This is a genomic window from Microbacterium oxydans, from assembly GCF_000956405.1.
In the GTDB taxonomy this organism is placed as follows: domain Bacteria; phylum Actinomycetota; class Actinomycetes; order Actinomycetales; family Microbacteriaceae; genus Microbacterium; species Microbacterium oxydans_C.
This window is the reverse complement of record NZ_JYIV01000027.1, coordinates 283,815-341,485: the sequence shown is the minus strand read 5'-3', so window position 1 is coordinate 341,485 and position 57,671 is coordinate 283,815. Positions and strand designations below refer to the sequence as shown.

The window sequence follows — 57,671 nt, the reverse complement described above, 5'->3', positions numbered from 1 at the left end:
CGGCGTCGGCAGCTGCGACCGCTGACGCGACCGCGGCCGCCCAGGCGGCGGCGACGACCACGGCGTCGACGACAGCGTCGACCGACGCGACGTCGACGGCCAACGCCTCCGCGGCCGTCGCAGCCCAGGCCGCAGCGCTGGCTGATGCCTCGACCAACGCGAACGCCGCCGCCTCGACGGCAGCGCAGGCGAACTCGGCGGCGTCCTCGGAATCGGCAGCGACGTCCAACTCGTCCGCCAACGCGTCCGCGCAGGCCTCGACCAACGCCAACGCGGCTGCCTCGGCATCCGCTTCCGCGAACGCCGATGCCACCACCGCGGCCGTCGCCGAAGCGTCCGCGCAGGCGGCAGCGTTCGCGGACGCGACGGCGGAGGGATCGGCGGCGGCCGACCCGGCAGCGGACGCCGCATCGCAGTCGGCGGCCACGGCGACCTCGTCCACGGCGGCGACGGCCGATGCCACCTCGGCAGCGAACGCCGGTGCGGCAATCGCGGCCCAGGCCGCAGCCCTGGCCGACGCCACGACGAACACGGCGGCTGCGGCCACCGCGACGTCGGATGCCAGCACGAGCGCGGCGGCGAACGCGAGCGCGGCGGCGATCGCGAACGCCTCGACCGACGCCTCCTCGGACGCGGTCGCCTCGGCCGATGCCTCGGCGGAGATCAACACCAACGCCTCGGCGTCGGCGGCGGCCTCCGCGCAGGCCGACGACGACAGCAACGCCTCGGCTGAGGCGGCGGCAGTGGCCGCGGCACTCGCGAACGCCACCAGTCAGGCATCCGCTGCGGCCGACGTGTCGGCCAATGCCGCAGCCCAGGCGGCGGCGACCACCGATGCCTCCACGGATGCCTCGACCACGGCCACCACGGCGGCGAACGCCTCCGCAGCGGCGGCGGCTCAGGCGGCGGCGCAGAACGATGCGACCTCGACGAGCGCGGCGAACGCCTCGGCTGCGGCCGATGCGGATCCGAACGCCTCTGCTGCTGCAGCGGCCAACGCGTCGTCGTCGGCGACGGCATCGGCATCGGCTGCGGCCGACGCCTCAGCCGAAGCCACCGCTGCCGCATCCGCATCCGCCACCGCGAGTGCTTCGGCGGACGCGGCAGCCGACCCGACGGGGAACATCGCGATCGCGCTCAAGTCTCCGGTCCTGGCACGCGGACAGCAGCAGACCGCCGTCGGAACGGGATTCAAGCCCGGAGAGAGGGTCACCGGTGTAATGTCCTCCGACCCTCTCGCGCTGGGCAGCCAGGTCGCGAACGCGCAGGGGACGGTCACCTTCACGTGGACCATCCCCACCGCGACCGACCTGGGATCGCACACCGTGACGTTGACCGGGGCGACCTCGGGCAGCGTATCGGCTTCGTTCCAGGTGGTGGCCTCGGGTCTGGCCACGACCGGTGGACAGGTGCAGGGCGGATGGATCGCTCTGGCCGCACTGCTCCTCATGCTCGGCCTGGGCACGATGAGGCTCGCGACATCCCGACGGCGACTGATCCAGACGGAGTGATCGCGATGCAGGAACGCTGAGTGGTCGGGACCGTTTCCCCACGGCGGTCCCGACCCCTCGGCGGTAAGGAGGGAAGTGAATGAGCACCACACTCGAGTCCGAACCGGTATCCGATGCGGCGGTGTCGGATCCGTCAGCCGCCGTGCGTCCACGTCCGACGTGGTGGGTGAAGCTCATCGCCTTCGCGGCCTGCCTCCTGACGCTGTGGCACATCGGCGCGTCGTTCCTGTGGATAGCGCCCTACTCGGCGTTGCGGGAGATCCCCACGCAGCAGGTCCTCGCCGGGTACATGCTGCCGATGTTCGGTCAGTCCTGGAGCGTGTTCGCACCGGAGCCCATCAACGGCGACTACCACTTCAACGTCCGCGCACTCATCGAGAAGGACGGCGAGCAGGTGGAGACTGGGTGGGTGAGCGCCACCGACGTGGAGCTCTCGATGATCCGGTACAACCTGTTCCCGCCGCGGGCCGGCATCCAGTCGAGCGAGGTGGCCAGCGGACAGATGAACGCCTACAACAAGCTGAACGCCGAGCAGCAGGCCGTCATCGGCCTCGACTTCATGAAGGACGACTGGGAGGAATGGATGGTGCGCTCCTTCGACGAGCTGCAGGGCGATGACAAGCCGTCGACGGAGGCCTACATGGCGGAGGAGCACCTCTCGACCGCGTACGCGACCCAGGTGGCCTACGCGATCTGGGGAGCGGATGCGGTCGTCGCGGTGCAGTACCGCGTGAGCCGCCAGAACGTCGTCCCGTACAAGGACCGCAACGACCCCGGCGCGCAGCGCCCGGACCCGACGTTCTCGACGACCGGATGGCGTCTTCCCATAGAAGAGGAAGGGCAGAGTCGCGAGAACTTCGCGAACACCTTCCGCGGCCAGTTCGAGAGGATCCAGCCGTGAGCGCGCCCGTCAAGACCGCGGACCGCCGGAAGGACGCTAAGAAGAAGGACTCCGCGCCGCGGAGCACCATCACCGCGCCGGCCCCCGTGTCGGCGCCGCCCACACCGCCGCGTGAGCCGGCCCCCGCCCCGGCGAGCACCGTGCCGCCACGGTCGTTCGTCACGCGGCTGCTGACCTTCGTGTCGTCGATGATCGGCGGTCTCTGGTCGATGGTGCTGTCGGCCATCGACCGCATCTCGGCGTTCGTCGGCGACTGGCTCTTCCACGGGAAGAAGGCGCTCTACGGACTCGCGGTCACGCGCATCCTCTTCGGACTCACCGCGATCGGACTGCTGATCTCGAACTTCAGCACCCGGCTCTACACGTTCGGATCGGGGTCGGCCTGGAACGGCGAGCTCGCAGAGCCGGTGAGCGAGTTCCCCAGGATCTGGGTCTTCAGCGCGTTCCACGCCGCGATGGGGAACGATGCGCTCTACACGGCGCTCTACCTTCTGCTCGGAGTGCTCGCCGTGCTGTTCGTGCTCGGATGGCGCTTCCGGATCGTGCTGCCCATCTTCTTCTGCCTCTGGGTGGGGTTCATCGAGGCCAACGACATGGTCGGCGACCAGGGCGACAACATGTTCCGCATCGCGCTGCTGCTGCTGTTCTTCGCCGACCCCGCGGCACGCTGGTCGCTGGATGCCCGGCGTCGGGCGAAGTCGGGGGAGTGGTTCGCCCCGAACAGCCAGCCGGCGCTGCTGGGAACCATGTTCCACAACCTGGCACTCGTGGCTCTCACGGCGCAGGTCTGCTTCGTCTACGCCTCCGGCGCTCTGTACAAGGCAGGCGGCGCGCCGTGGGAAGAGGGGTACGCGGTCTACAACCCGCTGCAGACCGCCCGGTTCGGCACCTGGCCGGTGCTGAGCGACCTCGTCACCACGTGGGGTCCGATGGTCACCGTCGCCAGCTGGGGTTCCATCATCCTGCAGGTGGCGTTCCCGCTCATGCTGCTCACCCGTCCCACGCGGTTGATCGGACTGCTGGGCATCCTCTCCTTCCACATCGGCATCGCCGTGCTCATGGGCCTGCCGTGGTTCTCGCTCACGATGATCGCGATCGATGCGATCTTCATCCGCGACCGCACGTGGGCGCGGTTGAGCGCGGGGACGAAGCGGCGGTGGCGGGAGGCGGGAGCACCACCACCCACCCCGCCGGGAGACGCGCTGCCGGCCCGGACTGTGGTCTGACGACAACGCGACCGGGAGATGTCCCCGCCGGGCATTGGAGGAAGTAGACAGGGCAGTAGGACTCCCGTTGTGGCAGACCTACCATGGCAGTATTCCCACTTCCCTCTGAGAGGAACGCTCATGGTCGACGCCGCCGTCCGTCCGAAGACGACTCGCACCTCCCCCGACTCCGCTGACGCCAACCCGCGTCTCGATGTCGCCCGCGTCAACGATGCCCTGATGGGTACGTGGGGTGACGTGCGTCGTCAGGCCCGCGAGATGATCAAGGACTCGGCGTTCTGGCGCAAGGACGAGCTCGGCAAGGACGAGCACCGTGAGCGCGTGCTCAGCCAGCTGCACCTGCTGGTGGAGAACAAGGCCGTGCACCGCGCGTTCCCGAAGTCGCTCGGCGGCGAGGAGAACAACGGCGCGAACATCGCGGGCTTCGAGGAGCTCGTGGTGGCAGACCCCAGCCTGCAGATCAAGTCGGGCGTGCAGTGGGGTCTCTTCGGATCGGCGATCCTGCAGCTGGGCACGGAGGAGCACCACGCGAAGTGGCTCCCCGGCGTGATGGACCTCTCGATTCCCGGCGCGTTCGCGATGACCGAGATCGGCCACGGCTCCGACGTCGCTGCGGTCGGCACCACGGCCACGTACGACCCGGAGACGGAGGAGTTCGTCATCAACACCCCGTTCCGCGGGGCGACGAAGGAGTACCTCGGAAACGCCGCACTGCACGGCGTCGCGGCGACCGTCTTCGCGCAGCTGATCACGAACGGCGTGAACCACGGCGTGCACTGCTTCTATGTGCCGCTGCGCGGTGAGGACGGGATGGATCTCCCCGGCATCGGCCGCGAGGACGACGGTCTCAAGGGCGGACTCAACGGCATCGACAACGGACGCCTCTCCTTCGACCGCGTGCGCATCCCGCGGACCAACCTGCTCAACCGTTACGGCGACGTCGCGGCCGACGGCACCTACTCCAGCGCGATCGACAGCCCTGGCCGCCGCTTCTTCACGATGCTCGGCACTCTCGTGCAGGGACGTGTGTCGCTCGACGGCGCGGCATCCTGGGCCTCTGCCCTCGGTCTGCACATCGCGATCACCTACGCCACCCAGCGCCGCCAGTTCGACGGGGCTGACGGGCAGGAGGTGGTGCTCATGGACTACGGCAAGCACCAGCGCCGTCTGCTGCCGCGCCTGGCCACCACCTACGCGCAGATCTTCGCGCACGACGAGTTCCTGCAGAAGTTCGACGGCGTCTTCTCCGGCCGGACCGACACCCCGGCGGACCGGGAAGACCTGGAGACCCTGGCGGCCGCCCTCAAGCCGCTGTCGACGTGGCATGCGCTCGACACCCTGCAGGAGGCCCGTGAGGCCACCGGCGGTGCGGGCTTCATGTTCGAGAACCGTCTGGTCGGGCTCCGTGCCGACCTCGACATCTACGTCACCTTCGAGGGCGACAACAACGTGCTGCTGCAGCTCGTCGGCAAGCGTCTGCTGACCGACTACGCGAAGCAGTTCCAGGGCAAGGATGCGGCGGCCCTCGCCAAGTTCGCCGTCGGCATGACCGCGGGCAAGCTGTTCCACGGTGCGGGCCTGCGTCAGCTCGGTCAGGCGGTCTCCGACTTCGGGCAGGTGAGCCGCTCGGTCGAGCGCGGTCTGCGCGAGGAGCAGCAGCACGATCTGCTCGCCGGGCGCGTGCAGCAGATGGTGGCCGACATCGCCTCGCGCCTCCGCCCCGGAGCGAAGGACAAGGCCCTCGGCGCCCGCCTGTTCAACGAGAACCAGGCCGAGCTCATCGAGGCCGCCCGTGCGCACGGAGAGCTGCTGCAGTGGGAGGCGTTCACCGACGCCGTGCACCAGATCGACGACGAGGACACCAAGAAGGTGCTCACGTGGTTGCGCGACCTGTTCGGCCTGCAGCTCATCGAGAAGCACCTCGCCTGGCACCTGATCCACGGACGTCTGTCGATGCAGCGCGGCGCGGCGGTGTCGAGCTACATCGACCGGCTGTGCGCTCGCCTGCGCCCGTACTCCCTCGACCTCGTCAACGCGTTCGGCTACGAGCCGGAGCACGTGCGCGCTCCCATCGCGAGCGGTCTGGAGAAGCAGCGGCAGGACGAGGCCCGCGCGTACTACGCCGACCTCGAGGCGAGCGGCCAGGCCCCCATCCAGGAGAAGGCGCTCAAGAAGAAGCAGCGCTGACGGGACGCGGCGGAGGCGATTCTCATCGGCGCTGTGTACTCTCGGCAGGTACCCGATCCGAGGAGTCCGAGATGTCTGCCGTGAACGCCTACGCCGCACCCCGTGAAGCAGCGCCCCTGGAGAGGACCGTCATCCAGCGACGCGAGCTCGGCCCGCTCGACGTGCTGATCGACGTCGCCTTCGCCGGCATCTGCCACTCGGACATCCACACCGTCCGGGGCGACTGGGGCCCGCAGCAGTATCCGCTCGCTCCGGGGCACGAGATCACGGGAACGGTCGCCGCGGTCGGCGAGGCCGTCACCCGGCATGCGGTCGGCGATCGCGTCGGCGTCGGATGCCTGGTGAACTCCTGCGGCGAGTGCCGCAACTGTCTGCGCGGCGAAGAGCAGTTCTGCACGCAGGGGGCCGTGCTCACGTACGGTGCCGTCGACCGTGACGGGACCATCACCCAGGGCGGTTACTCCGAGCAGGTCGTCGTCACCGAGGCCTTCGTGCTGCGCATCCCCGACGCGCTGCCGTTGGACGTCGCCGCACCGTTGCTGTGCGCGGGCATCACGACCTATTCGCCGTTGCGGCACTGGAACGTCGGGCCCGGGACCCGCGTCGCCGTCGTCGGTCTCGGCGGCCTGGGGCACATGGGCGTGCAGATCGCGCACGCGCTCGGCGCGGAGGTGACCGTGCTCTCGCAGACCCTCAGCAAGAAGGAGGACGGTCTGCGGCTCGGCGCCGACCACTATCGCGCCACGAGCGACCGGGAGACCTTCCGGGAGCTGCGCTCATCCTTCGATGTGATCCTCAACACCGTGAGCGCCGTGATCGACCTGCGCTCCTACCTGAGCCTGCTCGACGTCGGCGGAGCCATGGTGTGCGTCGGCGCTCCCGGCGAGCCCCTCGAGGTGGGAGTGATGTCGCTGATCGGCGGCCGGCGCTCGCTCGCCGGAAGCAACATCGGCGGCATCGGCGAGACGCAGGAGATGCTCGACTTCTGCGCGGAGCACGGCATCGCAGCGGAGATCGAGGTCATCCCCGCCTCCGAGATCAACACCGCCTACGAGCGCGTGCTGGCCTCCGATGTGCGGTACCGCTTCGTGATCGACGCGGCCACCTTCGCCTGAGCGCCCGGTGTCCGTCGTCGCGGATAGCCTGAGCGGATGATCTCTCTTCTCACGGGCCCCGACGCCCGCGACCGCTGCGCCTGGGTGGGCGATGACGACGAATACCGCCGCTACCACGACGAGGAGTGGGGCACGCCGCTGCACGGCGACCGTGCGCTGTTCGAGAAGATGGCGCTCGAAGGATTCCAGGCGGGGCTCTCGTGGATCACCATCCTGCGCAAGCGCCCGCGGTTCCGAGAGGTGTTCGAGGGGTTCGTGCCCGAGATCGTCTCGGAGTTCGACGAGTCCGACGTCGAACGGCTGATGGACGATGCCGGGATCATCCGCAACCGTGCCAAGATCGAGGCGACCATCGGCAACGCCCGCATCGTCCGCGGCATGGCAGAGGGGGAGTTCGACGAACTGATGTGGTCGTTCGCTCCGGCGCCCTCCGGTGCTCGACCGGCGTCGTTCGGCGAGGTCCCCGCAGTCACCGCGGAATCGACGGCGCTCAGCAAAGAGCTGCGGCGTCGCGGTTTCCGATTCGTGGGGCCGACCACGATGTACGCCCTGATGCAGTCGGGCGGGATGGTCGACGACCACATCGCCGGGTGTTGGCGGGCGTGAGCGGCTGAGCGCTGCGAAGAGGGCGTCGGGATCGTCGAGGCCCTCGATATAATCGGTGACCGGGGGGATCTTCCGGTGCCGTGTGCCGGAGGAGTGCAGGGCACGGTCTCCCCGACGACCGTGAGGAGCACGAGTGGCAACGCGCATGGCAGCGACACCGCCGACGCTGGCCGGTTACAGCTATGTGCGCCCGCTCGGTTCCGGTGGCTTCGCCGATGTGTTCCTCTACGAGCAGGACATGCCGCGTCGAGTCGCAGCCGTGAAGGTGCTGCTGGCCGATGCCGTGAACCCCGACGTGCTGCGCACCTTCAACGTCGAGGCCGACATCTCCGCCCGGCTGAGCGCGCACCCCTCGATCGTCACGATCTACCAGGCGTCGATCTCGGCCGACGGCCGCCCGTACTTCGCGATGGAGTACTGCCCCGACACGATGAGTGCGCGCTACAAGAAGGCGAGACTGCCTCTGGCAGAGGTCCTCGACATCGGTGTGCGCATGGCGGGTGCCCTCGAGACCGTTCACCGGGCGGGGCTGCTGCACCGTGACATCAAGCCGTCGAACGTGCTCGTCAACTCGCTCGGCGCCCCGGTGCTCGCCGACTTCGGGATCGCGGCCGCGGTGCTCGACGAAGGCGATGGCGAGACGATCGCGATGTCGGTGCCATGGAGCTCTCCCGAGGTGCTGCAGGAGCGCGTGTCGGGTTCGGTGCCGAGTGAGATCTGGAGCCTCGGCGCGACCCTGTACACGCTGCTCGCCGGGCGCAGCCCCTTCGAACGACCCGACCGGGGCTCGAACTCCCGCGATCAGCTCACCGAGCGGATCATCAAGGCTCGTTACACGGCGGTGCCCGTCGAGGGGATCCCCCCGATCATCGACGACATCTTCGCGGGCGCCATGCACCGGGATCCCGCCAAGCGGCCGGCCAGCATGGCGGAGTTCGCCGAGCGCCTGCGTTGGGCGCAGTACGAACTCGGAATCGCCCCCACCGCGTTCGAGGCGGCCTCTGCGGAATGGGCCGCCGCCGCCCCTGTGAGCTTCTCGGACTCCACCGTCCGTGGGCCGGTGATCACGACGGTCGCCCCGGATTCGCGGCGCGCAGTACGCGCCGCCCGCCCCCAGGCCGCACAGCGGGAGCGCGACGACCTTCCCTCGCCCTCACGCCGCAGCGGACGCTCGCCGCTCGTGATCGGCATCATCGGCGCGCTGATCGGCGCAGCCGTCATCGCCGGTGTCGGCACCGCCGTCCTGTTCCTCACCGGGGTCCTCTGATGGCGATCGGCGACCGCGACCGGGCGGACGCGAAACCGCGTCCGCGGGGGCGGCTGATCGCGGCGGTCTCGGCGGTCGCGACGCTCGGAGTCGTGCTCACCCTCGCGGTGACGGCCCAGGGGTACCAGTCGCAGGAGGTCCCGCGCCTCGAATCCTCGGTGTGGGTCATGCGCGACAGCGGTCAGTACGCGCGTGTGAACACCGAGCTCGCCGAGATCGACACGGTCCGCAACGTCGACGACCCCGAAGCGGTCTGGCAGAACGGCTCGACCGCGGTGCTCTACGCGCAGGGCAACAGACAGCGGTGGGACGTCGACCCTGCGAGCCCTTCCGATCTGCTCTCCGACTCTTCCGAGGAAGGAGCGCCGATCGCCTCGCAGCCGACCCCCGCCGGTACCAGGGAGATCGTCTCGGCCGGACCCTACGTGGCATATCGCACGGATACCGGGCAGGTCTCCGTGTCGACACTCGAGCCCGGGGCCGGCACAGCCCTCGTCGATCCGTTCGCGGAGGTCGAGGTCGAGAAGGGGGAGGATCCGCCCACGTACACGGCGGATGCGATCGGCCTCTCACCCGACGGTCTGCTGGTGCTGTACTCCGCAGACGAGGCCGCCGTGCGGCGCTTCGACATCCGTGAGCACCGGTTCCTCGGCGACTCCACCTCGGTGCCCGAAGCGCCCGAGGCCGGCGAGGGGCTGGCGCTCACCGTCATCGGCGACCGCTGGGCCATGCTGCGCCCGGGATCCGGCGAACTGTGGCTCTCCGGACGGGACCGACCGGTCGAACTCGACGTCGCCGAGGACGCGCTGCTGCAGGACGGTGCCGTATCGGGCGACGCGCTGATGATCGCGGATTCCGACGGACTCGTCTCCGTGGGGCTTTCTTCCGGCGAATCCGAGCGGGTCGCCGAGGCCACGGGCGTCCCGGCCGCACCGGTGACGGTCCGCGGAAAGGCCTACGCGGCGTGGCTCGACACGGGCGGCGGCACGCTGTGGACCGATGGTGAGACCGTGCCGCTGCGCGTGCCGGACGAGACGCTCGACTCCGCCACGATCGAACCCGTCTTCCAGGAGAACGGCGATCGCGCGGTTCTCACCGAGACCGGCACCGGCCTCATCTGGAACGCACCCGACGGCGTGCTCATCCCGCTCGAGCAGTGGAAGATCGAAGACGACACGGAGCAGCAGGAGGGCACGATCATCGTCGAGGATGTGGCGGAGCAGCTCCCGCCCGTCGCGGTCGACGATGCGTTCGGCGTCAGGGCAGGGCAGCAGGTCATCCTTCCCGTGCTCCTGAACGACCATGACCCGAACAAGAAGGACGTCCTCACGATCGACCCCGACTCCGTGTCGGGAGGACTCGCCGATCCCGCCTTCGGAGAGCTGACGCTCATCGCCAACGGGCAGTCGCTGGTCGTGAACGTGAAGGCCGGATCCGGGCAGACCAGCTTCACCTACGCCGTGACGGACGGTGCCGCGGTGTCGCCGCCGGCGACCGTGACGCTGACCGTCGTCGACGACGGCGTGAACTCCGCGCCCGTGTGGTGCGGTGTCGATGCCTGCAAGCAGGAATGGCCGACGCCGCAGCTCCTCGCGGGTGGAAGCACTGTCGTCTCCGCTCTCTCCGGGTGGGTGGACCCCGAGGGCGATGCCTTCGTGCTCAGCGATGCGTACGAGACCGACTCCTCCGCCCCGGTGATGGTGGTGCCGATGGCCGACGGCCGCGTCGCGATCCGCCACACCGACCCGAACGCCGCGGACGCGCAGATCTCCGTCACCGTCGTCGTCCAGGACGTCCACGGGGCGACCACGGAGAAGACCCTCGATGTCCAGGTGACCGGAAGCCCGGCCCTCCGAGCGTCGCCTGTCGCACTCACCGCCCGCGTCGGGGAGCAGCAGTCCATCCGGATCTCGGATCACCTCTCCGGCGGGTCGGGATCGTACCGACTGCTCGATGCCGTGCAGACGGCCGCCACGGCGCAGGGGCTGGAGGTGACACCGAACGCCGCTGCCGGCACGGTCGAGCTGACTGTCGCCCAACCCGGCCAGTACGTCGTCACCTACACCGCCCAGGATGTCTCGACTCAGGCGGAGCAGTCGGCGGTCATCCGCATCACCGCCGTCGACGGCTCATCCGGGCTCGCCATGGCACCGCTCACCGCGTTCGTGCGCGAGGGTGAGGACACGACGGTCGACGTCCTCGGAGCGGTGCAGAACACCACCGGCCGCGTCCTGATGCTGTCGGGGGCCGTGAGCTCCACGCCGCAGCTGAACGTGCGTGTCGTCGGCAACGAGAGCATCCGCGTCAACGGGACGACGGCGAGCGGTGAGCCGGGCGTCATCGGCAAGGCCACCGTGACCGTCGCGGACGGGTCCGGTGCCGCCGTCGAGGGGACCGTCACGGTCTTCCTGGCTCCGCCGTCGAGCGTCACGCGGCCGATCGTGTTCCCCGATGCGGTGACCGTGCGGGCGGGTTCGCTGACGCGCATCAACGTCACGGCGAACGACGTCGCTCCCCGCGGTGAGCCGCTCGTGGTGCTCCCGGAGGTGACCGGATCGGGAGAACCGGACGAACTCGTCTTCGCCGACCGCAACGCCCTGCGCTACCTGGCGCCGACCACCCCGGGGACCTACCGGCTCACGTACTCCGTCTCATTGGAGCGCAACCCGTCGCTGTCCGACAACGGCATCGTGACGGTGACCGTGCTCCCGCCCGGCACCAACCGCGCGCCCACGCCCATCACGCTCACCGGCCGTGTCCTGAGCGGGCAGACGGTGTCCCTGCGCGTGCCGACGACGGGGATGGACAGCGACGGCGACCGGGTGGTGCTCGCCGGCGTGGAGCAGCCGGAGAAGGGCGCGGGGACCGCGACGATCTCCGCGAGCGGTGAGGCCATCGTCTATCGCGCGCCTGCTGCCGGGGTGTCGGGAGGTCAGGTCTCGTTCCGCTACACCGTGCGCGACCCGCAGGGCGAAGTGGGGACCGGCGTCGTCCGGATCGGCGTGCTCGACGCCGATATCGACGATGCAGCGCCCGTGACGTTCAGCGACTACGTCCGCGTCGAGGCCGGATCGCGCACTCCCATCGTGCTGGATCCGCGCTCGAACGACCTCGACCCTGCGCAGAGTGAGCTCGAGATCACCGAGCTGGTGCCCAACGCACCGCCGGTCAAGGGGAACCCGCTGTACGAGCGGCTGAACGCGTTGATCGACTCCGACACCTCGCTGAAGGACGGCCGCGTGGTGCTGCGCGCCGGAGACACGGCGGGGACCAACTCGTACTTCTACACGGTCAAGTCGAAGCGCACCGGGAGCACCGCCCAGGGCCTCATCGTGGTCACGGTGACCGATGGTGCCGTGACCGACCAGCCGAGCGTGGCCGATACCGTCCTCACCGCGCGGGATCGCGACGATCTCGCCGATCGCGGCATCGACGTGGTCACCGACCGGGTGAGCTGGCCCTCGGGCGACGCGTCATCGCTCCGGCTGAGTCTGTGGGGCGACCGCCCGGGTTACACCGTGCAGGGCAACCGCATCGTCGGGACGGCCCCCCGCGAGGGAGCGCTGGTGCCGTTCCAGCTCACCGGGAAGTCGGGAGGGCGCGACATCGTCGCCTACGGCTTCCTCCGCATCCCCGCCTTCGACGACATGCAGGTGCAGCTCAAGCCGGGCGCCACACCCGTCGTGGTCGACGAGGACGCGTCCGCATCCTTCCGCGTGAGCGAGTACGTCGATCTGTCGTCCTCGGATGCCGTGGAGGTCGGGACGGGGCAGTTCACCGCGCAGCGCGCCGCGGCATCCTGCGCCGCGGAGGGCTCGAACGGCGCTGTGTATCGTGCGGGGCGCGAGGCACCGTGGTCGGACACGTGTCTGGTCCCTGTGCGGCTGAAGGGCCAGGAACGCTGGTCGTACATCGACGTGCCCGTCAGCATCCGTCCGGCTGAGCCGCAGCTGCTGCTCTCCTCGATCGCGCACACGATCTCCCCTGGCGCGACGGAGAGCATCGACCTCTACGCCAACATGGCGTCCTGGGAGGGCGGTCGCGAGGGCAACGTCGGGTCGCTCGAGTATCGGGTCGTGTTCTCGGGATCCGCGTTCATCGTCACCCAGAACGGGTCGAAGCTGACGGTCGAGGCTCGGGCCGACGCGCGGCCGGGCAACACCGAGAACATCAGCGTCACGGTGCCCCAGTACGGTCAGCCGTCGTCGTCGGTGCGTCTGGTCGTCGGTGCAGCTCCGCCCGATGCTCCCCGCGGAGCCACGTTCACGAAGCAGTGCATCGTCACGAGTGCGAACTGCTCGATCGACGTCGTCGATGTCGCGGGCGAGTACGACCCCTTCGCCGGGAAACCGGGGTCGGGCCTGCGGCTCGTGTCGCTCGGAGCGGGCGCGCGCTGCGACGTCGCCTCGATCTCGGCGTCCGGGAGCAAGGCCATCACCGCGAGCTGGGCAGGCGGCGGGCAGGCTCCCGGCGGGCAGTGCGTCATCCCCTTCGTCGTGTCGGATGCGCAGGGCCGCACCGGAACGGGAACCCTCACGCTCGACCTCCAGGGTTTCCCGCAGGCGCCGGCGAGCGTCACGACCGTCGGGTTCACCCGCACCTCCGTCGTGCTCGAGGTGCCGCTCGGCGAGGCGGGCAGGGCGCACCCGGCTGTCTCCGGCATGACGATCCTCCAGGACGGATCGCCCGCGAACGCGTCGTGCAGTCCGGCCGGTGGCGTCTACCGGTGTACGGTGAACGGTCTCGTCAACGGCGCACCCCACGCGTTCACCGCTGCCGCCGTGAACGCCGTCGGTACCTCTGCGTCGACGTCGCCGCACACCAGCTGGGCCTACGCGGCCCCGGTGGTCTCGAACGCGACGGCATCGCCGGTGTATCGTCCCGCGGTGTCGGACCGCGGACGCGCAGCCGTCGCGCTCTCGATCGACGCCACCGACGATGCGCTGTCCTTCCGGATCGAGGAGACGGGGCAGGTCATCAATCGCAACGGCGCGACGACGACGGCGGACATCGTGCTGACCCCCGGCGCGCAGACGATCACGATCGTTCCGATCAGCCAGTTCCAGCCGCCGACCGGTGGCGGGAACGAGGGCGGCGGGTTCCGCACATCGGTGACCGCGGCCGGCACCGTCTACTTCGACCCCGCCTCCACGCAGGCGAGTCCCGCGTCGAACACCTCGGTGAACGTCTCCGGCATCGCCGCACAGGCCAATGGGAGCGCGTCGGGAGTCGAGGTCGTCTATCTGGCGTGGCGTTCGGGCAATGCGAGCTGCAGCGCCGACGGGAACGGCCGTCTCTCCGTCTCCGGTGCCGAGGTGCAGTCCTCCTCGCCGTCCTTGCAGGGCCTGCAGCAATACCAGATGTACTCCGTCAAGGCCTGCGCATCCAACGGCTTCGGCGTCGCGGAGTCGTCGACGACGTCGGTCTTCACCTTCACGTTCGTCAGCGGACCCGGTGGCGACACGACCTACACGGTGGCGACCACGCCCACGCGCGACGGCAACCGGTACGACTACGGGCTGTCCTCCGCCCCGCGCATCGATGTCGAGGACGGCTTCGTGGCGCAGTACAACATGTACGGCGACTGGCGCCCCGACTTCAGCCTGAGCCCAGACTCGTCGCCCGGCCAGGTACGGGCGCGCGCCTGCCATGCCTCCCAGAGCGGATCGTGCTCCGGAGCGGTGAACATCACCGCGACGACGGCTCCCACCATCGTCAACGCCGTGTTCCGTCCCTGCATGCCGGCGCGGGAAGCAGACGTCGTCACCGTCTCGGGTGCTGCACGAGGGTCGTACACCTCCGTGGTCACTCCCGTGGTGGACACCCCCGGTGCCTTCGACGTGAAGGTCACCTGGAGCGGTGCCTACGCAACCCTGTCCCCGATCACCCATCGCGTCACGGGTCTGTGTCCCTGACGCGGGTCGCACGTCGAGCGCGTCCATGACCAATACTCTTGCTGTATGCCAGCCACCTCTGCCGCCCCTGTGACCATCGCTCCCGAACAGGCGTCCTGGTTCGCGGAGACGTTCTCGATCCTCACCGGCAACATCGAGCAGGCGATCCTCGGCAAGCGGCATGTGGTCGAGCTGGTGCTCGCCGCCGCCGTCAGCGGAGGTCATGTGCTCCTGGAGGACTTCCCCGGCACCGGGAAGACGGCGCTCGCCCGCGCGATCGGCCAGACCGTGAACGGCACGAGCACCCGCATCCAGTTCACCCCGGACCTCCTCCCCGGCGACGTGACGGGGATCACCGTCTACGACCAGAAGGAGGGGACCTTCGAGTTCCACGCCGGTCCCGTGTTCGCGAACATCGTGCTCGCGGACGAGATCAACCGCGCGAGCCCGAAGACGCAGTCCGCGCTGCTCGAGGTCATGGAAGAGGGAACGGTCACCGTCGACGGCGTGACGCGACCGGTCGGTGCGCCGTTCCTCGTGATGGCCACGCAGAACCCCATCGAGCAGGGCGGCACATACCGTCTGCCCGAGGCGCAGCTCGACCGGTTCATGATCAAGACGTCCATCGGCTACCCCGATGAGGCGGCGACCATGCGCATCCTGCAGGGTGCGGGCCGGCCCACGCAGGTGCTGGACGGCATCGTCGGCACCGACACCATCCTCACGATGGGGGAGATGTCGCGCGGCGTGTACGTCAACCCGCTCGTCTCGGACTACATCATGCGCATCGTCGACGCCACCCGTCGGGCGTCCGAGGTGCGCCTGGGCGCCAGCGTCCGAGGTGCCCTCGCGCTCTCCCGCCTCGTCATGACGTGGGCCGCCAAGAACGGTCGCACCTTCGTGACGCCCGACGACGTGCGCGAGCTCGCCGTGGTGGCGCTCGCACACCGTCTCGTGCTCGAGCCGGAAGCCGAGTTCGACGGGGTGACCGCCGTGGCCGTCGTCGGGCAGATCCTGCTCGACGTCGAGCCACCGCGCGAGAACGGCACTGCGTGAGCTTCAGCACCGAATCCCGCGTCACCCGCACCGCGGCACGCACGAGCACGTCGACGCGCACGAGCACCGTCACGCGGTACGACACGACGCGCCGCGGACCGGTGCGCGGTGCCGTGTTCGGTGTGCGCCGCGCGGCACGCAACACCGGACGTGCGCTCAGAGCCGCCAGCGCCTGGGTGCGCGAGACGGTCACGGCGGCGGGGATGCTGGTGGCTGTCGCCCTCGTGCTCGGGATCGCGGCGGGGATGCTCTTCGGATGGGTCGAGGCGTGGGCGGTGGCCGCGATCGCGACGGTGCTGCTGCTCGTCTGCATCCCCTTCATCCTGGGCGCCCATGACTACCGGATCGACCTCGCGCTCGATCGCGATCGTGTGGTCGCCGGGGCCGAGATCGGTGCCACCCTCGACGTGCGGAACAACGGTGCCCGTCTCTCGCTGCCCGGGATCGTCGACGTGCCGGTGGGGGAGGGCCTGGTCGAGGCGCATGTGCCGCTGCTGCGTCCTGGAGCACACCACCGTGAACAGCTCACGATCGCCGCGCACCGCCGAGGTGTCATCGATGTCGGGCCCATGACGATCACCAGGGGCGACCCGATCGGCATCCTCCGGCGCGAGCTGCGCTGGCCCGACGTGCAGCGCATCCATGTGCATCCGGTGACCGTGCGCCTGCCGAGCACCAGTGCCGGGCTGATCCGCGACCTCGAGGGCACGCCGAGCACGACGCTGGTCGATGCCGACCTCTCCTTCCATGCCGTCCGCGAGTACGTCGTCGGCGACTCCCAGCGACATGTGCACTGGAAGTCGACCGCCAAGACCGGCACGCTCATGGTGCGTCAGTACGAAGAGTCCCGACACGCGCGCATCGCCATCATCCTCGACCTCGACACCGAGTCGTACGAGAGCGACGACGAGTTCGAGAACACCGTCAGCGCCGCAGCATCCCTCGCGCTGCAGGGCGTGCGCGACGGCCGCGACGTGCTGTTCTCGGTGAGCAACGAGATCCCGGAGCAGAGCCGCACCGAAGTGCTCTCGATCCGTACTCTGCCGACCGTCACCCCCAAAGCCCTGCTCGACGCCACCTCGACGATCGATCCGGCGGATCGCGTCATGCGGCTCGAAGCCGTCGCGGCTCTGACCGCGCAGTCGTATCCCGACCTGTCGATCGGCTTTCTGCTCACCGGCTCGCGGATGCCGCTTGAAAGGCTCCGTCATGCGGCGGTCAAGCTTCCGGCTGCCGTCGAGGCCGTTGCCGTGCGCAGCGAACTCGGCGAGCAGCCGACGATGCGCACGGCGCGTGAGCTCGCGGTGATGACGCTCGGTGCACTCGGCGACCTCCCGCAGATGCTCGCTCGGGGAGCCCTCCGATGAGCGCTGGGGGACGGAAGCGCGGTATCGCTCGGTCGCACCGCTCGCTCGTCCCGTCGGCGCTGACCCTGTGGTCCCTGGGATACGTGCTGGTCGGCGTGCTGCTCGCGACCGCCGCCGCCTGGCCCGTGTACGGATCACCTCGTGCTCTGGTGGTCGGGCTCGTCGGCGGCATCCTCGGCATCGCCGTGGCCGTGACAGCCCGAGCGCTGCGCTGGGGCACGCTGGTCGCCGCGCTCGCCGCCGTCGGCGTCTACCTGCTGGTGTCGGTGCCGCTGGCCGTTCCGTCGGCCCTCTCCTCCGTTCCGGCGTTCCTCGGAGGGCTTCGCGATGCGGTGCTCGGAGTGGTCGTCGGGTGGAAGCAGATGCTGACGCTGAACCCGCCGTTGGGCGAGTATCAGGCCGTCCTCATCCCGTTCCTGATCGTGATGCTCTTCGGTTCGTTCCTCGCAGCCCTCCTCGTGCTCGAGTCGGGGCGACGCGCCGCGATCGCCGTTCCGGTCGTGGCGGCGATGAGCATCTTCGGCATCGCCTTCGGTATCAGCGGCACCTCGTCGTCGATCACCGTGGCGGGAGTCGTCCTTCCGGCGCCGCGCGAGTGGCTGATCGGCGTGGCGCTGTTCGTGGCCTCCGTCGCCTGGCTCGTCGGCCGCGCGCGGCTGCAGCGCGCCGAAGCCCTGCGCGCGGTCGCCGCAGCGAACATCTCCCGGCGTGCGACTCCGGCGTGGCTGACCGTGCGTCGCCATCTGCTCTCGGCCGCCCTCGTCGTGGTCGCACTCGTCGCCGGCTTCGCGATCACCCCGGTCGCCGCGGGGTGGTCCGACCGGTCGGTGCTCCGGGACGAGATCGAACCCATGATCGTCGTGCAGCAGCAACCCAGCCCGCTCAGCTCCTATCGCTCCTGGTTCGCCGGTGACCAGCTCGATGCGACGGTTCTGCAGCTCGAGGGCGACTCCGGTTCCCTCGACCGCGTGCGTCTTGTCACCCTCGACTCCTACGACGGCGAGGACTTCCACGTCGCCGCGGACGATCGCTTCAGCCGCCTGCCGCGCACCGCGCCTGCCGCGGCCGACCGGGTGACGCTCGACGTGACGATCGGCGAGGCCTACCGTGGCATCTGGGTGCCCTCGCCGTCCGGTCTGGCCGAGGCACCCCACTTCTCCGGTTCTCGTGCCGACGAACTCGCCGACGGCTTCCACGTGAACGCCGGTGGCGACACGGCGATCACCGTCGCAGAGGCGCCAGATGGCGGGGAAGGCCTCGTGCCCGGCGATCGCTACACCGTGCTCCTCGACGCTCCGGGGAAGCCCGCCGACGTGACCGCATTCCAGGGCGGGGCGTCGAACCTCGACACCGATCTCTATCCGGCGCTCGCCGAGTGGGCCGAGATGCAGGATCAGCCGCGCACCGGAGCCGGCTACCTCGAGCTCATCGAGCGCCTCCGAGACCGCGGGTACCTCAGCCACGCGCTGCTGGACGACGAAGCGGCTGCGGGGTGGATCGCGTCGCTCAAGGGGGGCGAGGGCTACGCCTTCGCTCCGAGCTACGCCGGTCACTCCGCCGCCCGCATCGAAGAGCTGTTCACCGATCTGATCGAGCAGGAGCGACGGGCCGGAGCGGACGCCGCCCCGGAGATGCTCGTGTCGGCTGTGGGAGACGACGAGCAGTTCTCCGTAGCGGCCGCGCTCCTGGCCGAGCACTGGGGTCTCGAGTCCCGCGTCGTGCTCGGTGCACGACTCAGTGCTGCCGAAGACGTTCCGGGTGTTCCCTCCTGCGCGCAGGTGTGCACCGGCGCGAACATGACCGCCTGGGTCGAGGTGCGCAGCCAGGGCGGGGAGTGGGCTGCCGTCGACACGACCCCCCAGTACGCGATGCTGCCGAGCTCCATCACCGAGGGCGAGCAGCTTCCCGAGCACCCGACCGTGCCGGAGCAGCCACGCTCCGAGGCTCTGGATCCTCCTCAGGCGCAGAGTGACTCGAACAACGATGCGCCGCCGCTCGAGGACTCGCAGTCCGAGGTGCTGGCGATCCTGTTGCCGATCCTCTCCGCCATCGGTCTGAGCCTGCTCGCGCTGGTGCTGCTCGTGCTCCCGTTCCTGGTGCTCCTGCTCGCCAAACGTCAGCGCGCGCGTGTCCGGCGTACGGCGGAGGAACCCGAGGTGCGCCTCGCCGGAGCCTGGGAAGAGCTCGCCGACGTCTACGCCGACCATGGCGTGGACATGTCGTCGCAGGGCACACGCTCCCAGCGTGCGCTGTCGAGCGAGCGCCCGGCAGCGGCGAGGTTGGCCGTGCTCGTCGATCGCGCCGTCTTCGCCGAGCATCCGCCCACGGACGAGGACGCGACCGCCGCGTGGAAGATCGTCGACGCCGAGCGCACGGAGCTCTCGCACACCGGGAAGTGGTGGCACCGGCTGATCATGCGCGTGCGACCGACATCGTTCATCGTGAGGGCGAGGACAGCAGACGGGATCCGCTTTCCCGGAGCCGGGCCCGTGCTCGGTACGCTCGGACTGACCGGTTCGCTCGGCGGCCGGAAGAAGGGGGACTCATGACCGCGCCCGCAGACAGCGGCCTCGCCACGGTGCTCGTCATCGTCGGCGGTCTCGGACTGCTCATCGGCATCGTCGTCTACGTCTGGTACGCGTACGCCCTGTCACGCCTGTTCCCGCGCATCGACGGTGAAGGCTGGAAGGGATGGGTCCCCGTTCTCAACGAGGCCGAGATCCTGGCGAGGGGTGGAGTCCCGGCCTGGTCGGTGGTGTTCTACTTCATCCCGCTGGTGCAGCTCTACGGTCTGTACCTGAAGATCGTCGCCACCCACCGCATCAACCAGCGCTTCGGCCGTGGCGCGGGCATGACCGTGCTCGCCATCCTGCTCCCACCTGTCTGGGCGACCGTGCTCGCCTGGGGAGCCGCGCCGTATCCGGAAGGCGACCGTCTCGCCGCCCTTCAGCCGGGGCCGCGTCGTAGCGCACCTCCCGCCGCCGCACCGGCACGGGACGCCTCGGGCTACACGATCCCCTCCCTTGCACCTTCTGGGAGTGGCCAGGCGGATGCTCCCGCGCTCGTCTTCCCCGACTACGCGCCGCCGTCTCGGACGCCGGGGACGGATGCGGGGGCGTCGGGACCGACCGACGTCCCTGCGTCCCCGGCCCCGTCCGTCTGGGGCGCGCCTGCGCAGCCGCCGCAGCCGCAGCAGTTCGTCTCCCCGCCACCGGTCGTCGATCCTTCCGTCCGGTCGTTCGCGCCGCCGCCCGTGCAGCCCGCTGCACCTCAGCCCGCTGCACCTCAGCCCGCCGCCGAGCAGCCGCCGACACCGCGGCCGGTCGCTCCGTTCGCGCACCCGGGCTCCGCACCGCTCCCGGCCGCGCCCGGCGAGGCGCATCCGCCGACGGGGATCATGGCCGCCATGGGCGGCGCTCCTGTGGCGCCGGCCGCCACCGCCGACGTGCACCCTGCTGCTCCCGACCAGGTCGCCGCTCCGGAAGCGCCGGCCCCACAGGTTGCTGCCACGCCGCTGTTCATCGAAGTCCCTTCCTCCGATCCGTCCACGTCGGTGTTCGAGCCGGTCCCGCGACCGGCCCCGACCACCGATGTCGAGCCGGTCGCTCCCGTCGACGTGTCCGGTCCCGAGGTATCCGAACCGGTGACGCCCGCCGAGCCGCAGCGGGTCGTGCGCTCGGTCCCTCCGTCGTTCCGGGAGGGAGGAGTCCAGGATGCCGAGCCGCAGGCGCCGACCATCCGCCCGGCTCCCGTCCCGTCCGTCGATCGCTCACCCGCTGCCGAACCCACGGCGTCGGTGCCCGCCCCCGAGCTGCCGGTTGCTCCGGTCGCCTCCGTCGACCCCGCACCCATCGACGCGCCCGCAGCGCCGTCGGCAGGGTTCCCGTCGGCCGCACCCGCTGCCCCTCTCGTGCCGGCCGCACCCGTCGCCCCGGCCGCACCCGTTGCCCCGCCCGCATTCGCTGCCGGCGGACTGACCCCCGAGGTCGACGCGACGGTCGTCACGCCGCGTCCGACGGATGACGACCTCGACGCCACGGTCGTCGTCGCTCGCAAACGCGGGGTGCGTCGTGTGCTCGTGCTGGACGATGGTCGGCGGTTCTCCCTCTCGGGTGCGAGCGTCGTGATCGGGCGCAACCCGGTCGGCGACCCCGGCGAGCAGCGGCTGGCGATCTCCGACACCACCCGCACACTGTCGAAGACGCATGCCCGGCTCGTCGTGCAGGAGGACGAGTGGCGCCTGACAGACCTGCACGCGACGAATGGTGTCGTGGTCGTCGCCGACGACGGTGCGGAGATGCTCCTCGACCCCGGGGAGAGCGTCGTCGGCACCGGGCGCTTCATCCTGGGCGAGGTCGGCATGCACGTCGTCGCGGAGCGCGATTCGTGATGATCTCCTCCGTCGTCCTCAACGTCGCGTCGCTGACCGATACCGGACTCACGCGCACGGCGAACGAGGACTCGGTGCTGGAGGCATCGCCGGTCTTCCTCGTGGCGGACGGCATGGGTGGGCATGAGGCAGGCGACAGGGCGAGCGCGGCCGTCGTCGCGGCGTTCGAGCCGCTGCGAGGGCGGACGGTGGAGATCGACGACGTCCGCGATGCGCTGAGCCGTGCGGCCGCCGTCGTCGAAGACATCGCCGCCGAGCACCGACGCGGGGCAGGCAGCACGGTGACGGGCGTCGCCCTCCTGGAGCACGAGGGTGCGCCGCATTGGCTCGTCTTCAACGTGGGCGACTCCCGGGTGTACCGGCACCATGGCAACGAGCTCATCCAGCTCACGATCGACCACTCCCTCGGGCAGGAGCTCGTCGACGCGGGTGAGCTGCGTGCGGAGGACCTCGCATCGTTCTCGCAGCGCAACGTGATCACCCGTGCCATCGGCGCGCCCGACAGCACCGCTGATAGCTGGTTGCTGCCGGTCGTCGACGGCGAGCGACTGCTGCTGTGCTCCGACGGCCTGAGCGGGGAGGTCAGCGACGAGGCCATCCGGGCGACGCTGACGATGAACGGACGGCCCGAGTCGGCGGCCACGGCGCTGGTCCGCCGTGCGCTCCAGGCCGGAGGCCGCGACAACGTCTCGGTGATCGTGATCGACGTCGTCTCCGGCGGCGCCCGCACGCGCCCCGACGACAGCACGGGCGGTCGGATCGCCGCATCCGCGCTCACCGATTCGATGCTCGAGGGCACGACGATCCCGGTGCGGGCGCGATGACCGACGAGACCGCGGGGGAGGGCGAGGAGACGGTCGTGCTGAGCCGTCGAGACCGGCGTCGTGCCGGCGCGGCCTCCGATGCCGCGGTCTCCGGTGCCGCTGTCTCCGAAGGCACCGAAGAGCAGCCGCCTGCGGATCCTGACGAGGCCACCATCGTGGTGGATCGCGCGAAGCCCACCGCGAAGCCCACCCCGCAGGCCGCGTCGGACGCCGAGCCTGCGTCGGCCGACGACCCGGCCGAGCCAGACACATCGTCCGGCGACCCGGACGATGACGCCTCGGACGCACCCGATGGGGCGGGAGCAGCGGAACAGGTCGACGCCCGAGCGGACGAGCCTGACGCTGACCCGCTCGACGAAGCCACCGTCGTCGTCGACCGGGCGGCGGCACCGAAGGCCGACGCCCCCGACGAGGCCACCGTCGTCGTCTCACGACCTGCCCGGCGCCTGCGGCGGAAGCGAGTGGATTCGGCAGATACGGTGGACTCCGCGCACGAGAAGACCGCGGTCACCCGGCGGGTCGAGTCGTTCGCTGCGCCCACCGAGGGTCCTGCTCCCGCGATCTACAAGCCGCGACCAGCCCCGCTCGTCCCCGTCGCGCCGCCGGTCGTGGTCGGGGCTGCCGCACCCACGCGTGTCGAAGACCCGGGGCTGCCATCGGTCGCGAAGCAGGGGCAGCGCTGGAGCCTGCTCACCCTTGCTGCCGCTGCCGGTGCATGTGTCGTATCGGTCGTGGGTCTCGTGGCGCTCGGCTTCGTCGTCTTCGGCTGAGAGTCGCTTCCGTCGACAGCAGACCTCGGGGTGAGAGCGTCGCCGCGCTCAACCGCGGTGCCCTCCCACAGGACGTTGTGCAGACAGCGGCCCGTGGAGCGACTGGGCCTTCCAGTTCAGGATGAGCAATGTCTCGAGCCCTGCCGACAGCGCGACGGCATAGAGCACGAGCACGAGCCATCCCGTCGAACCGATGGCGGTGATCGCCGAGAAGACCATCGCGAAGACGACGACAAGCCCGATCAGAGCGATCATGCGGTCGGCCGCCGCGCTGCTCTCGGTGTGGCCGCCGCGCCGAGCAATCGCGAACGCGCGCCACGCGGCCACGACGAAGCCGAGGCTGAGAAGCAGGTTGCTCGGAAGTGAGACCATGCCCGGGGCGGCGGTGTTCTTCCAGAGGTCCAGAGTCACCAGCACTCCGATCGCGGACACGATCGCGAGAACGATGGCGATGGTTCCCCGAACTCGCGCGGCACGACGTACTGCGTCGTTCGCGGAACTCCCTGGTGACGTCATCCGTTCCCTCCCGGCGAGGCGTTCTTCATCAATTCGCTGCGAACTTCGGCCACCCGGTGGCTTTGTCCGCGACGCCTGCCATCTGGCTCTTCGCCGAATCGATGGCGTTGTCGAGCTGCACGTTGGCGCTGGCGATCTGGATCAGAGCAGCAGCGAGGGCTCCGACCATCGCGACGATCCCCGCCGGGGCAGCGATCAGTGTCGCCAATGCGGCGATTCCGGAGATGATTCCTGCGATCAAGGTTCCCAGGGTCGTCCACATCAGCGTCGTGAACGTGTCCAGGCCACCGGCGAGTTTCTCCAGGCCACCGGCGACCGGATTGGCAATCGCCGCTTCGAAGCCGGACATCGCAGCACGCTGGGCGGCAGTCGTCTGCTCGTACCGCTCCGCGCCCTTGCCGCCCCATTCTTCGTCGGTCTTCAGCACAGAGGGGTCGATCTGGTTCTTGGCGTTGGACAGGGGTGTCGCGAGGTCAGCACGCCAGGAGCCGGCGAGCGCACGGATCTGCTCACGGTAGCCGGGTCGCCGGTATGGATCCGCGATGACGTCCCAGAACTCGCCGAGACGTTCCATCAACCAGTTCCACGCATCACGCAGACGATCCGCAGCCCACTGCACCCAATCCCACACGTCAGAGAGCAGGTTGTTGACGTTCGTTCGGGCCTCTTCGATGCGCTGTTCGATCTCCTCCACCAGCTTGGCCCAGTCGGGTGCTCCCGAACCGGCTACAGGAATAGACATTGGTGCCTCCCGAGATTGCGGTTGTCCCGCATGTTCTTTCGATCGTCGTTCACAGTTGGACTTCCCACATGCCGTTGATCGTGCTGACGGTCTCGTCCTCACGGGCGATGAAGAGGTCGCGCACTTCGCGGAGCACCTGAGCGCCATCGGCGGCGGCCGAGGCACCTGCAGAGAGGTATGACGTCACTGCGGAGAGGATCTCACCGTACTGCGCGTACAGCTCGTCGCCTTTCCAGCAGAAAGCGGCATCTGACGAATGCATCGATGTGCTCGCCGTCGATGCCGTCGAGATGCGGGTCGACACGTCGTCCCACACGGTTGCGTCGCTTCCGAGAGCCTCGGAAGCGACTCGGATCTCCTCCGGTGAGAGCATCGTCTCAGCCTCCTCGAGTCAGCATTCGGATCAGTTCGACAGGATCTGCGATTCCCTCTGCGTACTCGCCGAGCGGAGTGCCTTCGAAGGGAAGGGAAGGCGTCGCGGCCGAGAGGATCTGCCGTGCACTCGACATCGCTGCACGGATCGCGTCAGTCACCTCTCCGCCGTCTGCGCTGCGGAGCCAGTCCTCGTCGAACCGGATGCCCACGAGGGTTCCCCGGCTGTCGAGTTCGACCCGTGCACGCGCGTGGCTGTCCGCGCCCTGGTGCACCTGGTTCGCGCGTTCGGTGAGTTGCCCCAGCGTTTCGGTCAGTCGAGAGGAGAAGGTGTCGATGAAACGGTTGACGTTTCGATGGAAGACATCTCCATCTGCGGACGCCACGAGGTCAGCGATCTCGTTCGCTGGTATGGCGGCGGAGGTCATCGGTTGCGGAGGGACGTCCGGCGCGTCGTCGGTGAAACTCGAACCCCATGCTTCGAGTCTGGAGAGGAGAACGGTGTTCGTCGTCTCGAGGATGACGCCTGACAGCGCCTCGGGCCGGATCGATGTGCGCCAGAAGGTCCCGACGGTGACGTCGACGGAGGAGCCTTCGAGACGGACGGAGACTTGGCCGGTCGGGTCATCGGCGCTCACATCATCCGCGCGAGCGAGAGCTTCTTGCATCTGTGCGGCCTTCTGGGCCAGCTGCTCGTGGAGCTCGTAAATCGCTTCGTTGTCGCTCGCCACTCTTGTCCCCCCCCGGGTCACCGTCATCGATGCCTCCCAACGTACAGGATCGCGGTCACATCGCCACAGGGGCGGCTCGATCCAGCCAGTGTGAGGGTCGGGCCCGTCGAGTGGATCGGCTGCGGGTCGGGTAGCCTCAGCGGATGCGTGGAAAGAGACGTCAGGCGAATGACGAGATGAATCGTGTCCACCCCCTCCCGGAGGTCAGGCCTGGCGATCGCGTACCGACGGCTGCGAACTCCGGTGAGCCCCGTGCGATCGTCTGATCCCTCCACGGCGCGGCCGAGGATCCCCGCGGTCATCTCGCTCGTGAGCGGCGTCTTCGCGTCGATCATTGCCATCGCCTCGCTTGCCGGTGCGTCCACCGACGGTGCACTGCTCGGCGTCGGGGTGGTTGCCACCGTCGTCGCCGCGGTCGCCTTCTTGATCGCCCGTGCCGGCTTCCGGCTCGCCACGCCGGTGGCAGGGAGGGAATCCCGGATCGGTGTGCTCATGCTGCTTGTCGCACTCGCCTTGTTCGTGGGGGTGATCGGCAGCATGGTGGCGTTCGTGATCAGCGCCGCGATGGTCAGCCAGTACGGGGCAGGCGCCGCGATCATCCTCCTCGTGTCGTCGGGAGTGGTGATGGTCGCAGGTGCCCGAGTGCTCGGTATCGCTGCCGCGCGGAAGCGAGCGCGGGAAGGCCGCTGAGGGTCAGATCCGCGTGACGTGTCCGAGCTGTCGGAACGTCGAGGGCCGCGCGCCGGGGATGTCAGTCGAACTGGCGGGCGGGATCGTCCGTCTGGGACTGGTCGAGGAGTCCGCCCGAGCGCTCCGCCTCCGCGGGATCCTCCGCAGAGGCATCCTTGCGACGCCGCAGCACGATGAGGATGCCGAGCACGCCGAGCAGACTGGCCCCGCCGATCGCTGCGAACAGCGCGGCTTCGCGGGTGAGAGCGAACGGCGACGCACCGTGGTCGGGGTCGACGGATGCGGCGGGCGGGCGCACCGCGCTCTCTGCCGTGTCGAAGAAGGGGCTCACCGGTCCCCGTGTGGTGGCGTCGGGCAGGAGCTGGATGGCGGCGGAGGGCTGGATGAAGCCCCAGCCGTTCACGTCGTCGCGGTTGTCGGCATCTGCGCGAAGGGCGGTCGCTGTGAGGCGGTAGGCCCACCCTGCGGGAGGGTCTTCCGGGTGCGCTTCGGCGACCAGGGCGGCAGCAGCGCTCACGTATCCGGTCGCGAAGCTCGACGCCGGGGCATCGGAGGCGAAGAGGCAGTCGCCGCCACCCGGCGCCGCGGTGAGGACACTGCTGCCCGGTGCCGTCACGCCGACCTGCGGTCCGTGGATCGAGGCGTCCGTGGCGAGGCCGTTCGCATCGGCGGCGCTGACCCCGAGTACCTGTTCGTAGGCCGCGGGGTAGCGGGGTCCGTCTTCGGCCTCGGCATCGGATGCCCTGTTGCCGCCGCTCGCGACGACCAGTGCGCCGACCGCGGCGGCGTGCTCCACAGCGGCGCGGAGGTCGTCGGAGTTCGCGGCCTGCGACATCGAGACGTTGATGATGTCGGCACCGTTGTCGGCAGCCCAGTTGATGCCGTCGGCGATGCGCTGAGAGGTGGGACCGAAGCCCTTGTCGACGTCCTGTGGCGAATCGCTGCGGAAGACCCGCACCGACAGCAGACGGGCATCGGGGGCGAGTCCGACCACGCCGGAGCCGGCGACCGGTTGCGCGGCGATCTGGCCCGCGATGGCCGTCCCGTGCCCGGTGATGTCACTCATCCCGTCACCGCGTTCGCCGTCGCCGACGAGGTCGACGCCGCCGATCACGACTCCGGCGAGATGCGGGTTGCCCGCGTCGATCCCCGAATCGACGACCGCGACGACGACACCCGCACCGGTGGCGAGGCGGTTCGCATCGTCGGCGCCGAGAGCGGCGAGTGCGGCAGGAGCCTGGGGTGTGAACACGATGTTGCCGGGTTCGCAGGCACCGGTCGCTGCCGAGACGATGGATGCGGGTGCGGAGGTCGATGCCAGCGCGGAAGTGGGGGCGCCGAACACTGCTGCGCCCAGTACGAGGGTCGCGAGGGCGGCGCGTCGACGCATCACTTCGTCCCGGAGCCGGGCGATTCTCTCGCGGCCTCGCTGGTCAGGGCCGGTCCCGCGGCGAAGAACTCGATCCACGCGTTCGAGACACGTCCGATGTCGGAGGGGGAGTAGCCGAGCTGGGCGATGGCGTCGCTCGCGGCCTCCTCGGCATCCGGCTCGACGACCGCTCCGGGGATCGCGTACGCGGTGCCCGACTCGTCGACCAGCACAGCCATGCCGACGGCATCGTCTGACGTGCCGCGCACCTGCACGAGGGCGCCGCCTCCGACAGCGACGTCGACGCGCGATCGTTCTTCCGGCAGCTCGGAGGTCGTGGAACCGAGCACGGTGCGAGCGTCGTCGCCGAGGACGGCGCAGGGGGTCTGGCCCGCCGCGAGGGTCTTCAGGGGCTGCGTCGGCCAGTCGTCGCCACCCGCGTTCGGAACGGTCGGCACGTTGGCGACCTCGGCCGGCGAGACCTCTTCTTCGGCGCCGGCTTCTTCTCCGCTGCCGAGCAGGTACAGCTGGTAGGCGAGCGGGCTGAGCCGGGCGAGCTCGCCTGTTGCCAGGGCGACGTAGCGCTCGTCGGCCGGGCTGCCCTGCACGTGCACGATCGTGCCCGCTGTCAGGTCGGTGCCGGGAACGGAGGCACCGACGGCATTGAGACGGATCGGCTCGAGGTCTGCACCGGCGTCGAAGAGGTTCAGCCAGCGGCCGTCGACCTCGTACACGTCGCTGGTACCGAGACCGACGGCACGCAGCACGGCGTTCGCGTCGTCGGCGGGCACGGCGTGGCGGAGGCCGTCGGCGACCACGAACAGCTCGTCTCCGCGCTGCACCACGGTTCCGCTGCCGTTCGCGACCTGGGCGATCGGGTCGTTCGACAGCGATACGGCCGTGCCGTCTGAGTCATCGACGCATGCGGTCCACGACGCGTTGATGAGGGCGCTCGGCGCGGGCAGATCGTCGGGGGCGCCGAGGATGCCGATCGAGGCGCCGACGGGGATGCCGTCGAGCGCGGACTGGTCGGTGCGCACGACCTTGAACTCGCCGGCCGGGATGAGCAGGCGGGCGCTGGCGGTGTTGATCACGGGGTAGAGCGTGCCCTCGACGGAGACGTAGCGTGCCCCGGTGTCGGTCGCGATGATGAGACGGTTGTTCTGCCAGTCGCCGGGAAGGCCGGGCTGCATGATGCCCCAGAACACCCCGACCAGGATGACGCCGACGGTCAGGGCGACGCCGGCGACCACGGCACGAAGCGGCTTCGCCGGGTCGAGTTCCTTGCCTCCCGGTGCTCCGCCGGTGAAGGCGGAGAGGAGTCGTCGTCTGCTGAAGCCCTGGGCCTCGATGAGATCCTTCTTGGTCGCCATCGGTCAGACGAGCCCCGCCGTGATGACGCCGAGGGGCAGGAGCAGTGCGAGGGCGACGATCTCGACCGTGTCGCCGATGCGCGTGAGCCGCAGACGCGCCTTGGGCGTGAGCAGGGTGAGTCCGACGAGGATCACGGTCGCCACCACCAGGATGAGCAGCATCCAGGTGCGCACGTCCGGCAGGGCGAGGGCGACGGTCACTCCGGTCGTGGCCAGCCCGATCGCCCCGATGGCCATCAGCACCAGCACTCCGAGGCGTGCGTGGATCTGGCGGGACTGGAACATCATCCCGATGAAGGCCAGCACGCACAGCACGGCGCCGAAGACTCCGCTGGCCGCGACGAGCGGTGTCGCGATCAGCGCGGCGAGTCCCAGTGCGGCGCGCAGCGCGATCAGGGTGCGGGTGCCGGTAGCGGCACGGCGCTTGACCTCGTCGGCGTCGATCGGCACGGGCGCGGCGAACATCTCGGCGTCGCTCTGCGGGGAGATCACGCGGATGCGGGTGGAGCTGAGTGCGAGCCAGGGGATGCCGTTCGCGAGGAGGGCCGTGGTGGCGAGCATGATGGCGTACGGCGCGAGCGGGTCGCCGAAGACGGCGGCGGCCGTGGCCGTGATACCGATCGACGCGCCGAGCGCGATGGGGACGAGGTGGATCTCCGGCTTGTCCTGTGTGACGGCGAGGCCGACGCCTCCGACGATGACGAGGCCCAGCCCCATCGCGGCGAGAGGCCAACCCCAGATACTCTGCGTCGGCACCGCGAGGTAGCCGGCGAGTCCGCCGTACGCGGCAGCGGCGAGTCCGAGTGCGTGTCCGGCTTCGGGCTGGCGCAGGCGCATGAGCACTGCGGCAGCGACGCTGAGCACCACGGCACCGGCGCCGGCGATGATCGCGGGGATCAGCGAGGTCGGGGGTGTGGCCACGAGCAGCAGCGCGCAGAGGGAGAGGAACGTGAGGCTGATGAAGAGTGCGGTGCGCGAACTGTCGGCGGGCGTCCACGAACTGTGCTGCTCTGCTGTGGCGTCGATGACGGCTTCGACGACGTCGTCGTAGATGCGCGGCTCGTGCATCAACCCGCCGCGCACCAGGGTCAGCAGCTCGCCGTCGTGCACCCCCTGGGCGGCTGCGCCGCGTGCGGGGTCGAGCGGGGTGCCGTCGGCGCGCTGCAGCGCGTAGCCGCCATGGGTGAGCGTCGGGTCGAGGACCCCGAGACTGCGGGCGAATCCCGGGATGATCTCGACGAGCGGAACCTGCGACGGTACGCCGACGTCGAGCCGTCGGTCGTCGCTGACGACGGAAAGCCGCAGCACGGTGCCTGCCGCTGCGCTGCTCTGAGTCATGGAACGATGCCCCCTCCATGGTGTGCGGTCTGACCGGAGGAGATCCGGTGGCTGCGCATTCCGCCTTTCACCCTAGTTGAGGCGCACGACAGCATGTAGTCGCTGAGCGGATGGATTTCTCTATCGAAGGCACAAATCTTCCCGCGAGGCTTCTTCGCTTATGGTGATCCGATCCGATCTGTTCTACCCTGGCTCCTGAAACAGATTCGTGGGGGGTTGTTTCGATGTCGTCCCAGCCCAGGGATGCGCTCCCCCGCACGTGTGTCCTTTGAGGACCGGAGGGAGTGAGTAATGGCTGATGTCATCTCCGCAGAAGAAGGGGCTCTGCGTCGCGGAGCCCAGGCGGTGCGGGAGACCAAGACCGGGATCGACCAGCAGACCAAGAAGGTCCGCAGTGAGATCGAGCAGCTGCGTGGATTCTGGACGGGTGCGGCTGCCGCATCGTTCACCACGCTGATGTCGCGTTGGGACGAGCAGGCTCGTCAGCTCAACGAGGTTCTCGTGACGCTCGAAGATGCCCTCGCCGGCACCGAGCGTGACCAGGCCGCGACCGAAGAAGCGCACCAGCAGACCATCTCGGGCCTCGGCTCGATGATGGGTTCCTGAGCGTAGACCACAGAGATTTCAAGGAGAACATGATGCAGTCAATGTCAGTTCGCCCGGAGCAGGTCAACGCTCTGGCAGCGCAGATCCGCAGCGGGTCGCAGGGTATTCGTTCCGAGCTCGACCGTCTCGAGTCCGAGGTCGGCAAGCTGCGGGCTTCCTGGGATGGTGCCGCACAGCAGGCATACGACCAGGCGCAGGCCAAGTGGAACCGTTCGCTGAGTGAGATGCAGCAGCTGCTCACGCAGATCGCGGGCAAGACCGAGGAGATCTCGGGCCAGTACGTGCAGACCGACAAGTCGGCTGCCGGGCGGTTCGGAGCCTGACCCCGTGGCGCGGGTCCGTCGCAGAGATGCGCCGGCCCCGCGCCGTCTGCTGTGCTTTTCGGTGAGACACCGGACGGCACAGCAGGCGTGACGGGATCGCCGGAGGAAAGAAGAGGGGGCGTCGATGACCATCGGAATCGACTTCGATCAGATCATGGCCGAGCTCAAGCGGCTGGCCCGTGAAGCGGCGGCTTTTCCTGCCGCGAACGAAGTCGCCGTGTCCGAGGGCGGTACGTCGAAGGCGACGGATGAGTTGCGGAACGCGGTGGCCTACGCGGCCGGACGTCTGAGCGTGGCCACGCAGAATGCTGTGGACTCCTTGAACGACACGCAGGAGACGATCCGTCAGGCCGTCATGATGATCGCGGAGCAGGACGCAGCCATCGCCGATGACTCGAAGCTGATCCTGTCGCTCCTCGACTCTGCCGTCGCGCAGAGCGACTCGGACACGAGCGCGGAGGCCGACTACTGATGCGACGCGGTGTGCTAGCCAGCGCATCCGGCGCAGTCGCATCGATCGTCGCGCTGGCGCTTCTCCTCCCTGCGTCCGCTCACGCAACGACGCTGGAGTCGGGTCTGTGGTGGTTCGATCGCGGAAAGGTGCAGGCAGCGCACGATGCGGGCTTCGACGGCACGGGCGTCACCGTCGCGGTCATCGACGGCCAGATCAATCCCGACGTGGTCGGTCTCCGCGGCGCGGATCTCGAGGTGAAGGACTCCTACTGTCGGGACGCCGAGGGAGAGCCGGTGCCGGCGACGTCGACCGATTATGTAGCGGCGTCGCACGCGACGCACGTCGTCTCGATGATCGCAGGGACCGGAGATGCCCCGGCAGGCGGCCTTCCCGTCACAGGGGCCGCGCCTGGTGCAAAGGTCCTCTACTACCCGGCCATCGTCACTGATGGGGTGTTCGATACCGCCATGGGGGAGAATGTCGACGAGCAGTGCCTGCTCGAAGACGGCAGCACGGTCATGGCTGATGGCACCACCGGGGTGTCGCGTGCGATCGAGGATGCGGTAGAGGATGGCGCCGACATCATCTCCATCTCCCTCGAGGGCTTCGATCTGACCGACGCCCTCGCCAAGGCGGAGGCCGCCGGTGTGATCGTGGTGGCGGCTCTTCCGAACAACTCCGGGGTGGCCTCGCAGCCTGCGTCGGGCAACGGCGTCGTCGCAGTGCAGTCGTTCGGTGCCGACGGGAAGATCCAGAGTTCCACGACCATCGAGGGTGTGGGCGATCCTTCGCCGAATCAGAGCGACGACGTGATCGTCGCTGCGCCCGGGATGGGTCTGCTCGGGCAGGGCAGCGAGAACTCCTGGGACGAGCAGGTCCTCCTCACCGGCACGTCGTATGCGACACCGATCGCGGCGGGCTTCCTTGCCGTGGTGAAACAGAAGTACCCGGATGCCACCTCGGGTCAGCTGCTGCAGAGCCTCATCCGCAATACGGGCACCAAGGGCGAGCACGAGCCGGAGTGGAACGACAGCGTCGGCTATGGAGCGGTCTCGCTGACGGGGATGCTCGCTGTCGATCCGACGGCGTACCCGGATGTCAACCCGATCTTCGATGCAGACGATCCGGACGCCCTGCCGTCGGCGGCTGACGTCCGCGCTGCTGCAGCGGCGGCGACGCCGGTGCCGACCGCCGACAGCGACGATCCTGGCGAGACCTCGTCCACGCAGGACGCGTCGGTGCCGCTGCTCGTCGGGGGCGGCATCCTCGTCGCTGTCCTTCTTGTGGGCGGCATCATTCTCGCGGTCGTGCTCACACGATCTTCGCGACGACGGAACAACGAGCAAGGGGGAGCCCATGGCCGGTAAGCAGGATGGTGGCGGTTACGAGGCGGAACTCAATCGCATCCGAGCTGTTGAGGACTGGCGCATCCCGAAGGCTCCTGCGCTTCAGAACGCGCTACGGTCGTTGGACAGTGCGCTTGCCGCTGTGCTCGCATCGTCTGCCTGGGAGGGGAGCGCTGCTGAGAGCGCCAAGACGTCGCTGAACACCCTCCGCGCACGGTTCCGCAACGTGGAAGCGCACGTCTCACACATCACGCGGGTCATCGACACGGCGAACTCGATCCGCCGGGAGACCGCAGCGGCAGAGCTCCCGAGCGCGCAGGTCGATTCCTTCTGGGCGAACGCTGCGCGCGTCGGCTCGGTGGTCGTCCACCCCGTGTTGGGGCCGCTGGCCGCCGACACCGCACTCGATGCCATCGGGAACTTCCTCGGCAACAAGCGGGAAGAGGAGGCCCGCAAGATCGTCGAGCGGGTCGAGGCGTCGCTCCAGGAGCCCGCCAAGGAACTCCGCGAGTCCTCCGCGCGGGTGGCGTCGCTCAACATGGACGTCACCGTGCCCGGCGGCACGGATGACCAGCCCGGCGGATCCGATCCCGGCGTGACGGCTCCACGGATCTCGTATCCGAGCGGCATCGGAGGCCCGTCCGGCTCCGCACCCGGTGTCGGAGGTGTCACTCCTCCCGGCGGCGGTGTCGGCGAGTATCATCCCCCGGTCCCGACGAACCCTGCGGTGCCCTCGGTCCCCGCCGGGCCGGGCGGCGGAGGATGGGTTCCGGAGGGTCCCGGCGATCGCCCGGGCGATGTGGGTATCGACGACCCCTCGATCGACTCTCCCGGCGGTGGTCTCCTTCCGGGCGGGCCCGGTGGCGGTCTTCCCGGCGGTTCCGGTGGTCCCGGCGGCTCGGGCTCCGGCTCGCTTCCCGGCGGCGCCCTCCCGGGCGGTGTCTTCCCCGGCGGCAGCGGGGGCCTCGGCGGCATCGTGGGCGGTGGCGCCGGTGCGGCGGCGATCGCGGCGAGCTCGAAGATCGCCGGCTTCGGCAGCATGGGCGGACTCGGCGGTGCCGGCTTGGGGTCGGGCGCCGGCGCTGGGCTCAAGGCCGGTGGCGGTCTGCTCGGTAACTCCACCGTCGGTGGTGTCGGTGGAGCAGGAGGCCCTGGCGGTATGGCCGGTGCCGGCGGCGTCGGCGGGGCGGGTGCCTCGGGCACCGGGTCCTCCGGCGCGGCAGGTGCCGGTGGCCGACCCGGCATGGGCATGATGGGCGGCGCCGGTGGCGCCGACGAGGAGGAGAAGGCGAAGCGTTCGGGCCTCGGTGGTCCCATCGCGCCGAAGCTGGAGGACGACGAGGAAGCTGGTCCCCGCGCCAAGGGCGCTCGCGCCGGATCCCGCGACGAGCCTGCCAACTGACAGAGAGATCAGCAGGGTCTGTTCGGGGGGGACGGCGAAGGACGGAGGGGCGTCATGAGTGACACGGATTTCTGGCTGAATGCGGCCGGGCTGCGTGAACAGGCGGGAGCGTTCACGCAGTACGCGGACCAGGCAGCCAGCGCGAGGGCGTGGTTGGAAGACCGAACGATCACGGACGACGGGAGTTTCGACGCCTACACGCGTGTCGCCGGTGCCGCGATCGAGATCCGGTCATCGTTGATCGACTGGTTCGATCACCTCGAGCAGGTGCTGGACGGTGTAGCCACCGAGCTCATCGCTGTGGCCGACGAGGGCGAGGGCATCGACACCGAGCAGGCCGCGCTCATCGACGCGACCGATCCTGATGTCTACAACGACAACATCCAGTCGCCGTCGGGGCGGCCGGAGATCGCCCCCAGCTACGACCGTACCGACGACTCACTGCCCGTATGGGGGCCGCCGACAGGGGGAGCCGCCTTCTTCTGTGACCTCGGCACCCATGACGAGCTGAACCAACTCAGCACCAATCTCGTCCCGGGGGATCTTCTCAGCCCGAGCGAATGGATCGACACGGTGCTGGGGTGGTTGGGTGCGCGGACACTGCCGCAACGCGTGCTGGAGACCTACGGCGGCCGCTGGGGCGATATCCGGCAGTTCGTCGACACGATCAACGGTCTGGCGTCACTCGTGGACGACATGCGGGGGCACCTGTCCAGCGCCGCGGCGTACGCCGGCATCCAATGGCAGGGTTACGCGTCCAACAGTGCACAGGCCTATCTCGCTGACCTGCTGAACGCGCTCTCCGATGCGCAGCACGCCCTCGCTGACGCGGGTACGGTCTTCTCCGACTACTGCACCGGCGTGATCCAATCCGCTGAGCAGATCGCCGGCGCGATCTACGGGCTCTACGACGCGATTCTCGTCGCGGCTGCCGGCGCGGCCTTCGGCACCGGCACCGTCTGGAGCGGCGGCGGCGGACTCATCGGCTACGGCACCGCCGGTGTCTCGCTGCTGTGGGCTTTCAAGAAGCTCGCGGACGTCAATGACATCCTGCAGGACATCTCGGACCTGTACTCGATTCTCGAAGCGCTCGGCAATCTGTCCGGCGATCTCTCGAACTTCGCCGCGACGATGCCCGTGCCGACGATGGAGCAGACCTCATGAGGGTTGACGGTGCAGCAGACGACGCCGCGGAGCCACTCGACCCGATCGCGGCGTTTGCAGGGCGTGTGGGAGGGGAGCGGGCACCGTTCGCGCTCCCGACGGTCGCTGCCAGCGCACCGGTGCTTCTGCAACTGACGAAGCAGATGCGCGAAGTGCGTGCCGCCAGCGATGACCCGCACCTCCGCGCTGCTCTGGAGGACATACTGGACGGACGCGCTCCGCTTTCGACGCTGCTCTGCGCCGGAGTGCTTCCCGCTCCTCCCGCGGTGATGCCGGAGGGGTTGCGGGCGTTGTTGGAGATGAACGAGGAGAAGCAGTGACGATCGGGCTGAAGACCTCGATGGCCAGGGGCGCGCTCGTGGGCGTCGTCGGGGGGATCGACGAGATCGCTCGTCTCCTCCAGGCGCTCCAGGAAGAGACCGCCGTGCTCGAATCGCGGTGGGACGGTGAGGCACGCGAAGCGATGTCCGTCGCAGTGCGCGACTGGACCGCATCGGTGGAACGGCTGCGACTCATCGGACGTGAGGCGAGCCGCGTCGCGGGTCAGGCGGTCGAACGGGTGGACGAGTTCGATCGCCGCCGAGCTGGCGCATGGCACCGGTGATGCGGCGGGCGACGGCGCTCACCTTGGCTCTGGTGTCTGTGGCGCTGACGCTCACTGCGTGCGCTTCCAGCGCTGCGACGGAACTCATCGTCACGTATGAGGCGGGCGGCGAGGAGCGCACTCTGACTCTCAGCCCTGATCAGGTCACCTGTGACGCGGGGAGTGCGCACGGACTCGCGATCTCGAACGATCCGCAGGGACGCTTCTCGATCCGGCTCGACAGTGACCGCCGGGGATCGGTCGGCGCCGGAAGCGATGAGGGACTGGTGCTCTTCGAAGGCACGGATCTCGACCTGAGCGCGTCGGGCACCGTGCTCAGCATCGGGGAGTCCGACGGCGAAGTTTCCCTCGTCGAGGGATGGGCGCCTGGTGACGATGTGAACGTCACAGCTGATGACGCCGAACGATACCCCGCGAGATTGTCGGGAACGGTCGCCTGCGAGGGACCGGTCGTTCTGCCGACTCCCGACCAGGGAGCCTCTGGAACGCCGCCCGCGGAGGGCGTGAGCGTGCGATTCACGGCTGGCGGCGTCGTCCATACCTCGGTCTTCGTGCCGACCGCTGTATCGTGCGCGGACGGCGTCACCGCGACTGGCGTCGAACCGTACCCTGGCACCCTTTCCTTCGACGACTCGGGGCGGGTGCGAATGACCGTGTCCGACGACGCAGGGACGACCGAGTTCCGCGCGGATGGCGCAGATGTCGTGGCTGAAAGCAACGGCTCATACTGGCTGAAGGGAATCCGCGGTGATGTGCAGTTCTGGGAGGGCCGGACCGGGGGAACGCTTTCGCCCGATGCGGCGCAGCCAGGAACCGGTACGCTCAGCGCGCTGATCGAGTGTGGATAGCGTGGGGAACACCCCGCGGCGAGAGTCGCGCACAGTGGATAGGGTGCAGGTGTGTCAGTCGAGATCGTAGAGCGGCGTCGGATCGTGCTCCAGAGCGAGGATCGCCGCATCGACCTCTCCCTCCCTCTCGACGAGACGCTCGAAGACGCGCTGATCCTGAGCGGGCTCTCGACGGCTGATCGCTTCGTCACCATCGGCCCCGGCGGCTTCGAGATCCCCGGCGACACCGAGTGCGAAGACCTCGTCGACGGCGGACTCTACGCGCTGATCGATCGCACGGCGCTGGCCCCGCAGGCTCGCCCTGCAGAAACCGCGACCGGCCCCACACGCGCCGACCACGGCGCACGATGGTGGATGCTGGCGGTCTCCGGACTGCTGCTCGTCGCCGTCTTCGCGCAGGGCGCGGGCGATCCGCTGCTCCGACTCCTGATCGCCCTTCTCGTGGCGGTCGGCGCGGTCAGCGGTGCCGTCGCGTGGGCACGTCGCGACTCTGCGGCGGGGGTGCGTGGCATCCTCGGCGTGCTCGCCCCGGTGCTCCTCTCGTTCGCAGCCGGCGCGCTCCTGATCCCGGCCGCTCTCGAAGCGAGTGCGCATCTGTCGACCGCCGCCGGTTTCCTCGCGGCGGGCACGACCACTGCGATCATCGCCGTCACGGCCAGGGCTCGGCCGATGCGCGCCGCGGCCGGAACAGCGACCGTGCTGCTCGTCGCCCTCGCCGCCGTATGGGGACTCGCCCTGCTGCTGCGCTGGGGGCAGGCGGAAGCGGCCGCGATCTCGCTCGGGCTCATCCCCCTGGGCCTGCGAGCCCTTCCGAGCAGCCTCGTCAACCTTCCCGAGGGCTACTTCATCGACTACAAGCACTTCATGACCAGCCGGTGGACCGTGCGCGGAGCCATCCCCGAGTCGGTCGGACTGCTGCGTCCGGAGCGCATCACGGCGGTGGTCGACGATTCGTCCGCGCGACTCATCGCCGGGACCGCTGTGCTGAGCGTCGTCAGCGCGCTGATGGCGCCGATCGCTTTCCTGCGTCCGTGGCCGGACGACACTCTCGTGATCATCGGCGGCATCGCTCTCCTCTGCTGCCTGGGACTCGCTCTGCTGCTCACGCCACGGCACACCACATCCCGCATCCTGCGCTGGTTCCCGCGTGCGGCTGCCGCGGTCGTCTTCCTGGTCGCCGGCATCCACGCCGCCACTGCCCTCGGTGCGGGCTTCCAGGTGCTCGGAGCCGCCGTGCTGTTCGCTGTGGGGCTCGTGGCCGTGGCCATCGTCATCCCCGTCTCGCGCGGCGCGCGTTCGCTCATCTGGTCGAGGTTCGGCGACGCGTTCGAGTGGCTCGCGGTCGCCCTGGCGCTGCCCTCCGCCCTGCTCTACGCGAATGCCCTGTCGCTCCTTCGTGGAATGATGGCCGGATGAGCGGGAACGGCGCACCACAGCCCTGGCCGGGCAGTGGCCCGATCCCTCCGATGCAACCCGGAGCGGGCCAGCCGGGAGAGATCCCGGCTCTGCCCCCTGCTCTGATCGCGGCGCCTCCCGGCGTCGACGGGGCACCGCTGCGACAGGCGCCGACTCCGCCGGCGCCGAACAGGATGGAATCCCGGCGCACGGCCGTGCGACAGCCGGCAGACGGCCTCGGGCCGGCATTCGCCGGTTCTCCCGCGGGAACCGGGCTGCGCATCGCCGCCTTCACGCTCGATGCCGCAGCGGTCGTCCTCGCCGCGGCCATCGTCCTCGTGTTCTCGCAGAGCCTTCTGCTCGCCGGGCTCGCCGTCTTCGAACTCGCGCTCTTCCTCTGGGTGCTCGAGGCGCGAACCGGGATCACCCTCGGCAACGCCGTGCTGCGTCTTCGCAGCGCCCGCGCCGATCGGCCGTACTCGCCGGGTGTCGGTCGCCAGTTCGTGCGCGGCATCATCACCGGCGCAGGCTTCCTGGTCGCGGTGGGGAGCTGGGTCATCGTCGCCTCCGGTGCGTGGGACCGCAGCGGGCGGCGGCAATCGTGGGCCGATCGTGTCGCCGGCACGGTCGTCGTCTCGGTCCCCGCTCGTGCCGCCGTCGCGCCGTCGTCGCAGGCACCGGTCGTCGATGCCGTCGAGCCGCTGGCTCCGCCCCAGGTCGTGCCGCTGGGCGCGCATTCCGCGGTGGTCGACGAAGACTCCGAGCCCACCGATGCCCGTGCTGCATCGCATCGAACCGCCACACCGGAACCGACGGCACCGGGCACGGAGAAGCCGCTGTTCACCGTCGCACCGACGCCCGCGCCGCAGGCCGGCCCGGAATCCGCAGCCCCCGCATCCGAGACCGGCGCGCTTCTTCTGATCTTCGACACCGGCCAGCGCGTGCAGCTCGCCCTGCCGCTCGCCGCGAACCTCGGACGCGCGCCGGTCGCGAGTGCGCACGACGACCGGCTCATCATCGTCACCGACCCCGACGCGTCGGTCTCGAAGACGCATCTGCGCATCGAGCACTCGCGCGGTCGCACCTGGGTCACCGACTTCGGCTCGACCAACGGCTCCGACATCCGCGCCGATGACGGTCAGACGACCGAACTCGTCGCGGGGGAGCGCGTGCTCCTCGACGACGCCGACCGCGTGCGCATCGGAAACCGCAGCTTCACCATCAGCCTCCTGCTGGGCACCGACAGCAGCGCCGGAGAGAGAGCATGACAGGACCCCGTCTCGCCCCGCCCCGTGTCCCCTCCGGGAAGCTCCCCGTCCAGGCGCCGCCGGAGCTGCAGCCCAACGACGGCGGTATGGGAATCCTCGGCTCGCTGCTGCCCATGCTCGGCAGCGTCGGCGCGATCGTCATGGTCACGATGTCGAACCAGTCGGTCACCGGTCTGCTCACCGGCGGCATGTTCCTGCTCTCGTCGCTGGGGTTCGTCGCGGTCAACGGCTGGCGTCAGCGTTCGCAGCGTCAGGCGGCGACGCTCAGCGCCCGTCGCGAGTACCTGGCATACCTGACCGAACTGCGACAGACCGTGCGCGTCGCTGCGCGGCAGCAGCGACGTGCCGCGAACTGGCACCTCCCCGCGCCCGAGACCCTCCCGTACATCGCCGAGGAGCGCACCCGCGTGTGGGAGCGCGGCGTCAACGACCCCGACTTCCTCTCGGTGCGCGTCGGCACGAACGACCAGCAGCTGTGCATCTCGCTCGAAGCGCCCGAGCTCCCGCCCCTCGCCCAGCTCGACCCGGTTGCCGCATCTGCCGCGCACCGGTTCATGCTGACGCACGAGATCCAGAAGAACCTCGCGCTCGGCGTGACGTTGCGCGATTACGCCCGCGTCGAGATCACCGGCGATGAAGACGAGACCCGCGCGCTCGCGCGCGCGATGCTGCTGCATGTGGCCACGATGCACGACCCTGATACGGTCCAGATCGTCATCGCCGCCGACGCCGCCGTCCTTCCCCAGTGGGAGTGGGCCAAGTGGCTGCCGCACACGCACTCGCGCACGGTGAGGGACGGACTCGGCGCCGCCCGCATGATCGGCTCGCAGCTGTCGGAGCTCGAGGACATGCTGCCGACAGAGGTGCGGGAGCGGGCGCGGTTCGCGCGTGACGGCTCGGGCGCCAAGGTGCCGCACATCGTGATCGTCACCGACGGCGCGACCACTTCTTTCAACGACATGCTCGTCAGCGGCGACGGTGTTCAGGGCGTCACCGTGATCGACCTTCCCGCGCGCTGGGGCGACCTCGACGACCCGAACGCGCTCCGCATCGCCTTCGAAGCGGGTGGCAAGGGTGCGCGCGCCGAGCTCGTGAGCCTGCAGGTGCCCGCTCGTCCCTTCGAGGCCGACGCGATCAGCATCGTCGAGGCTGAAGCCACAGCACGGCGACTCATCGCGCTGTACTCGGGCGGCACGACGATCACCAAGAAGAAGAGCGCGACCGATCAGGCCGAACTCGTCGAGCTGCTCGGCCTCCCCGACGTGCGAGACCTCGACCTCGACGCGGCCTGGGCACCGCGACTCGAACGCGACCGTCTGCGGGTGCCCATCGGGCAGACGGAAGACGGCAGCCCGCTCATCCTCGACATCAAGGAATCGGCCCAGCAGGGCATGGGGCCGCACGGTCTCATCATCGGTGCGACCGGATCGGGCAAGTCGGAGGTGCTCCGCACGCTCGTGCTCGCGCTTGCGATGACCCACTCTCCCGAGCAGCTCAACTTCGTGCTCGTCGACTTCAAGGGTGGTGCGACGTTCGCCGGCATGGCCGACATGCCCCACGTCTCAGCGATCATCACGAACCTCGGGGAGGAGATCTCCCTCGTCGACCGCATGCAGGACGCACTGCAGGGTGAGATGGTCCGCCGCCAGGAGCTGCTGCGCGCGACCGGCCCCTTCGCCAACGTCGCCGACTACGAGAAGGCACGCCGCGGCGGACGCACCGACCTGGCTCCTCTTCCCGCCCTGCTCATCGTCGCGGACGAGTTCTCCGAGCTGCTGTCGGCCAAGCCCGAGTTCGTGGACACGTTCGTCAACATCGGTCGCCTCGGTCGTTCGCTTCAGGTGCATCTGCTGCTGTCGTCGCAGCGCCTGGAAGAGGGCAAGCTGCGCGGACTCGACACCCACCTGTCCTACCGCATCGGTCTGCGTACGTTCTCCGCAGCAGAGTCGCGCACCGTCCTCGGCGTTCCCGACGCCTACCACCTGCCCACCCAGCCGGGCGCCGGCATCCTGAAGTCCGACACCGAGACGATGACGCAGTTCCGTGCCGCCTACGTGTCCGGCCCGCCGCCCCGTCGCCGCCGTCGTGCCGCGTCGGGGTCCGGCCAGAGCTCCGGATCGACCGCGGTCGAGCTCTTCACCGCCGCACCGGTCTGGCGCGCCGAGGCACCGGTCGACGAGCCGGAGGCCGTCGTCGACGCAGAGCCCGAGGAGAAGCGGAACACCTTCGAGATCGCCGTCGAGGCGATGAGCGGACGCGGACCTGCCGCGCACCAGGTGTGGCTGCCGCCGCTCGAGACCCCGGCCACGCTCGATCAGCTCTTCGGTGATCTGGTCGAAGACCCCTCGCTCGGGCTCGTCTCCCCGCGCTGGCGCGGTGCCGGAGCGCTCACGGTTCCGCTCGGGATCGTCGACGTGCCCCTGGAGCAGCGTCGCGAGAACCTCGCCGTCTCGCTCGGCGGCGCCGCCGGACACATGGCGATCGTCGGGGCACCTCTCAGCGGCAAGAGCACCCTCGCGCGCACCACCATGGTGGCGCTGGCACTCACACACACCCCGCAGGAGGTGCAGTTCTTCGTCATCGACTTCGGTGGCGGCAGCTTCACGGGCCTCCAGAAATTCACGCATGTCAGCGGCGTCGCGACACGGTCGGAGCCCGACGTGGTCCGGCGTACGGTCGCCGAGGTCACGAGCCTCCTCAACGCCCGCGAGGTGTACTTCCGGCAGCACGGCATCGACTCGATCGACGCGTATCGTCAGCGCCGCGCGCAGGGGCTGGCCGACGACGGCTACGGCGACATCTTCCTCATGGTCGACGGCTGGGGCACGCTCCGGGCCGAGTTCGAGATGCTCGAGCCGCAGATCCAGGCGATCGCCGCGCGCGGTCTGACCTATGGCGTGCACGTGGTGATCACCGCGGCACGGTGGATGGAGATCCGCGCCAACATCAAGGACCTCATCGGCACGCGCATCGAGCTGCGGCTCGGCGATCCGACCGACTCCGAGGTCAACCGCAAGGCGGCAGAGAACGTCACGGCGATCCCGGGCCGAGGCCTGAACGACCGAGGACTGCAGATGCTCACCGCGCTGCCGCGGGTGGACGGCGTCGATGATGCCTCCTCGCTCGCCGACGGCATCGACGACCTGGTCGCCCGCGTCGCCGGGGCATGGCACGGACCCGCAGGCCCCAAGCTGCGCCTGCTGCCCTCGCGCATCAGTCACGCCGACCTGTGCGCCGTCGCCGCCGCGGGCTCGTCCGATGGCTCCGAGCCACGCGAGATCCTGCTCGGCATCGACGAGGCGAACCTCGCCCCGTTCTCGATCGATCCGCTCGCCGAGCCGCTGCTGTACCTGTACGGCGACGCGGACTCCGGCAAGTCGTCCATGCTCCGCGGTGTCGTGCACGAGATCACGCGCCTGTACGGGCCGACCGAGGCCAAGATCTTCGTGGTCGACTACCGCCGTGCGCTGCTGGGCGAGATCCCGCAGGAGTACCTCGGTGCCTACCTCACCTCTCACGAGATGACAGAGGGCGGGATGAGCGAGCTGGCGCAGTTCTTCCAGAGCCGTATCCCCGGTGCCGATGTCACACCCGACCAGCTCCGCAGCCGGTCGTGGTGGAAGGGGGCGGAAGGCTTCGTCCTCATCGACGACTACGACCTCGTGGCGACCTCGCAGGGCAACCCCGTCGCCGTGCTCGCGCCGCTGCTCGCCCAGGCCGCCGACCTCGGGCTCCACGTGATCCTCACGCGTCGCACGGGTGGGGCGAGCCGTGCCGCGTACGACCCGATCATCCAGCGCATGACTGACCTCGGCACCACCGGCATCCTGCTCTCGGGCAGCCCCGAGGAGGGCCAGCTCATCGGCAAGGTCAAGGCCGTCCCCGCGATCCCCGGCCGTGCGCAGATCGTCAGCCGCGATCGAGGGCTGGTCTCCGCGCAGCTGCTGTGGGTGCCGCCGAGTTACGAGTGACCACCGAGGAGAGACCGAGATGACCTTCGAACCCATGCCGGCCGCAGCGCCGATGGTCCCGCCCGTGCTGTACCTGCCCCTGAGCGTCACGTCGACGCCCGAGGAGCAGCTCGTCGAGATCCGGGAGCTGAAGGACGGGCGGCGTGCATTGCTCGCCTACACAGCCCTGGACCGGCTGCTGCAGCTCGCGGGAGAGCGACAGCCCTGGGCACTGGTGCGCACCGAAGACCTCGGTCAGATCAAGGAGACGCAGCCCTACGATGTCGTGATCTTCGACCTCGACGTGCCCGCGTCCTATCGCCGCAACGGAGCCATCGCATGAGCCGCATCGCGATGGACCCGGAGGTCATGGCCGTCCACGCGGAGATGCACGAGGAGGCGGTCGAGCTCATCGAGACGAAGCTCTCCGGAATCCCGACGGCCGTCGACGGTGGCCTCGCCTCCGACACGGTCGCCGCCATCATGCAGCGGGTGGGGGAGGGCGTCGATGCCCTCTACCGGATCAACGGCACCCTGGGAGAGATCGTCCGCGCCATCGCCGACGACGCGGAGACGAACGAGCAGGACGTGATCGACCAGCTCGACCCCGTCGCGACCATCGTCGAGGACCTCTGATGACGATCGACACGACCACGTACGGAGATGCAGACCAGGTGCAGGCGGCCGCGGACTGGCTCGACCCCGACCTGAAGGATGCCGCGGACGCCTCGTCGAACGTCACGACGTTCATCCCGACCGGCGTGCGCGGACACTGGTTCGGGGAGTCGGCGGATGACTACGTCACGATCCTCTCGCGCACCACCGACGCCGCGAAGGAGATGGCGGGGCTGGCACGAGACTCCGCCGAGAAGCTCCGGTCGTACGCCGGGCAGCTGCGGCGCATGAGGGAGGACTTCGCGAAGCATCGCGACAATGCGAGGGCGGCGGGGCTCCCGGTCAACGGCATGATCATCGGCCGACCGGTGTCCCTGATCCCGGTGTGCCCCACCTCGCGGGACGACCCCTACTGGGACGAATGGCAGGAGCACCTCGACCGCATCGAGCTGTACAACGAGATCGCCGCCGACGTCGGCTCCTGGTGGGGCGAGCTCGAGGTCTGGATCAGCGAGAACCTCGACGGCTTCCTCGGGACCATGCCGAGCCAGTCCACGGCCGACAAGATCCTGTCCGGTCTGCGGGAGGCGAGCGGCGAGGTCCCGAAGATCTACCTCGAGGGCCAGGGCCTGGCGTGGGCGGAGACGGCGGCCGAGCTCACCTCCCACGCGGAGGATCTGCGTCTCGGAGCATCGGACTTCGTTCGCGAGCTGCGCTCCGGCAACCCTGCCGTCAAGGCCGCTGCCGAGGCCGCCAATCCCACCGGCATGCGGTGGGCGGCGGACGAGGCCGAGGATCTGGCCCGCGGACTCTCTCGCGCGAGTCGGGCGGTGCCGTTCATCGGCTGGGGGGTCGACGCCTGGAACCTGGGCTCGGCGATGTCGTCGGGCGACGACCCGTCGTCCACCGCGGTGGAGATCATCGGCGGTGCGGCGGGTGGCGCGGCTGCGGCTGCCGGGGTCGCCGCGCTCGCGGCGGCCGGTGTCGTCACGCTCCCCGTGTGGGGCACGGCGGTCGTCGTCGGCGGGGCCGCGGTGGCGGTCGGTGCCGGTGCAGTGTGGGCGTACGAGAACTGGGTCCCGCAGGACGTCCGGGAGTCGATCGACGCCGGCATGGCGGATGCGTGGGACGCCACGACGGACTTCGCAGAGGACGCCTGGGAGAACACGACCGACTTCGTAGGCGACGCCGGGCACAACATCGGCAAGGCGTGGAAGGGACTGTTCGGGTGACAGGTCAGCAGCAGTCGACGTCTCCGGAGACGATCTGGGTACCCGGTCATCCGGGGTGGCAGGGGCAGCAGCGCGCGACCACGGCACTCACGGTGTTCGGCGTCGTGTTCGCCATCGTGGTCCTGCTGTTCAGCCTGATCCTGTTCGCGGATCCCGCTCCGGCGATGAAGGCTCTGGGGGTCGGTGTGCTCGCGGCCGTCGCCGTGGGCGTCTGGCTGATGGTGGCCCACGCCCGTGTCTCCCGCGTCCGAGTCGTCCGGCCGGTCGTCGACGGTCCGGCGATCGCGTTCGGCGGGGCCGCGGGGATCGTCTGGCCGCTGCGCGCCCTCGCGCCCGTGGGGGCACTGCTCCTCGCGGCGTGGGCATGGAGCATCTTCACGGTGCCCGCAGACCGACTGCCGCTGCTCACCCTGCTCCTCCTCCCGGTGGTCGCGCTGATCATGATGATCGCCGGCATCCGGTCGTGGTTCCGGGCTCCCTCCGCCCATCGCCTGACGCTGCGCCCCGACGGGCTGCAGCTCCGGATCCCGCGCAACAACGTGGCCGTGGCATGGGAGGAGGTCGTCGGCGCCGGTTTGGAAGGCAACCGCGTGGTGCTGCGGACGGCGACCGCGCAGCCGTCCTCGTGGGCGGCGGCCGACCTCGCCAGCGACCCGGTCCTCCTGGCCGAGCTCGTCACGTTCTACTCGAACCGTCCCGACGCCCGTGCGGAGATCGGTGCGGGCACACTCGCCCGTCTGCGGTCTGGGGAATTCTAGGAACGCCGTTCCCCGCATACCAGAGGCCGACGGTGTGAACCTCACGGGTAGATCGTGAACTCCGCCGCTCCACGCTAACTCGGAAGGGGTCGGCGAAGGAGGGAACCGGACGCTGTACGGCGGGGATTCAGCGGGCGGCTGCAGCGTCGGCGAGGTGCCGCGCATCGTGATTGAGCACCTTCACGATGATGCCGTGTTTGCGCAGTTCGGTGACCGTGCGTGCTCCCTCGTCCGAGTCGCGGCCGAGAGCCTTGATGTTCACGACGACCAGCACGTCGCCGTGCTTCAGGGTCGAGATGAGGCGGGCGAGCCGGTCGTTCCAGCTCTCCAGGATGTCGGGGGCCGGGTGGCGGAAGCCTTCGATCGGCACGCCGAAACGGGTGAGGTCGTCGCGCTGCTCGACGACGGACGGCATACCGTCCCTCGCGACGACCAGCCCGACCAGGCGTGAGCCGTCCGGTCGCGCGGTCCAGAAGTTGCGGTTCTGCTGCAGCTCGGTGAAGCACTTCGGGCAGGCCGCGGCGTCGTGCGGCAGGTGTAGCGGGCTCGTGAGAGCCTCATCCACCGCAGCCGTCTTCGTGGGATCAATCGTCTCGCTCATCGCGCACCTCCGGCATCCATTCTGCCCTGTCGCCCGGCGCTGCGGAGACCGGATTCACAAGAGGCCGAGCCCCCGCACGGACTCGCGCTCCTCGACCAGCTCGGCGACGGAAGCATCGACCCTGCTGCGAGCCCAGTCGCTGAGCTCCAGTCCCTCGACGATCTGCCACTCGCCGTCGACCGAACGCACCGGGAACGACGAGATGAGACCTTCCGGGACGCCGTACTCGCCGTGCGAGACCACGCCGGCGGAGGTCCAGTCGTCCGCACCCTGCACCCAGTCGCGCACATGGTCGATCGTCGCGCTCGCCGCTGAGGCCACAGACGACGAGCCGCGCACGTCGATGATCTCGGCACCGCGCTTGGCGACCCGTGGGATGAAGGTGCTCTCGAGCCAGGCGGGGACGTCGCCGACGATCTGTTCGAGTGCTTCCGAGACCGGTCGCCCGCCGACGGTCGCATGCGAGATGTCGGGGAACTGGGTCGCCGAGTGATTGCCCCAGATGGGTACGCGGCGCACGGTGTGGACCGGGGCCCCGAGCGTCAGCGCGAGCTGTGCCCGTGCGCGGTTCTCGTCGAGCCGCGTCAAGGCGGTGAAGCGCTCGGCGGGCACTCCATCGGCCGAGGCCGCAGCGATCAGGGCATTCGTGTTGGCGGGATTGCCGACGACCGTGACGCGAACACCCGGTGCCGCGTGTGCCGCGATCGCCGCCCCCTGAGGTCCGAAGATGCCGCCGTTGGCCGCGAGCAGATCCGCGCGCTCCATGCCGGGCCCGCGCGGACGTGCGCCGACGAGCAGGGCGAGGTCGGCGCCATCGAAGCCCACTGCGGCGTCATCCGTCACCTCGACGTGCTCGAGAAGCCCGAACGCACCGTCCTGCAACTCCAGTGCTGCGCCCTCCGCAGCACCGAGTCCCTGCGGGATCTCCAGCAGTCGCAGCCGCACCTTCTCTGCCGGCCCCAGCAGGTCTCCTGCCGCGATGCGGAAGAGGAGTGCGTAGCCGATCTGTCCGCCCGCGCCGGTGATGGTGATCGTGGTCGTCATGCCCCGAGCCTACGTCCGTTCGACATGCTTCTGCTCGGAGTAATCTCGACGCATGACCTTCAATCCCGATGCCGACATCTCGGGCAACACCACCCGTCGTCGCGGACGCACGGCAGCCATCGCCGGCGGCTCCGGCGTGGGAGTGCTCGCGCTCATCGCGCTCATCGCCGGGCCTCTGCTCGGCATCGACCTCAGCGGGTTGGTCGGCGGCGGCGCTCCGAGCGGCGGCAGCGAGCCGGCCGGCGGATCGGCCATCGAGAACTGCGACACGGGGGCCGATGCCAATGCGAACGTCGACTGCCGCATGGCAGGGGCGCAGGTCGCCCTCGATGCATTCTGGAGCGACAACATCGAGGGCTACCGCGCGCCGGAGATGATCGTCGTCGACGGGGCGACCTCGACGCAGTGCGGCACCGCCTCCAACGCCGTCGGGCCGTTCTACTGCCCGCCCGAGGAGAAGGTGTACGTCGACCCCACGTTCTTCCAGCTCATGCAGCAGCAGTTCGGAGCCTCGGCCGGTGACCTCGCCCAGCTCTACATCGTGGGCCACGAGTGGGGGCACCACATCCAGAACATCACGGGCGATATGGACCTCTACCCGAACAACGGGACCGGTCCCGGCAGCAACGGAGTGCGCATCGAGCTGCAGGCCGACTGCTACGCCGGCGGGTGGCTCGGGCGGATGACGGAGCAGACCGACGCCGACGGCAACCCCTACCTGGAGAAGCCGACGGAGCAGCAGATCGAGGACGCGCTGAATGCGGCAGAGGCCGTGGGCGACGATCACATCCAGGAGCAGTCCGGCTTCTCGAATCCGGAGACCTGGACGCACGGCTCCAGCGATCAGCGAAAGCGGTGGTTCGCGGAGGGGTACCAGAACGGTCTGGGTGTCTGTGCGCAGGTGCTGACCCTGCCCGCCGATCAACTGGATCCCTGAGACCGGACGGGTGCGAGAGAGTCCGCTACCGTTGACGATGTAGTCAGCACGACCGGCCGGGGGACCGATGATGAAGAAGACGGATGCACTGTATCCACCGATCGAACCGTACGAGACCGGGGAGCTGCTCGTCGGCGACGGCCACCGTGTCTACTGGGAGGTCAGCGGCAACCCCGACGGCAAGCCCGTGGTCTTCCTCCACGGCGGCCCCGGCAGCGGGACGTCCCCGTGGCAGCGACGGTTCTTCGACCCGAAGCGCTACCGCATCGTGCTGCTCGACCAGCGAGGTTGCGGACGCAGCACCCCGCATGCGAGTGCTCACGACGCCGACCTCCGGTACATCACGACGGCCCACCTGATCGCCGACATCGAGCTGCTGCGCAAGAACCTCGGCATCGAGAAGTGGCAGGTGTTCGGCGGGTCGTGGGGCAGTGCTCTGGCCCTCGCCTATGCGCAGGCGCACCCTGAGGCCGTGACCGAGCTGGTGCTCCGGGGCATCTTCACGCTGCGTCGCGTCGAGCTCGAGTGGTTCTACGAGGGCGGAGCGGCGGCGCTGTTCCCCGACCTCTGGGAAGACTTCATCGCTCCGATCCCGGTGCTGGAGCGCTCGCACATGATCGAGGCGTATCACCGCCGTCTGTTCGATCCCGACCCCGCTGTGCACGTGCCGGCGGCGATCGCCTGGTCGACGTGGGAGGCGGCGACCGTCACCCTGACTCCGGACGAGGCGCAGATCGAGGCGATGGCCGACCCGGAGAAGGCCACGGCGTTCGCCCGCATCGAGAACCACTTCTTCGTCCACCGGGGCTGGTGGGAAGAGGGTCAGCTGATCGCCGGCGTCGACGCCATCCGGCACATCCCGACGGTGATCGTGCAGGGACGTCATGACGTGGCCACGCCGATGATGACCGCGTGGGATCTGCACCGCGCCTGGCCGGAAGCCGAGTTCATCGTGGTCGACGACGCCGGCCACGCCGCCACGGAACCCGGCACGCAGAGAGCGCTCCGGGCGGCGACGGACCGATTCGCCCGCGCCGCGCGCTGACCGTCAGGCCCGCAGCGCCTTCGTCAGGGTCTTCACGAGTCCGCTGATGCGGCCGTCGACCCGATAGCGGGTCAGCCCCTCGCTCACGGCCGCGCCCGTTCGCGAGGAGACGAACCACGGCGGCTTCGGCAGGATGGTGAGGCGTCCGCCTCCGTTCGCGATCGGGAGCGACCGCGGGAACGGACGGAAGGGGCCGCGCAGCACCGAGCGCTCCACGCCGTCGAGCAGGAGGGCGTTGTGCACCACACCGATGCCGCTGCCCACATCGTCGATCGTTCCGCCGGGGAACGCGCCCCAGGTGAGCGTGGGCGTGATGAATCCGAATGCCGTCCACCCGTTGATGGCGATGGAGCCGTAATGGAGGGCGGCGATGGCGCGTTCGAATCCCGTACCGAGCGACTTCTCCGTCGCGGGGTCGATCAGCAGGTTCGCGCCGAGGGTGCCCTGCAGCCGGTCGTTCGCGTGGGCCACGGCAGCGTCGAGGAACTCCTGTCCTGTGCCGGGGATGCTGACGACGCCCAGCACCGGAGCGAAGTACTCGGTGTTCTCCAGAGCCGTCGGGTCGTCGCCGGCATCGATCTCGACGAGCAGTCGGTCGCCGAGCACCAGAGCATCGGGGTAGGCATCGGTCGCGAGCTCCATCCGCGACGGCGACCCCGGGTACCAGATCGGACGCTCAGGGGCGTTGGCGTACGCACGTCGCAGGGCGGCACGGAAGGCGTCCGCCTGGTCCCAATCCGACGACATGATCACGACCTGGCCCGCGATGCAGTTGTGACCGCAGTTCTGCAGGCGCATGGTCACGATGTGCTCGGCCTGGTAGGTGAGGTCAGCGTCGGTCCACGCGCCGGGCACCACGATGATGGGGGAGACGCCGCCCAGCTCTGCCGTGATCGGCTTCTTCAGAAGCGGACGGTTCTCGCGCCGACGTCGCTTCGTCGCCGCGGCACCGTCGCCCTTCGAGGGTCCCCAGACGATCGTGTCGAACGTCGCCGCCGAGCCCGTGATGTGCACGTGCACGAGTCCTGGATGGCCGGTGAGGTAAGAGCCGGTGGCGGGTCCGCCGCGGACGATGCGCAGGAAGCCGGGTTCGATGAGCGGCGCGAGCGCACGCTTGTACACGGGCACCAGCGCATCCTGCGTGGGGTTCACCTTGAGCAGCGCCGTGCGGTTGTGGGCGAGCAGTTCATAGAGCACGTCGAGCACCGGGATCGAGGTCACGTTCCCCGCGCCGAGCACGAGACCGACGCCGCCTGATTCGGTGGGCGTGCGCTGCGCGAGACCTGCCGATGCACGAGCGGTGCGGGGGGTGATGCCCGGCTCCAGCCAGACCTCGCCCGTGAACCCGGACAGCAGGAACCTGTCGATGCCGGTGAGAGGGAAGGCGTGCACGCGGGTGCGTCCTCCCGGTGCACGATCGATCGAGAGCCCGTCGAGGGGGTTGGCGCCGTTCGCGAGACGGGAGAGCGTCTCGATGTAGGCGTCCAGCGCGCCCAGCACGCTGTACGGACCGCTCAGCCACTCCTCGCCGCGGAGAGGATGCCGCGCGTGGAGGCCCTTGGAGGCGGCAGCCGTGTTCGCCCAGTCCTCCGCGGTCGAGGCCACGCTCGTCCGGACCGCCCGCAGCAGCGTCACCCGCTGAGCGATGGTGAGAGCCGACCAGGTGCGCGCACCGACCTGGAGGGCGTCGACAGCGGTGTCGAGCCGCTCCCGTTCCCCTTCGCCCAGGTCCGGCGCTTCATTCTTCGGCGCTCCCTTCGACGAGGCGGCGGGGGCCGTGGCAGCGGTGTCGGTTGTGCTCGCAGAAGTCATCGACGTCTCCTTCGGACGGGATCCCAGCTTAGGCGTCGGAGGTCTCGAGGGCATCGATGTCCGCGCGGCGCAGTCGGTAGCGGCGGAGCGTCACCAGGCTGCCGGCCATCAGCACGGCGGGCAGGATGCTGAAGCTGAGGACGATACCCGTGACCGCAGCCGCCGGCTGCTCGACGGTGGCGCCGGCGACGGTCGAGACGTAGCCGGTCGCTGCGAGAGTCAGGGACACCGCCGTCGCGCCGAGGGCGAAACCGACCGTCTCCCCGGCAGTCCAGATGCCGGTGAACGTGCCGGCCTGGCCTGGGCCGCTCGTGCGCTCGTCATGCGAGATCACATCGGGGAGCATCGCCATCGGCAGCGACTGGAGTCCCGCATACGCGATTCCGGTGACGGCGACGGAGGCGTAGATCCATGCGCCGGGCGACCACACCGCGCCGACGAGCGATGCGGCAGCGGCCGTGAACAGCGCGCTCGCCATCGCGAAGGCCCGCTCCTTGCCCACGCGTCGGGCGATGACGGTCCACCCCGGGGTCGCGAGCAGAGCCGGACCCACGAGCGCGACGAACACGAATGTCACCGCGTCTTCCGAGCGCAGTACCCACGTGGCGACGTACTGCGCTCCGGCGAGCATGGTCCCGGTCGCGAGAGCCTGCAGGACGAACGTGCTCAGCAGTGCCCGGAAAGGCTGGCTGCGTCCGAGTGCCCGGAAGCCCGACATGTACTGATCGCGCCAGGTGGATGCGGCGACGGCCGCGCCGGGCGCGACCGTGCTGCGTTCGGCGGCGACCGCCGCGGTGCGGGAGGCGATGAGCATCCCGATGCCGATCACGAGCCCGGAGGCGATGCCCATCAGGAGGTAGCCCGTCACGGGGTCATCACCCGCGTTGCGCAGCGCGGGTCCGCCGGCGCCGAACAGCAGGATCGCCGCCGTGAGCACGACCACGCGCCATCCGAGCAGACGGGTGCGCTCGTCGTAGTCCCCGGTGAGCTCAGCCGGGAGGGCGACGTACGGCACCTGGAACAGGCTGAAGGCCGTCGCGGTCGCGAGGAAGGCCAGCAGCACGCTGATCGCTCCGGCGACAGGCCCCCAGGCGGGAGGCACGGCGAACGTGATCGCGAAGAAGAGGGGGAGCGCGAGCGCGCCGGTCACCATGAACCCGCGACGGGATCCTGTGCGCGCGAGCTGACGATCGGATGCCGCACCGATCAGGGGATCGATCAGCACGTCCCAGATCTTCGCGGCGGTCACGATCATCCCCGCAGCGAGGGCGGCGACGCCGAGGTTGTCCGTGAGGAAGTAGGTCAGCACCAGTCCGGGCAGCGTGGCGTAGCCGCCCGTGCCGAGCGAGCCGATCGCATACAGCACGATCGTGCGCGGAGACAGGCGGACGGATGCTCGTTCGGGCCGAGCCTCGGTGCTCATCGCGCCAGTGTAGCGGCGCGATGCCACCGGATCAGATCAGCGAGAGCTCGCGCAGCTTCGACTCGACGTCGGCGTTCGACGGCTCCACATGGTGCGAGGCGTCGGGGTACACGACGACGGGGATGTTGGTGCGGCCCGAGATCTCCTTCGCCACGTCTGCGGCAGCGGGCTCGGCGACGAGATCGACGTACGTGTACTCCACCCCGAGCGCGTCGAGCTGCTTCTTGGTGCGGATGCAGTCGCGGCACCAGTCGGCGCCGAACATCGTGATGGTGTCGGAGGCAGCAGAAGTCATGCATCCAGCCTACGGCCGACCGGAGGGCATGGCGCTGAGTGGCGGCTGGGCGTTCATCGACCGGTGTCCGCTTCGTCGGGCAGCTTCTCGACCGGCACCACCACGACGTCCTGCATCTTCCAGTCGATGTCCGTGATGCCTTCGGCGGCCGCGGTCAGATCGTGCAGGGCGACCTTGCGTCGGTGTGGCACGACGAAGGCCTCGATGTGGAAGACCTGTCCCTGATCGCGCATCCTCACCCCTGCCTCGGCGACCCACGGGCGGCTGCGCAGGTACGACACGATGTCCGCGGCGAGCGGATGCGGGCGCTTGCTGTCGTAGGTGCGTGCGCGCTGATCCATGAGGTCCACCACGGCTGTCCTGGTGTTGCGGAAGCCGTCCCAGATGATCCCGAGCGAGATGAAGAGCGCCGCCACGCCGTCCAGCCACCACAGGCCGACGCCCACGCCGAGCACGCCGACGATCGACGCCACCGTCGTCTGCCAGTCGGCTTTCGCCATGTCGGCGTCGGCGAAAAGCAGTTTGTTGTGCAGCACGGGAGCGAGCTTCGACTTGGCGGGTCCGTACATGAAGACCGGGCCGACGATCACGACGATCATCACGGCGACCATGAGCCAGCCCAGCCAGATGGTCTGCCCGAACAGCTGCACCGTGCCGATGGTCGGGTGCTCGGCGGCGATCAGTCCAGTGACGGCCTCGACGGCCAGGTTGAGTCCGACCGCCAGGAGTGCGACACCCGCGACGAGGTGGCCGACGCCCATGGCCCGATGCAGACCGTATGGATGCTTTCTGGTCGGTCGCCGCCGCACGAGGAGCAGAGCCGTGAGGAAGGCGATCTGCGGGATGAGCGACAACATGTCCTCGATCCAGGCCGTCCGCATCGCCTGCGATTCGCCGACGACGAGCGCGATGACGGCGATCGTGATCGAGGTGTAGACGATCGTGAAGATCTCCCACTTCACGGCACTGCGGATCGCGCGCTGCTGCTCCGGCGGGAGGGTGGTGCGCCCGAACTGCCCGGTCTCGGTCATCCGCCGACCTCCTCGTCGAGGAAGGTCTCGAGCTTCGCCAGGAAGGCGTTCTCGCCGAGCGGGACCAGCATGACGATCTCGCGGCCGTCCGCCCCCTCGATGTCCGTGAAGCCGCGGCTGACGCCGGCCTTGTCCACCCAGGGCGTGTCCGAGGTGATGCCCCCGGCGATGAGGTCGAGCTCGCCGTTCTCGAGCATCGACACCAGGGTCTCCTCGGAGGCGACCGTCCAATCGGTCTCGGCGTCGATGCTCGAGGCGAACCCGTCCACGAGGTCGACGATGCTCCCGGTCGGCTTCCCGCCGTCGACGCGGACCAGGTCGCCGTCGGGTGCTGTTCCGACGCGCAGCTCGCCGCCGGACACGGTGCTCAGGGTTCCATCCGGGTCGGCGGGGACGGCGACTCCGCACGCGCTCAGCGAGATCGCGAGAAGCAGGGCGCCGAGGGTCGCGGCCACTCGCTGGTGGAGGCGATCGCGGCGTGACGATGGTCTGATCACAGCGGCAGGATGCTCCCCGCGCAGGCGTGCGGCACAGGTGGTTGACGAGGTGAGGGAGGGCGCGCTAGCGCCCTGAGGCGGCGCCGTCACCGGATCTTCTCTTGTAAGTAAGGGTGCCCTTACTTACACTGGGGGCATGAGTGCATGCGAGCATCTGGAAGATCCCGACTGGGACGACATCGAGGGTGCCGTGCTCATCGCCGGCGACGCGGCCGATGCCGGGTTCATCGCGAACATCGCTGCGCGGCTGCCGTGGGACGCGCAAGGAGTCGTCATCCTCGAAGCCGCAGCGCGCATCCAGTTCCGACACATCGACGTCCCCGACGGGGTGTCGGTGCGCTGGCTCGTGCGCGGGGACGGAACAAGAGCGCATACGCGCGGCGAGCGGCTCGCGAACGCGGTGCATGCCTGGTGCGTCGAATGGGCTTGCAGCGAGCCGGCGTCGCAGTGGACCGTCTGGCTCGGGCCGCACACCCCACCGCACGTGGCGCGGATGGCGCGGAGCCTTCTCGGCGTGACCAACTGAGCTGCGCGAAGGCCGACTGAGCTGCGCGCGGTCGGACCGGGCTGCTCAGACGTTCAGCGCACCGAGGCGACCACGGGAGCGTTGGCCCCGGCGGTGATCGCGTCGAGGGCGCGGCGCAGCGACGAACTCGACGTGTGTGCCGTGTACGGGAAGTACACGACCTCGACTCCGACCTCGGCGAACTCGCGCTCCAAGCGCAGGCCCTTCTCGGTGCCTCGCCAGTCATCGCCCTTGAAGAAGTGCGTGAACTGCACGTCGCGCCACGAGTCCATCTTCGAAGGCGTCGTCTCGACGTACACGTCGTCGACGAAGGAGATGTGCTTCACGATCTCCGCACGCTCCGCGGTCGGGATGACGGGCTCGATGCCCTTCACCTGGCGCAGCATCTCGTCGCTGACGACGCCGGCGATCAGAATGTCGCAGTGCTGCTTGGCGTGACGAAGTAGATTCAGATGCCCGACGTGAAACAGGTCGAAAGCACCAACGGCGTAGCCGATACGCGTCCCCATGATCTCCCCAGATCAATCATTCCCCAGTAAGCGGATCCCCATCCGCTCCGCGACTCCCACAGCCGCGGTTCGAGAGTCTAGCAGGTTCGGGTTACCCTCCGCATAGGAACCCGTGGAACGATGGAGGCCGCACGCGATGCGCGTGGGGGACAAGGGGGGCGCACGTGGGGACACCGGTCACGGTCATCGTGCCGACGTTCAACGAGCGCGACAACGTCGCCGAGCTCGTGGCGCGAGCGGCCGCAGCGCTCGACGGGTGGGATGCGGAGATCCTGTTCGTCGACGACAGCACGGACGATACCGCGATCGAGATCGCGAGGGTCGCGGCCGACGCGCCGATCCCGGTGCGCGTCATCCACCGCTCCGAGAACACCGGGGGACTGGGCGGCGCGGTCGTCGTCGGGATCGAGGCCGCGGCGGCCGACGTCTGCATCGTGATGGACGGCGACCTGCAGCATCCGCCCGAGCTCCTTCCCGCGCTGCTCGCCCGGTATACGCGGGGGGACGCCGATGTCGTCGCCGCGTCGCGCTACATCGGCGGAGGGGACACGAGCGGTCTTGGCACGGCGGTGCGCTTCGGCGTCTCCCGCGTGGCGACCTGGCTCACCAGGGCCATGTTCCCGATCCGCCTCGCCCACAGCACCGACCCGATGACCGGTTTCTTCCTCGTCGACCGCGCGCGCCTCGACCTCTCCACGCTCCAGCCTCGCGGTTTCAAGATCCTCCTGGAGATCCTGGCCCGCAACGACATGCGCATCGCCGAGGTGCCGATGGAGTTCGCCGAGCGCCGCCACGGCACGTCGAAGGCGAGCATGCGCCAGGGGGCCATGTTCCTCGAGCACCTCGCCCGGCTGCGCTTCGGCAAGATGTCGCTGTTCGCTCTGATCGGCGTGATCGGCGCGGCAGCGAACCTCGGCATCATGTGGGCGCTCACCGCCGCTGGCGTGCCGTACATCTGGGCGGCGATCATCGGGGCCGAGGTCACGATCATCGGCAACTTCGTGCTCCAGGAGCGCTTCGTCTTCGCCGACATGCGCACGGATGCCCGCGGCCTCGGCATCCGCTTCGTCAGCTCCTTCGCCTTCAACAACGTCGAGGCGGCTCTGCGGATCCCGGTGATGGCGTTGATGGTCGAGTCGTGGCACATCTCGAGCGTCGTCGCGACGGGGCTCTCGCTCGTCGTCGCGTTCTTCGCCCGATTCCTGTTCCACTCGCTCGTCGTGTACGCGCCGAAGCGTCGGAGCAAGGATCAGGTGGTCGGCACCGAGCCGCCCACCGACACCGCGGCGCAACGCGTGATCCGGGCCATCGACGTCGAGGTGATGAAGCCCGGCGAGCTCTAGTCCCGGAGCCTCGGCGCCCACGCCCGAGACTGCATCGACGCGAGCTCGGGAAGTTGTCCCTTGCCAGGATCCGCGCCGAGGTCCATAGTTGGCTCGTGGATTCCGAGGGCGGTCCCTCCCTGACTCTCACCTGGGCACATCGAGCCGAACAGTCGGCGCGCGCCTGGGAGCAGAGCCACGCCAGGGGAGAGGTGCCCAGCGTCTGGCCGTACGGCTTCGATGCGCTGCGAGAGCATGCGGCCGTCGAGGTGGTCGATCTCGCCCCGCCTAGCCGCCTCGCGCGCGCTCGTTCACGACTCGCCCTGGGACCTCGCCCGGTCGACGGTCTGGCTCTCACGTGGGACGAGAACACGGCCTATCGGATGCAGACCACCCACCCGCGGGCACGCTTCGCCACC

Annotated in this window: 51 protein-coding genes (2 of these 51 cut by a window edge); 36 read left to right on the top strand and 15 right to left on the bottom strand. The window is 69.4% G+C overall.

The window, feature by feature from the left end:
- From RN51_RS12365 to RN51_RS12300, 14 genes are all read left to right on the top strand, one after another.
- On the top strand, positions 1-1,511 hold the final stretch of the coding sequence (locus RN51_RS12365; RefSeq protein WP_045264316.1) for a choice-of-anchor G family protein. It extends 3,682 nt beyond the left edge of the window; the window shows 1,511 of its 5,193 coding nt (coding positions 3,683-5,193); its start codon lies off the left edge, out of view; the stop codon is at positions 1,509-1,511.
- 79 nt (positions 1,512-1,590) lie between these two features.
- On the top strand, positions 1,591-2,412 hold the full coding sequence (locus tag RN51_RS12360; protein WP_045264315.1) for a DUF5819 family protein: 822 nt from the start codon (positions 1,591-1,593) through the stop codon (positions 2,410-2,412).
- Entirely contained in the window at positions 2,409-3,638 is a 1,230-nt protein-coding gene (locus RN51_RS12355; protein ID WP_045264314.1) for an HTTM domain-containing protein, read from the top strand. The genes RN51_RS12360 and RN51_RS12355 overlap by 4 nt, the downstream gene beginning before the upstream one ends.
- Positions 3,639-3,758: 120 nt before the next feature.
- Positions 3,759-5,825 carry an acyl-CoA dehydrogenase gene (locus RN51_RS12350; protein WP_045264313.1) on the top strand — a complete coding sequence of 689 codons (2,067 nt, stop codon included), beginning with the start codon at positions 3,759-3,761 and terminating at the stop codon, positions 5,823-5,825.
- A gap of 71 nt (positions 5,826-5,896) precedes the next feature.
- Positions 5,897-6,940, top strand: coding sequence for an NAD(P)-dependent alcohol dehydrogenase (locus RN51_RS12345; protein ID WP_045264312.1), 1,044 nt, complete (start codon positions 5,897-5,899; stop codon positions 6,938-6,940).
- Positions 6,941-6,976: 36 nt separating this feature from the next.
- The gene (locus RN51_RS12340) at positions 6,977-7,546 is read left to right on the top strand and encodes a DNA-3-methyladenine glycosylase I (protein ID WP_045264311.1); all 570 of its coding nucleotides are present in this window, start codon (positions 6,977-6,979) and stop codon (positions 7,544-7,546) included.
- 133 nt (positions 7,547-7,679) lie between these two features.
- On the top strand, positions 7,680-8,813 hold the full coding sequence (locus tag RN51_RS12335; protein WP_331454248.1) for a serine/threonine-protein kinase: 1,134 nt from the start codon (positions 7,680-7,682) through the stop codon (positions 8,811-8,813).
- Entirely contained in the window at positions 8,813-14,728 is a 5,916-nt protein-coding gene (locus tag RN51_RS12330; protein WP_045264309.1) for an Ig-like domain-containing protein, read from the top strand. Before RN51_RS12335 ends, RN51_RS12330 begins: the two co-directional genes overlap by 1 nt.
- A gap of 69 nt (positions 14,729-14,797) precedes the next feature.
- Positions 14,798-15,763, top strand: a complete 966-nt coding sequence (locus RN51_RS12325; RefSeq protein WP_045264389.1) for an AAA family ATPase — start codon at positions 14,798-14,800, stop codon at positions 15,761-15,763.
- Positions 15,760-17,130: a DUF58 domain-containing protein gene (locus tag RN51_RS12320; RefSeq protein WP_045264308.1), complete on the top strand. Its 1,371-nt coding sequence runs from the start codon at positions 15,760-15,762 to the stop codon at positions 17,128-17,130. Before RN51_RS12325 ends, RN51_RS12320 begins: the two co-directional genes overlap by 4 nt.
- The gene (locus RN51_RS12315) at positions 17,127-19,679 is read left to right on the top strand and encodes a transglutaminase domain-containing protein (RefSeq protein ID WP_052674708.1); all 2,553 of its coding nucleotides are present in this window, start codon (positions 17,127-17,129) and stop codon (positions 19,677-19,679) included. The genes RN51_RS12320 and RN51_RS12315 overlap by 4 nt, the downstream gene beginning before the upstream one ends.
- Entirely contained in the window at positions 19,676-21,520 is a 1,845-nt protein-coding gene (locus RN51_RS18040; protein WP_052674707.1) for a DUF5684 domain-containing protein, read from the top strand. The genes RN51_RS12315 and RN51_RS18040 overlap by 4 nt, the downstream gene beginning before the upstream one ends.
- On the top strand, positions 21,520-22,344 hold the full coding sequence (locus RN51_RS12305) for a PP2C family protein-serine/threonine phosphatase (protein ID WP_045264307.1): 825 nt from the start codon (positions 21,520-21,522) through the stop codon (positions 22,342-22,344). The genes RN51_RS18040 and RN51_RS12305 overlap by 1 nt, the downstream gene beginning before the upstream one ends.
- Positions 22,341-23,114 carry a hypothetical protein gene (locus RN51_RS12300; RefSeq protein WP_045264306.1) on the top strand — a complete coding sequence of 258 codons (774 nt, stop codon included), beginning with the start codon at positions 22,341-22,343 and terminating at the stop codon, positions 23,112-23,114. The genes RN51_RS12305 and RN51_RS12300 overlap by 4 nt, the downstream gene beginning before the upstream one ends.
- A 48-nt stretch (positions 23,115-23,162) precedes the next feature.
- Here the strand turns inward: RN51_RS12300 and RN51_RS12295 are convergent, their stop codons facing one another.
- Genes RN51_RS12295 through RN51_RS12280 form a run of 4 tightly spaced genes read right to left on the bottom strand, consistent with a single transcriptional unit; the run spans position 23,163 to position 25,502 of the window.
- Positions 23,163-23,630 (bottom strand): hypothetical protein, encoded by a 468-nt coding sequence (locus RN51_RS12295; RefSeq protein ID WP_045264305.1) that lies wholly within the window; start codon positions 23,628-23,630, stop codon positions 23,163-23,165.
- Between the two features lie 28 nt (positions 23,631-23,658).
- A complete protein-coding gene (locus RN51_RS12290) occupies positions 23,659-24,372 on the bottom strand; it encodes a hypothetical protein (protein ID WP_156149173.1) in 714 nt (237 codons plus the stop codon).
- Between the two features lie 49 nt (positions 24,373-24,421).
- Positions 24,422-24,745: a hypothetical protein gene (locus tag RN51_RS12285; RefSeq protein ID WP_045264303.1), complete on the bottom strand. Its 324-nt coding sequence runs from the start codon at positions 24,743-24,745 to the stop codon at positions 24,422-24,424.
- Positions 24,746-24,749: 4 nt separating this feature from the next.
- Positions 24,750-25,502: a hypothetical protein gene (locus RN51_RS12280; protein ID WP_156149172.1), complete on the bottom strand. Its 753-nt coding sequence runs from the start codon at positions 25,500-25,502 to the stop codon at positions 24,750-24,752.
- A gap of 156 nt (positions 25,503-25,658) precedes the next feature.
- Here RN51_RS12280 and RN51_RS12270 point away from each other — a divergent pair, with 156 nt between their 5' ends.
- The gene (locus RN51_RS12270) at positions 25,659-26,165 is read left to right on the top strand and encodes a hypothetical protein (RefSeq protein ID WP_156149171.1); all 507 of its coding nucleotides are present in this window, start codon (positions 25,659-25,661) and stop codon (positions 26,163-26,165) included.
- 61 nt (positions 26,166-26,226) lie between these two features.
- Here RN51_RS12270 and RN51_RS12265 read toward each other — a convergent pair whose 3' ends face one another.
- Genes RN51_RS12265 through eccD form a run of 3 tightly spaced genes read right to left on the bottom strand, consistent with a single transcriptional unit; the run spans position 26,227 to position 30,245 of the window.
- Complete coding sequence (locus tag RN51_RS12265; protein WP_052674706.1) at positions 26,227-27,555, bottom strand: S8 family serine peptidase; 1,329 nt, start codon at positions 27,553-27,555, stop codon at positions 26,227-26,229.
- Positions 27,555-28,907 (bottom strand): type VII secretion protein EccB, encoded by a 1,353-nt coding sequence (gene eccB, locus RN51_RS12260; RefSeq protein ID WP_045264299.1) that lies wholly within the window; start codon positions 28,905-28,907, stop codon positions 27,555-27,557. Before eccB ends, RN51_RS12265 begins: the two co-directional genes overlap by 1 nt.
- A gap of 3 nt (positions 28,908-28,910) precedes the next feature.
- Positions 28,911-30,245, bottom strand: a complete 1,335-nt coding sequence (eccD, locus tag RN51_RS12255; protein ID WP_045264298.1) for a type VII secretion integral membrane protein EccD — start codon at positions 30,243-30,245, stop codon at positions 28,911-28,913.
- Positions 30,246-30,536: 291 nt separating this feature from the next.
- Here eccD and RN51_RS12250 point away from each other — a divergent pair, with 291 nt between their 5' ends.
- The 16 genes from RN51_RS12250 (at position 30,537) to RN51_RS12170 (ending at position 46,210) form a co-directional block, all read left to right on the top strand.
- Entirely contained in the window at positions 30,537-30,851 is a 315-nt protein-coding gene (locus RN51_RS12250; RefSeq protein WP_017831420.1) for a WXG100 family type VII secretion target, read from the top strand.
- Positions 30,852-30,892: 41 nt separating this feature from the next.
- Complete coding sequence (locus RN51_RS12245; RefSeq protein ID WP_017831421.1) at positions 30,893-31,174, top strand: WXG100 family type VII secretion target; 282 nt, start codon at positions 30,893-30,895, stop codon at positions 31,172-31,174.
- 124 nt (positions 31,175-31,298) lie between these two features.
- On the top strand, positions 31,299-31,646 hold the full coding sequence (locus tag RN51_RS12240; RefSeq protein WP_045264297.1) for a hypothetical protein: 348 nt from the start codon (positions 31,299-31,301) through the stop codon (positions 31,644-31,646).
- Positions 31,646-32,995 carry a S8 family peptidase gene (locus RN51_RS12230; RefSeq protein ID WP_052674705.1) on the top strand — a complete coding sequence of 450 codons (1,350 nt, stop codon included), beginning with the start codon at positions 31,646-31,648 and terminating at the stop codon, positions 32,993-32,995. Before RN51_RS12240 ends, RN51_RS12230 begins: the two co-directional genes overlap by 1 nt.
- Complete coding sequence (locus RN51_RS18810; protein ID WP_052674704.1) at positions 32,985-34,376, top strand: hypothetical protein; 1,392 nt, start codon at positions 32,985-32,987, stop codon at positions 34,374-34,376. The genes RN51_RS12230 and RN51_RS18810 overlap by 11 nt, the downstream gene beginning before the upstream one ends.
- Positions 34,377-34,430: 54 nt before the next feature.
- Positions 34,431-35,540, top strand: a complete 1,110-nt coding sequence (locus RN51_RS12220) for a hypothetical protein (RefSeq protein ID WP_045264294.1) — start codon at positions 34,431-34,433, stop codon at positions 35,538-35,540.
- Complete coding sequence (locus RN51_RS12215) at positions 35,537-35,860, top strand: hypothetical protein (protein WP_045264293.1); 324 nt, start codon at positions 35,537-35,539, stop codon at positions 35,858-35,860. The genes RN51_RS12220 and RN51_RS12215 overlap by 4 nt, the downstream gene beginning before the upstream one ends.
- A complete protein-coding gene (locus RN51_RS12210; protein ID WP_045264292.1) occupies positions 35,857-36,144 on the top strand; it encodes a WXG100 family type VII secretion target in 288 nt (95 codons plus the stop codon). The genes RN51_RS12215 and RN51_RS12210 overlap by 4 nt, the downstream gene beginning before the upstream one ends.
- Positions 36,132-36,992 carry a hypothetical protein gene (locus RN51_RS12205; protein ID WP_045264291.1) on the top strand — a complete coding sequence of 287 codons (861 nt, stop codon included), beginning with the start codon at positions 36,132-36,134 and terminating at the stop codon, positions 36,990-36,992. Before RN51_RS12210 ends, RN51_RS12205 begins: the two co-directional genes overlap by 13 nt.
- A gap of 51 nt (positions 36,993-37,043) precedes the next feature.
- On the top strand, positions 37,044-38,408 hold the full coding sequence (locus tag RN51_RS12200; protein ID WP_045264290.1) for a hypothetical protein: 1,365 nt from the start codon (positions 37,044-37,046) through the stop codon (positions 38,406-38,408).
- Positions 38,405-39,655: an FHA domain-containing protein gene (locus tag RN51_RS18580; protein ID WP_082066575.1), complete on the top strand. Its 1,251-nt coding sequence runs from the start codon at positions 38,405-38,407 to the stop codon at positions 39,653-39,655. Before RN51_RS12200 ends, RN51_RS18580 begins: the two co-directional genes overlap by 4 nt.
- The gene (locus RN51_RS12190) at positions 39,652-43,626 is read left to right on the top strand and encodes a type VII secretion protein EccC (RefSeq protein ID WP_045264288.1); all 3,975 of its coding nucleotides are present in this window, start codon (positions 39,652-39,654) and stop codon (positions 43,624-43,626) included. The genes RN51_RS18580 and RN51_RS12190 overlap by 4 nt, the downstream gene beginning before the upstream one ends.
- A gap of 19 nt (positions 43,627-43,645) precedes the next feature.
- Positions 43,646-43,948 (top strand): SAV_915 family protein, encoded by a 303-nt coding sequence (locus RN51_RS12185; protein WP_017831437.1) that lies wholly within the window; start codon positions 43,646-43,648, stop codon positions 43,946-43,948.
- A complete protein-coding gene (locus RN51_RS12180) occupies positions 43,945-44,241 on the top strand; it encodes a hypothetical protein (RefSeq protein ID WP_045264287.1) in 297 nt (98 codons plus the stop codon). The genes RN51_RS12185 and RN51_RS12180 overlap by 4 nt, the downstream gene beginning before the upstream one ends.
- Entirely contained in the window at positions 44,241-45,452 is a 1,212-nt protein-coding gene (locus RN51_RS12175; protein WP_045264286.1) for a hypothetical protein, read from the top strand. The genes RN51_RS12180 and RN51_RS12175 overlap by 1 nt, the downstream gene beginning before the upstream one ends.
- A complete protein-coding gene (locus RN51_RS12170) occupies positions 45,449-46,210 on the top strand; it encodes a hypothetical protein (RefSeq protein WP_045264285.1) in 762 nt (253 codons plus the stop codon). Before RN51_RS12175 ends, RN51_RS12170 begins: the two co-directional genes overlap by 4 nt.
- 127 nt (positions 46,211-46,337) lie before the next feature.
- On the opposite strand, the gene RN51_RS12165 is transcribed toward RN51_RS12170, so the two are convergent.
- Both RN51_RS12165 and RN51_RS12160 read right to left on the bottom strand, forming a co-directional pair.
- Positions 46,338-46,811 carry a recombinase family protein gene (locus RN51_RS12165; RefSeq protein ID WP_017831441.1) on the bottom strand — a complete coding sequence of 158 codons (474 nt, stop codon included), beginning with the start codon at positions 46,809-46,811 and terminating at the stop codon, positions 46,338-46,340.
- 54 nt (positions 46,812-46,865) lie between these two features.
- A complete protein-coding gene (locus RN51_RS12160) occupies positions 46,866-47,855 on the bottom strand; it encodes a malate dehydrogenase (protein WP_045264284.1) in 990 nt (329 codons plus the stop codon).
- Between the two features lie 52 nt (positions 47,856-47,907).
- On the opposite strand from RN51_RS12160, the gene RN51_RS12155 reads away from it, so the two are divergent.
- The gene (locus RN51_RS12155) at positions 47,908-48,792 is read left to right on the top strand and encodes a neutral zinc metallopeptidase (protein WP_045264283.1); all 885 of its coding nucleotides are present in this window, start codon (positions 47,908-47,910) and stop codon (positions 48,790-48,792) included.
- A gap of 67 nt (positions 48,793-48,859) precedes the next feature.
- Positions 48,860-49,837: a prolyl aminopeptidase gene (gene pip, locus RN51_RS12150; RefSeq protein WP_045264282.1), complete on the top strand. Its 978-nt coding sequence runs from the start codon at positions 48,860-48,862 to the stop codon at positions 49,835-49,837.
- Positions 49,838-49,840: 3 nt separating this feature from the next.
- Here the strand turns inward: pip and RN51_RS12145 are convergent, their stop codons facing one another.
- From RN51_RS12145 to RN51_RS12125, 5 genes are read right to left on the bottom strand one after another with little or no spacing between them, the layout of a single operon-like run.
- Positions 49,841-51,649, bottom strand: coding sequence for an aldehyde dehydrogenase family protein (locus RN51_RS12145; protein ID WP_197073249.1), 1,809 nt, complete (start codon positions 51,647-51,649; stop codon positions 49,841-49,843).
- Between the two features lie 28 nt (positions 51,650-51,677).
- Complete coding sequence (locus RN51_RS12140; RefSeq protein ID WP_045264382.1) at positions 51,678-53,072, bottom strand: MFS transporter; 1,395 nt, start codon at positions 53,070-53,072, stop codon at positions 51,678-51,680.
- 31 nt (positions 53,073-53,103) lie between these two features.
- Positions 53,104-53,367, bottom strand: coding sequence for a glutaredoxin family protein (locus tag RN51_RS12135; RefSeq protein ID WP_045264281.1), 264 nt, complete (start codon positions 53,365-53,367; stop codon positions 53,104-53,106).
- Positions 53,368-53,420: 53 nt separating this feature from the next.
- Positions 53,421-54,398: a cation transporter gene (locus tag RN51_RS12130; protein WP_045264280.1), complete on the bottom strand. Its 978-nt coding sequence runs from the start codon at positions 54,396-54,398 to the stop codon at positions 53,421-53,423.
- Positions 54,395-54,895 carry a hypothetical protein gene (locus RN51_RS12125; RefSeq protein WP_231579291.1) on the bottom strand — a complete coding sequence of 167 codons (501 nt, stop codon included), beginning with the start codon at positions 54,893-54,895 and terminating at the stop codon, positions 54,395-54,397. Before RN51_RS12125 ends, RN51_RS12130 begins: the two co-directional genes overlap by 4 nt.
- Before the next feature lie 136 nt (positions 54,896-55,031).
- Between RN51_RS12125 and RN51_RS12120 the strand changes: the two genes are divergently transcribed.
- Complete coding sequence (locus RN51_RS12120) at positions 55,032-55,421, top strand: SIP domain-containing protein (protein WP_045264279.1); 390 nt, start codon at positions 55,032-55,034, stop codon at positions 55,419-55,421.
- Positions 55,422-55,474: 53 nt separating this feature from the next.
- On the opposite strand, the gene RN51_RS12115 is transcribed toward RN51_RS12120, so the two are convergent.
- On the bottom strand, positions 55,475-55,930 hold the full coding sequence (locus tag RN51_RS12115; protein ID WP_045264278.1) for an adenylyltransferase/cytidyltransferase family protein: 456 nt from the start codon (positions 55,928-55,930) through the stop codon (positions 55,475-55,477).
- Between the two features lie 164 nt (positions 55,931-56,094).
- Between RN51_RS12115 and RN51_RS12110 the strand changes: the two genes are divergently transcribed.
- Entirely contained in the window at positions 56,095-57,273 is a 1,179-nt protein-coding gene (locus RN51_RS12110) for a glycosyltransferase (protein ID WP_045264277.1), read from the top strand.
- A 95-nt stretch (positions 57,274-57,368) separates the two neighbouring features.
- On the top strand, positions 57,369-57,671 hold the beginning of the coding sequence (locus RN51_RS12105; protein WP_052674702.1) for a glycosyltransferase family 4 protein. The gene runs 720 nt beyond the window's last position; 303 of the gene's 1,023 nt are visible here — the first part of the coding sequence; the start codon lies at positions 57,369-57,371; the stop codon falls past the right edge of the window.

Bases quoted from the DNA above. Each gene is read 5' to 3' on its own strand.
- RN51_RS12120 (WP_045264279.1), top strand. From the start codon at position 55,032: ATGAGTGCATGCGAGCATCTGGAAGATCCCGACTGGGACGACATCGAG.
- RN51_RS12245 (WP_017831421.1), top strand. From the start codon at position 30,893: ATGTCAGTTCGCCCGGAGCAGGTCAACGCTCTGGCAGCGCAGATCCGC.
- RN51_RS18810 (WP_052674704.1), top strand. From the start codon at position 32,985: ATGGCCGGTAAGCAGGATGGTGGCGGTTACGAGGCGGAACTCAATCGC.
- RN51_RS12205 (WP_045264291.1), top strand. From the start codon at position 36,132: ATGGCACCGGTGATGCGGCGGGCGACGGCGCTCACCTTGGCTCTGGTG.
- RN51_RS12250 (WP_017831420.1), top strand. From the start codon at position 30,537: ATGGCTGATGTCATCTCCGCAGAAGAAGGGGCTCTGCGTCGCGGAGCC.
- RN51_RS12140 (WP_045264382.1), bottom strand. From the start codon at position 53,072: ATGAGCACCGAGGCTCGGCCCGAACGAGCATCCGTCCGCCTGTCTCCG.
- RN51_RS12240 (WP_045264297.1), top strand. From the start codon at position 31,299: ATGACCATCGGAATCGACTTCGATCAGATCATGGCCGAGCTCAAGCGG.
- RN51_RS12265 (WP_052674706.1), bottom strand. From the start codon at position 27,555: ATGCGTCGACGCGCCGCCCTCGCGACCCTCGTACTGGGCGCAGCAGTG.
- RN51_RS18580 (WP_082066575.1), top strand. From the start codon at position 38,405: ATGAGCGGGAACGGCGCACCACAGCCCTGGCCGGGCAGTGGCCCGATC.
- RN51_RS12300 (WP_045264306.1), top strand. From the start codon at position 22,341: ATGACCGACGAGACCGCGGGGGAGGGCGAGGAGACGGTCGTGCTGAGC.
- RN51_RS12230 (WP_052674705.1), top strand. From the start codon at position 31,646: ATGCGACGCGGTGTGCTAGCCAGCGCATCCGGCGCAGTCGCATCGATC.
- RN51_RS12360 (WP_045264315.1), top strand. From the start codon at position 1,591: ATGAGCACCACACTCGAGTCCGAACCGGTATCCGATGCGGCGGTGTCG.
- RN51_RS18040 (WP_052674707.1), top strand. From the start codon at position 19,676: ATGACCGCGCCCGCAGACAGCGGCCTCGCCACGGTGCTCGTCATCGTC.
- RN51_RS12145 (WP_197073249.1), bottom strand. From the start codon at position 51,649: ATGACTTCTGCGAGCACAACCGACACCGCTGCCACGGCCCCCGCCGCC.
- RN51_RS12190 (WP_045264288.1), top strand. From the start codon at position 39,652: ATGACAGGACCCCGTCTCGCCCCGCCCCGTGTCCCCTCCGGGAAGCTC.
- RN51_RS12350 (WP_045264313.1), top strand. From the start codon at position 3,759: ATGGTCGACGCCGCCGTCCGTCCGAAGACGACTCGCACCTCCCCCGAC.
- RN51_RS12115 (WP_045264278.1), bottom strand. From the start codon at position 55,930: ATGGGGACGCGTATCGGCTACGCCGTTGGTGCTTTCGACCTGTTTCAC.
- RN51_RS12305 (WP_045264307.1), top strand. From the start codon at position 21,520: ATGATCTCCTCCGTCGTCCTCAACGTCGCGTCGCTGACCGATACCGGA.
- RN51_RS12280 (WP_156149172.1), bottom strand. From the start codon at position 25,502: ATGACGGTGACCCGGGGGGGGACAAGAGTGGCGAGCGACAACGAAGCG.
- RN51_RS12345 (WP_045264312.1), top strand. From the start codon at position 5,897: ATGTCTGCCGTGAACGCCTACGCCGCACCCCGTGAAGCAGCGCCCCTG.
- RN51_RS12285 (WP_045264303.1), bottom strand. From the start codon at position 24,745: ATGCTCTCACCGGAGGAGATCCGAGTCGCTTCCGAGGCTCTCGGAAGC.
- RN51_RS12295 (WP_045264305.1), bottom strand. From the start codon at position 23,630: ATGACGTCACCAGGGAGTTCCGCGAACGACGCAGTACGTCGTGCCGCG.
- RN51_RS12220 (WP_045264294.1), top strand. From the start codon at position 34,431: ATGAGTGACACGGATTTCTGGCTGAATGCGGCCGGGCTGCGTGAACAG.
- RN51_RS12340 (WP_045264311.1), top strand. From the start codon at position 6,977: ATGATCTCTCTTCTCACGGGCCCCGACGCCCGCGACCGCTGCGCCTGG.
- RN51_RS12315 (WP_052674708.1), top strand. From the start codon at position 17,127: ATGAGCGCTGGGGGACGGAAGCGCGGTATCGCTCGGTCGCACCGCTCG.
- eccD (WP_045264298.1), bottom strand. From the start codon at position 30,245: ATGACTCAGAGCAGCGCAGCGGCAGGCACCGTGCTGCGGCTTTCCGTC.
- RN51_RS12135 (WP_045264281.1), bottom strand. From the start codon at position 53,367: ATGACTTCTGCTGCCTCCGACACCATCACGATGTTCGGCGCCGACTGG.
- eccB (WP_045264299.1), bottom strand. From the start codon at position 28,907: ATGGCGACCAAGAAGGATCTCATCGAGGCCCAGGGCTTCAGCAGACGA.
- RN51_RS12130 (WP_045264280.1), bottom strand. From the start codon at position 54,398: ATGACCGAGACCGGGCAGTTCGGGCGCACCACCCTCCCGCCGGAGCAG.
- RN51_RS12290 (WP_156149173.1), bottom strand. From the start codon at position 24,372: ATGTCTATTCCTGTAGCCGGTTCGGGAGCACCCGACTGGGCCAAGCTG.
- RN51_RS12165 (WP_017831441.1), bottom strand. From the start codon at position 46,811: ATGAGCGAGACGATTGATCCCACGAAGACGGCTGCGGTGGATGAGGCT.
- RN51_RS12160 (WP_045264284.1), bottom strand. From the start codon at position 47,855: ATGACGACCACGATCACCATCACCGGCGCGGGCGGACAGATCGGCTAC.
- RN51_RS12180 (WP_045264287.1), top strand. From the start codon at position 43,945: ATGAGCCGCATCGCGATGGACCCGGAGGTCATGGCCGTCCACGCGGAG.
- RN51_RS12155 (WP_045264283.1), top strand. From the start codon at position 47,908: ATGACCTTCAATCCCGATGCCGACATCTCGGGCAACACCACCCGTCGT.
- RN51_RS12185 (WP_017831437.1), top strand. From the start codon at position 43,646: ATGACCTTCGAACCCATGCCGGCCGCAGCGCCGATGGTCCCGCCCGTG.
- pip (WP_045264282.1), top strand. From the start codon at position 48,860: ATGATGAAGAAGACGGATGCACTGTATCCACCGATCGAACCGTACGAG.
- RN51_RS12215 (WP_045264293.1), top strand. From the start codon at position 35,537: ATGAGGGTTGACGGTGCAGCAGACGACGCCGCGGAGCCACTCGACCCG.
- RN51_RS12175 (WP_045264286.1), top strand. From the start codon at position 44,241: ATGACGATCGACACGACCACGTACGGAGATGCAGACCAGGTGCAGGCG.
- RN51_RS12330 (WP_045264309.1), top strand. From the start codon at position 8,813: ATGGCGATCGGCGACCGCGACCGGGCGGACGCGAAACCGCGTCCGCGG.